Here is a 57,160-nt window from a genome sequence, read left to right as displayed (position 1 = left end):
ACATGTCGTCACAGGACCCTGAGCCGCACTTCACCTATTTCATCACCGTCCGCGGCGCGGCCGGGGACTTCGAGTTCGGCAACGGCCAACAGGCGATCGATACCGAGCCGGGTACTCCGGTGGTGGTGCAGGTTTCGACGGTGACCGGCGAGATCGTGTTCCTGCGCAAGGGCACCACGGTCGTGGATCTGCGCACTACCGTGACCACGGACGTGGTCCTCATCGTGTTCGGCGCGGTCGGCCTGCTCATCGCCTTGGTGCGAGAACTCGTCATCGACGACTACACCTGCCCGAGGTGGCTGGGATTCGTCGTCGGCGCGCTCGCCGCGGCCTGCGGGGGATGGCTTGCCCTGATGCTGCCGTAGAAGTGTGCCGCTGCGGCGGTGGCGGTCCTGTGATGCTTCCCGAAGCAGTCGGTCGCGCACCTCTTTGACATGCTGCCGGTATGGCGACGACGGAATCCGAGCCCGTCCAGACGTCCGCGGGCAAGGGCGGAGGGCTGGTCCTGGTGTGCCTGGCCGGCATGCTCTGGGGAACGATCGGTCCGGCCATCCCCGTGGTCCACGACGCTTCAGGTCTCTCCCCGCTCACCATCGGCGGCTACCGCGCGTTCTTCGCCGTCGTCGTCCTGGTGATCGCGGCCGCCGCGATGCGGCGGTTGCGCGCCTGCGCGCGGCTCGGCAGGCGGCATTGGCGGCGGGTGACCGTGGTCGGGGTCGCGACGGCGACCTTCCAGTTGTTCTTCTTCGTGGCGGTCCTGTGGACCGGGGTGAGCATCACCACCGTGGTGTGCCTCGGGTTCGCGCCGGTGTTGTTGCTGATCACCGGCAGCGTCCGGCGTCGCCGCCCGCCTTCCGCCGGCCAGTTCCTCACCGTCGCGGTCGCGGTGTCAGGGCTTCTGCTGGTCAGTGTGTTCGGCAGCCCGGTAGGCGAAGCGCAGTACCCGGTCTTGGGTGTGTTCGCCGCACTCGTGTCAGGAGCCGCTTACGCCCTCTCCGCCGAGGCGGCCGCGCCGCTGTCCCTGCGGCTCGACACACTGACCATGACCACGACGACCACCTGCGTCGCCGCGATGGTCCTCGTTCCCGCCGGACTGGTCATACCGTTGTCGAGCGGCGACGGGATCTGGACGACCGACATCGGGTCGTGGGCCGTGATCGGCTACCTGGGGGCCGTGACGATGGCGCTCGCCTACGCGCTGCTGTTCACCGGTCTGAGGACCACCCCCAGCGGTGCCGCTGTGGTGGCGACGCTGCTCGAGCCGGTGACGGCCGTCCTCATCGCCATGGTCTTCCTGCGGGAGAGGCTGACGGTGGCCGGTGTCGTGGGTGTCGTGCTGATCATGGCCGCGATCGGCAGCCTGGGACGTCACTCGAAGGAACCGGCGCCACAGTGATCTGGCAGAGCCGGCGAGATGACCGGATCGAGTGATCATCGAAGTGCGCGGTACCCGGGGCCTGTCTTACGTTGAGTGCCCGACGTGAGGGAAGCTCGATGACCACGACCGCCGAGGTCGGCGGGCCGGACGCCGCCCCGCCGGTCTTGAGCCGCAAACGCAGGAACGCGGTGTTCGCGGCGGTCATGCTCGGGATGTTGCTCGCGGCGCTCGATCAGACGATCGTGGGGACCGCGTTGCCGACGATCGTCGGGGATCTCGGCGGGGCAGGGCATCTGTCGTGGGTGATCACCTCCTATCTGCTCGCCGAGACGATCATGACCGTCGTCGTCGGAAAGCTCGGCGATCTGTTCGGCCGCAAGCTGATGTTCCAGCTGTCGGTGATCGTGTTCACGGTGGGTTCGTTCTTCTGCGGGTTCGCCGGCGACATGATCTGGCTCATCGTGGCCCGCGCGGTGCAGGGCCTGGGCGCGGGCGGCCTGATGGTCACGGCGACCGCGCTCGTGGCCGACGTCGTGCCGCTGCGCGAGCGGGGCAAGTACCAGGGCGTCCTGGGTTCGGTCTTCGGTGTGGTCACGGTGCTCGGCCCGATGCTGGGCGGGCTCTTCGTGGACCACCTTTCGTGGCGATGGGCCTTCTACGTCAACGTCCCGATCGCGGTCCTGGTACTGATCGTGGCGGCGAGCGCGATGCCGAGCGTCAAGGCCGCGGCGAGGCCGGTGATCGACTATCTCGGTATCCTGCTGATCGGACTGGCCGCGACCGGCCTGACACTGGTCACCAGCTGGGGCGGTACCCAGTACGCGTGGGACTCGCCGACGATCATCGGGATGTCGATCGGCTCGGTGATCTTGCTGGTGCTGTTCGTCTTCGCGGAAAAGCGCGCGAAGGAACCGACCTTGCCGATGCGGCTGTTCCGGAATCCCGTGTTCACCGTTTCGGCGATCCTGAGCTTCGTCGTGGGTTTCGCGATGCTCGGTGCGCTGTCGTACTTGCCGACCTATCTGCAGTACGTCCACGGCATCTCGGCGACCAGTTCGGGCGTGCGGATGCTGCCGATGGTGATCGCGCTGCTGGTGGCCGGCGTGTTCGCGGGCAATGTGGTCGGCCGGACGGGGCGGTACAAGATCTTCCCGATCGCCGGCGGGATCGGGCTGACGCTCGGCCTGTACCTGCTTTCGCGGCTGACCCCGACGAGCGGTTTCTGGGAGATGTCCCTCTACTTCGCCGTGCTGGGTCTGGGAATCGGCCTGAGCATGCAGGTGCTGGTCATCGTCGTGCAGAACACCGCGGACTACCGCGATCTGGGCGTCGCGACATCCGGGGTGACCTTCCTCCGGTCCTTGGGTTCTTCGTTCGGTGCGGCCGTCTTCGGCACGATCTACGCCAACCAGTTGGCGCCGAACATGGCCGCGGCGGGTGCGGAACATCCGCTGCCGCCCGGGATCGACCCCAAGGCCGTCCAGGTCCCGAGCGCTCTCCACGCCTTGCCGGATTCGGTTTCGGCGCCCTACATCCAGGCGTACGGCGATTCCCTGCACACGGTTTTCCTTTATGCCGCACCGGTCGGGCTCGTCGCGCTGGTTTTGGCGTTCTTCCTCAAGGAGGTTCCGCTGCGGGACACCTCGCGGGCGGCCGCGCCGGACCTCGGCGACGGTTTCGCGATGCCGGAGCCGGGCAACGGGGATCAGGATCTCGAGCGTGCCGTCGGCCGCCTGCTGGCGCGCGACGGGAAGGCGGCCTCGGCGGGTGTCATCATGAAGTCCGGCTGCGAACTCGACGCCGGCGGATTGTGGTGCCTTGGGCAGGTTCGCCTGCGGGAACGCCGGAACAAGCCGACGTCGCTGTCCGCGATCGGCGATCGTTACGGCGTTCCGCCAGAGGTCTTCGAAGCCGCCTTCGCGCGCCTCGAATTCACAGGCCACCTGACCTTCAAATCCGGGGGATGGGCCACCACGGAAGCAGGACGCGCCGAACTCGAAAAGCTCATCCGGGCTTGGAAAGCCTGGCTGGCCGAACGGCTGCGGGACTGGGGTCTGGAAGGACAAGACGAACTGGACGCGGCGCTCGGCCGGGTCGCGAACCGTATCCTGGACCAGGCCGCCGAAGACCAGCCCAGCGGGAAACACGCCGCGTCGCGATAGGGTGGGCGCGGTTGAGGGCGCCGGAGCCCTTCCAGACATGACGTGAAGGGGACTTTCGCCGCATGCGATGCGACGAAAGTCCCCTTCACCCCACGGACAAGACACCTTTGCGACGGGCGAGATTGACCCGCGGCGGGGGTTACCGGGCCGCCTGCGGGGCCAGCAGATCGTTCAGCCAGGGCAGGACCGCGGACCGTGGATCGACCGGCCGGGGCAGGAGTCCGTTGGCCGCCAGTAGTTCCGCGGCGTGGTGCTGTTCGGTGAGGAATTCGTCGGTCACCGGGTTGAGCCCGAACGGGCGGCCGCGCAAGGCGTGTTCCCAGCGGTCCAGGTCGGCTGTGGAGGTCGTCCCGGCGTCTTCGGCGAAATAGCGGGCGGCTTCCCTGGGATTGGCCGCGATCCACGCGTCCGACTCCTGCAGCGATCGGACGATTTCGGTGAGTTCGTCGCGGTGGTTCTCGGCGAAATCGCGGCGGGTGAACCACAACGAGGGATGGCTGAAAAGACCTTCGGTGTCGATCAGTGTCCGGACAGGACTCTCCTGCTCGACCGCGGCCAACGCCGGGTACGCCCCGACCCAGGCGTCCAGGTCGCCGGACCGGAACGCGGACGGCCCGTCGTGCACCGAGGTGTCCACCGGTTCGATATCGGACCAGGTCAGCCCGGCCCGTTCGAGCGCGAACAGCACGAGCGTGGTCTGCCAGGACCCGTGCGCGATGCCGACCCGGCGCCCGCGGAGGTCGGCGACGGACCGGATGGGCGACTCCGGCTTCACCACCAGCCTGCCGTTTTCCACCCGTGGCCCGGAAATGCCGACGTAGACGAGGTCACGCCCGTGGGCGAGCCCGGTCACCGGCGGGGTGAACCCGGTGCCGATGAAGTCGTAACCGCCCGGTTCGAACAGCCAATCCGAGTGCAGGGTCGGCAGTGCGGTCTTCGGGTCGACGGGCGGTTTCGCGGGGAGCGTGCGCAGATCGACCCACTCGACGCCGGGCAGCCGCCGTTCCAGGATGCCGCGGTGACGAAGGACGAACAGTGAATTGTTGTGGGGGAAGAACCCGACTCGAACGGTCATGGTGTGTGCTCCTCAGTGTTCGGGGACCAGGCCGAGGCGGCGTGCCTCGTCGACGAGTCCGCTGCGGCTCCACTGCGCGACCAGGTTGGTCGGGTCGAACTCGACCGATCCGCCCAGCCCTTCGGCGATCGCCTGGAACTGCGCGCCTTCTTCGAGCAGGACGATGAACTTCGCGGTTTCCAGCAGGCCGTCGCGGCCGAGCACGTTGACGCCGCCGTTGGCCTCGAAGATCGCGACCAGATGCGGGTCCTCCCGCAGCCGGTCCAAAATGAACTCGCTCGCGGGACGGCTGCGGTCGATATGCGGCGGGATCTCCCTCGACAGCGTGAGCCGCTGGGACGCGGCGTAGCGGATGGGCAGGGTGCGGTGGGTCTGGGCCCATCCGCCGAGCCATGGCGTGTGGACGTGCACCACCGTCGTGATCTCCGGGTGCTCGCGGAAGACCTTGCTGTAGCCGCCGATGAAGCCCGCGCGGCCGCTTCCGGACAGCACGGTGCCGTCGAACGTGGCGACCACGGGTTCCACCGCGCGGTCGTCGGCCCAGGGGCCGGGTTCGTTGAGGGCCACGGCGATCTCTTCGCCGGGCACCCGCTCCACGAAGTTCACGGTGCCGTTCGCCGAGGTGGTGCCGGTCTCCCGGAAGACCCGGAACGCCTTCTCTGCGTCCTTGCGGGCTTTCTCCACGAACTCGGAGACGGTCGAATCGAGTGTGCTGGTCATCATTTCTCCTGGTCAGGCGACGAACGCGGGTTCGCGCGGGGCGGTGGGGCTGGTGAAGCGGGAACGGCCGAGCAGGGGGAGGACCTCCTCGCCGACGCGGTAGGCCTCCTCCAGATGCGGGTTTCCGGCGAGGATGAACGCGTCGACGCCGAGGTCGAGCAGCTGGTCGAGACGTTCGGCGACCTGCTCGTAGCTGCCGACGAGGCCGAACGCGGGTCCGCCGCGGAGCAGGGAGAACCCGGCCCAGACGTTCGGCTGGACCTCGACGTCGCGGTAGCCGGTGATGGTGGAGGGCACCCAGCCCTTGATGCGGCCCGCGCCGACGGAGTCGCCTCGCGCCTGCCGGTTGGCGATCTCCGGGTCGACGTACCGCCAGCCCTTCTCGATCTCGGCCCACGCGGCTTCCTCGGTGTGCCGGGCGAGGATGTCGATGCGTACCGCGAATTTCGGGGTGCGGCCGAGTTTCGCGGCGTGCTCCCGGACTCCGTCGAACTTCCGCTTGAGATCGGCGAATGGCTCCAGCCATGACAGGTAGTAGTCGGAGTGCAGTCCCGCCGCGTTCACGGCCGCCGCCGACGAGCCGGAGAAGTAGATCTCCGGGAAGGGTTCGCCGGCGAGGTGTTCGGGCAGCGCGGCACCGCGGGTGGCGAAGAACCGGCCGTCGAAGTCGTACGGCTCGCCCCGCCACACTCCTTTGAGGACATGCAGGAACTCCGAAGTGCGGGCGTAGCGGTCGTCGTGGTCCACCTTGTCGCCCCACCACAGCTGCGCGGGTCCGCCACCGCCGGAGATGATGTTGTAGACGAGGCGGCCGCCGGTGGCGCGTTGCAGGCTCGCCGACATGCGTGCCGCCTGCAACGGGTGCAGGAACCCTGGCTGGAACGCGACCATGAAACGGTAGGTGCTGGTCTCCTTGGCGAGCGCGGCCGACAACGCCCAAGGGTCTTCGGTGCCGGGGAACGAGGGCAACAGCCCGCCGAGGAATCCCGCCGCTTCCGACGCTTTGGCCACGGCCGCGGCGTGGTCGACGTAGGCGTACCCGTCGGGCTCGCCCTCGCGCAGGGCCGGTGCGATGTTGCCGGGGCCGATGCCGCCCCAGTCGCCGCGGTTGCGGATCTTCGGCGTGCGCAGCGAGGCGTGGTCGCCGCCCATACCGATGCGCCAGTAGACGTCCACGGTCATGCCTTCGCTCCTGTCGGTGTCCGGCTCGCCGGGTCGGCGAGGTGAAGGAGGTGTTCGCCCGCCCGGTGGATCTCCTCGATACCCGGGTGTCCACTCAGGACGAAAGTGGTGATACCGGCGCGCTCGTACCCGGCGAGCCGGTCCGCCACTTGCCGGTAGCTGCCGACCAGCCCGACCGGGGTGCGGTATCCGATGCGGTCGAAGCCGTCGAACGTCGTCCCGTCCGGCGTGCGGGAGCGGATGTCCTGTTCGGTGGCGGCCGGGTGGATCTCGCGCCACAGGCGCAGGACCCGGGCCCACGCCTCGTGCTCGTCCTCCCTGGCGATGATCGGCAGCACCAGCCCGGCCCGTACCGTCCGGCCGTGTCTTGCGGCTGCGGTGTGGAGTGCGCGGACAGCCGAGGCCGGATCCACTGTGGACGCGGAGAACAAGTGCACGTCTCCGTGCGCGGCCGACAAGGCGATCGCCTCCGGTGACGCCCCGGAAAGATGGACCACCGGGAACGGGTGGCCGTCGGCCGCTTCGTCGAAGCCACCCGACCGGACGTGGAAGTACGCACCGTCGTGGTCGAACTCCCCGCCGTCGAATCCGCCGGGTGAGGCGCCGCGTCCGGACCACACGCCGCGGGCGACGGTGAGGAACTCGGCCGCGCGTTCGTAGCGTTCGGCGGTGCCGAGGCGGTCGCCACGCTGCCGGTCGTCTTCCGGATCGGTGTCGACGCGCACCAGCCAGTCGAGCCGGTCGGCGCCGAGGCGCTGCAAGGTCAGCGACATCTTCGCCGCGTATACCGGGGTGGCGAAGGACGGCGTGAACTCCACGGTCACCCTGGCCCGGCGGGTGTGGCGCAGCGCGCCGCCCGCCACGATCCAGGATTCCTCGCCGTGCGGGTCGTATGCGGCGACCACACCGTCCAATCCGGACAGTTCTGCCGCGTCGATCACCTGGTGCAGATGTTCGAAGCCGGCGCGCTGCCACTGATTCGGGTCCGCGCGGCGACCGTCGCCGCGGGTGGGCAGCTCCCACAGAAACCTGGTCATGCCGCCTGCTCGCCGGCGATCAACGCCTTCGCCCGCGCCAGAGGCTCGTGCTCCACCCAAGCGCCGAGGTCGAAGTCGGCGGCGAGGAATCCGTGGGTGTAAAGGAATTGCTTCTGCACCCCCAGCAGTTCGATCCGCTCGGCGGACAGGTCGGGGTGCAGGGTGCGATGGAACCCGTCGCCGTAGGCCGCGACGACACCCTCCGGTCCGGAGAAGGTTTCGCCGGCGAGCACGGTACGGACCTCGTCGAGGTGAGTGGCGGCCCAGTCCGCGGCGCGCAGGCTCGCCGCGAGGAAGCCCACCACCAGCTCGGGACGGTGCTCCAGCAGATCGGCGTGCACGGTGATGGGGCGGGGTGTGCCGTTGTTGACCCGGCCCCGGCGGGTGGTGGCGGTGTCGAGATCGACCGCGACCCGTAGCCCGTGTTCCCGCGCCACCTCGGCCGCCCGTGCGCCCTTCACGTAGATCGCGTCGACCTCGCCGGCCAGGAGTTCGGCCACGCCCCAGGTGGTGCCGCCGGTGGCGCGGCCGCGTACCTGAGGGTCGCGGTTCACGTCGACCTGGGTCACCGTGACGTCGGCGAGGGTGCGGCCCGCCAGGCGCAGCGCGTTCGTGAACCCGTGCAAGGCCATCGCCCTCGGGAAGCTGCGGGCCTGATCCGCGGCCCAGGCCGGGATGCCGATCCGCGCGCCGGCGAGCCCGGCGGCGTCCGCGATGGGGGAGTCGCCCGCGACGAGGATGGCCTGTGCCTCGTCGATCCAGGTCAGCCCGATGAGCCGGGTGGGTGAGCCTTGAGCACGGGCGGCGATGGCCGGCACGTTGCCGCCTTCACGGATCAGCCCGCGGAGGCGGTGGTCGTAGTGATGGACGGCGATCTCCGGTGCGGCGTCCTGGAGGATCGCCAGCGGAAGGCCGTGCTCGCGCGCGTTGCCGGAAAGCCAGCCGAGGCTGTTGGCGAGACCACTGGCCGTGGGTACCGGGCAGCGCGTGTACCAGAGCCGGTCGATCGGTTGTTCATCGGTGATGGTCATGGCGGTCCTCCGAAGGGGTCGGGCCGACGCCGAGTTCGGCGAGGAAGGCGGCGCGGTAGTCGAGTGCCGCGGGGTCGGTGCGGTCACGGGGGCGGGGAAGGTCGATGACGACGTCGTGCCCGAACCGTCCTTTGTGGAGGACGAGCACCCGGTCGGCGAGCCGGATCGCCTCGTCGACGTCGTGGGTCACGAGCAGGACGGCGGGCCGGTGGAGGGCGACGAGGTCACCGACGAGATCCTGCATGCGCAACCGGGTCAGCGCGTCGAGTGCGGCGAACGGCTCGTCGAGCAACAGCAGTTCGGGTTCGCGTACCAGCGCCCTGGCGAGCGCGACGCGCTGCGCTTCACCGCCGGACAGGGTGGCGGGCCAGGCGCGGTGCTTGTCGGCGAGATCCACCTCGGCGAGCGCGCGGCGCCCGCTGTCCTTGGTCTGCCTGCCGTGCGGCCGGCCGATGACCACATTGGACAGTACGCGTTTGGACGGGATCAGCCGCGGCTCCTGGTAGACGACGGTCCGCTTCCGGGGAACCAGGATCTCTCCGGCGTCCGGCCGTTCGAGCCCGAGCAGCAGCCGCAGGAGGGTGGTCTTGCCGGTACCGCTGGGGCCGAGCAGCACGACGAACTCGCCCCGCCTGATCTCCAGGTCGACGCCGTCCAGCACGGTCTTGTCGCCGAAGCTCTTGCTCACACCCGACAGCGACACCGCGAGGTCGGTGGTGGTGGCCGTCATCGCGCCGCCACCCCCGCTCGCCACGGCATCGCGAACCGCTCCAGCACCCGAACCGCCGCGTCGAACACCAGGCCCAGTACGGCGTAGAGCACCACGCACAGCACCATGTAGTCGGTGCGGTTGTACTCCTGAGCCAGGCTGACCAGGTAGCCGATGCCTTCCCGGGTGCCGACCTGCTCGGCCGCGATGAGCCCGGTGACGCTGATCGACAGGCAGATCCGCAGGGCCATCAGCACGGCGGGAAGTGCCGAGGGAAGGATGGTCCCGAACACCAGCCGCGGTCCGCGCAGCCCGAAACTCCTCGCCGCCTCCAGCATCTTCCGGTCGACGTTGCGGACACCGAGATAGGTGTAGGCGTACATCGGCGCGACGGTGGCGACAGCGATCAGCAGCACCTTGAACGTCTCGTCGATGCCGAACCACGCGATGAACAGCGGCACGAGCGCGAGGAACGGGATGGCGCGGTTGATCTGCATGGTGGCGTCGATCAGTTCCTCGCCGAGCGCGGAAAGCCCGGACAGGACGCCGAAAAGGAGCCCGAACGCGACACCGAGGGCCACTCCGGCCGCCGCGCGCTGCAGGGACGCGAGCGTGAAGTCCACCAGCTGGCCGGTCTGGAACAGCTCGATGAACGCGTTCCACACCTTCGGCGGTCCGGGCAGGATCTGCTCGGAGATACCTCCCGTGGCCGAGCCGGTCCACCACAGTCCGACGAGCAGCAGTGGAACGGCGAAGCGCAGCGGGATCGACGACCAGCGGCGACGGCGTCCGCGTCCCCGGTATTCGGGCCGGACGAGGCCCGGCGGCTCGGTGCGCACCGGCCCGGGCGCGGTGATGGTGCTCATTTCGCCGCCTCCCGGTATGCGGCGAGTTTGGCCGGCAGGTCGTAGATCACGTCCGCGGCGGTGATCGTCCGCGGGGTCACCTTGCTCGCCGCGAACAGGTTCGCGACCGATTCGAGGTCGCGCAGGTCCTTTTCGTCGGGGTACCGGGGAACTGCGGCCTGTGCGCCCAGCGCCAGCGCACGCCGCAGCCGGTCGCCCGACAGCGCGCGCGGACCAGCCTTCTCGAAGACGTTTTCGAAGTCCGCGGGGTTCTCCCGTTGTTGCCGGGTCAGTTGCTGCAACGTCTCCAGATACTTCGCCGCGACGTCCGGCCGCGAGTCCAGCACCTCGGTGCGGAAGGCGACGATCGTGTTGTCGACCGAGCCGATGCTCTGCTCGGTGGCGATCTCCACGCCGCCGTTGGCTTTCGCCTCCTGGTAAGGCTCGTTGAACGACGCCCACGCGTCGACCTGCCCGGTGGCGAACGCGGAGGTCGCGTCGGCCTGCTGCAACGGCACGCGTTCGACTTGGTCGACGGGAACACCGGCCTGAGCCAAGGCAAGCAGCGTGATGTACTCGCCTTTCCCCGCCGGGTTCACGGCTATCCGCTTGCCTGCCAGATCGCGTACCGACTTGATCCCCGACTTCGGTGTGGCCAGGATGCCGTTCTGGTCCTTGCCGACCGGATCCGCGACGGCGACGATCCGGACGCCGACGTCCTTGGACAGCGCGCCGATCACCGGGCTGTACGCGCCACCGGAGACGTCGAGTTGCTTGGTGTTGAACAGTTTCAGGTTCGAGCTGAAGCCCGGTGTGCTGGGGACCCATGCGATGCGGGCGCCCAGTGGTGCCAAGGCTTTGTCGAACGTCCCATCGCGTTTGCCGACCGCGAGCGGACCGGAGTTGCCGGGATCGGTGACCTTGAGCGTGAAGGTGCCGCCGGTGTCCGTGCCGGCGCCGGCACACGCGGTGGTCAGCGCGAGGAGGGCGGCGAGTGCGAGCGTGAGTCTGGAATTCCGGCTGCGGGGCATGGAGGTGACTCCTGGGGAGAGGGGACCCGGTTCGGATGGCCCGGTCGAGATGGGCGCAACGCTAACCACGCCGCCTCAGGGGATCCAGGTGTTCCACAGAATGGAAAACAGGTTCGGGATTCCTGGCACAACTGGCGCAGGCGGCGAAAGTCCTACCACTATCTGGAATGCTGTTACGCTGGGCCGTATGGCGCGAGAAAGTGGTGACGGCGTCCAGACCGTGGCGAGGGCGCTGGCGGTCCTCGGCTGTTTTCGTGGTGGCGGAGAGCTGGGGATCACCGAGCTGTCCCGGCGGGTGCAGCTCCCGGCCAGTACCACTCATCGTCTGGTGACCGCGCTCATCGGCGCGGGTTTCCTGGAGAAGAGCCCGACTTCGAACCGGTACCGGATCGGGGGCGCGCTCGCGGAGTACGGGCAGATCGCCTACCGGCAGCACCGGATTTATCTTGTCGAGCCTCATCTCGAACAGCTCGCGACCACCACCGGGGCTTCCGCGTCGATCGCGGTCCGGCACGGCAACGACATGGTGCTGCTGGGCACCAGCCGCTGGCGGGAGGCGGACGGGCACGATCTCCAGGGGCTCCGGATCCCGCTCCACGCGAGTGCGCTGGGCCGGGCGCTGCTCGCCTGGTCCGAGGTGTCGGAAGACGAGCTGGCGCGACTGCCGTTCACCGACGGAACCGAACGCGCCCCGGCGGATCCGGCCGAGCTGGCCAAGGAACTCGCGCTGACCCGTGAACGCGGATGGGCCTTCAACGACGAGGAACTGGCCGCCGGTTTCCGCACGATCGGCATTCCGCTCCGCGACCGGGAAGGCCGTGCTCGCTTCGCCCTCGGCCTGCGCGGCTCGACGGCCCTGATGATCCCCGAACGGTTGCCCTTCTTCGTGGACCTGGCCAAGGTCACGGCCGGCGAGATCGCCGCCGTGCTCTTCGAGAGCTGACGAGGCGGTGACCGGGGGGAGTGCGGGCTCTGAGTCCAAAGAGGACTCGTGGGGTGCCGGATAGCTCACAGTCCAGCTGGTGAGACGGCGGCGCCAAAGCTGGGTGGGACGGTTTTCTTTCCTTAGGGTCCCTGATCGTCACCCGATCAGATGAACCCGAGTAGGTGCTGTGCCCGATCCCTTGCTGCTGCCCGAAGGCATCCCGCCGACGGCGGCGCGTTCCCTGCCGTCCGCGGTGTGGCACGCGGTCAGGTCCAGTGGCTGGACGCTCACCTGCGCGATCGCCGTGGTGCTGGTCCTGGTCATGGCGGCCGCCGCGGACCTGCTCGTCCTCGTCGAAGGACAGAGCCTCAACCCGGACATCGCCAACCTCGGGCCGACCGGGCTGCCCGCCGGCCCCCTGGGCGGGGTCAGCGGATCCCACTGGTTCGGGGTGGAACCGTTGACCGGTGTCGACCTGTTCGCACTGGTCGCCCACGGCGCCAGGACGTCGTTGCTGGTCGGACTCGGCGCGACCGCGCTGGCCACCGCGCTCGGTGTGGTGATCGGGGCCAGTGCGGGCTATCTCGGCGGCTGGTGGGACCGGGTGGTCACCTGGACCGCCGACGTGCTCCTGGGCTTCCCGTACCTGATCTTCATGATCGCGCTCGGCGCGATGGCACCACCCGATTTCCCGCGTCAGCCCTTGCTGATCGTCGTATTGGGCGTTTTCGGCTGGCCCCGGGTCGCGAGGATCGTCCGCGCGCAGACGCTTTCGCTGAGTGGCCGCGATTTCGTGTCGGCGGCCAAGGCGATGGGCGGGGGACCCTGGCATGTCTTCACCCGAGAACTGCTGCCGAATCTGTGGGCACCGGTGATCGTCGTGGCGAGCCTGTCGATCCCGTCGATGATCGGCAGCGAGGCGGCGCTTTCCTTCCTGGGGGTCGGTGTCCTGCCGCCGACCCCCAGCTGGGGCCGGACGATCAGCGCCGCGATCGACTTCTTCGAGACCGACCCGCTTTACCTGGTGTTCCCGGGACTGCTGCTGTTCGTAGTCACTTTGGCGTTCAACGTCGTCGGCGACGCCGTGCGCGACACGCTCGACCCGCGGTCGGGAGGCCGGGACTGATGCGTGCCCTGCGCTTCGTGCTCGGCCGGTTCGCCGGCATGGTCCTCGTCCTGCTGATCGTCACCTTCGTGACCTTCGTGGTGTTCTACCTGCTGCCCGCCGACCCGGCGCGGATGGCCTGCGGTCGTCCCTGTTCCCCGGAAAGCCTCGCGCTGGCACGGGAGTTCATGGGTTACGACGCACCTTGGTACCGGCAGTTCGCCGAATTCCTCGGCGGGATCTTCGCCGGGCGGACGTTCGGTACCGGTGTCACCGCGATTCACTGCGGTTCCCCGTGTTTCGGCTACGACTTCCAGAACAACGTCGAAGTGCTGACGGAGATCGGCGAGCGGATCGAGGTGAGTTTCTCGGTGGCGCTCGGCGCCGCGATCCTCTGGCTCGTCATCGGCGTCGGCCTCGGCGTGCTCTCGGCGCTGCGCCGGGGGAGCGCGGCCGACCGGATCACGATGGCGGTCGCGATGGCCGGGGTCTCCCTGCCCGCCTACCTCGCCGGGATGATCGGCATCACGATCTTCGCGTTCGCGCTCGATGTCGTGCCCAAGAACGGCTATGTGCCCATCGGCGAAGATCCGGTCCAATGGGCCTGGCACCTCGTCCTGCCTTGGCTCGTGCTGGCCTTCCTGCACGCCGCGATCTACGCGCGGCTGACGCGGAGCCAGATGCTGGAGACCCTCGGCGAGGACTTCATTCGCACCGCACGGGCCAAGGGGCTCAGCGAGCGGAAGGTGGTCGGCAAGCACGCGTTGCGCAATGTGCTCCTGCCGGTGGTCACCGTGTTCGGTGTCGACCTCGGCGCCCTCCTCGCCGGGACCGTGATCACCGAACGGATCTTCGGGATGGCCGGGGTCGGCAGGCTGCTGGTCGACGGCATCGCCTCGATGAACCTGCCCGTGCTGCTCGGCGTGACCTTGTTCTCGGCGGTCCTCGTGACGGTCGTGAACTTCCTGGTCGACCTGTGCTACGGCGCGCTCGATCCGCGAGCCCGCCTGATCTGAAGGGGAAACGATGAAACGCAAGGCTTTGCTGAGGGCGGTGGCCGGGGTGGTCGCCGCCACCACGGTGCTGACCGCCTGCGGCGCCAACGACAAACCGGCGCAGACCGGGGGCGAGGTCAAACCCGGCGGCACCGTCCGGCTGCTGAACGACAGCGCCACCCAGCAGTACGACCCGGCCAAGAGCGGAAGCCTCGTGGTCACGGCGCTCGGCCTGGTGCACCGCAGATTGACCTCGTGGAAGGTCGCGCCAGGGCAGGACACCACGATCATCCCCGACCTCGCGACCGACACGGGCAGGCCTACCGAGGGCGGTAAGACCTGGACCTTCACATTGAAGGACAACGTCAAGTACAGCGACGGCTCCCCGATCAAGTCGCAGGACATCAAATGGGGACTGGAGCGGACGTACGCGGCCGCCTTCTCCGGTGGCCTGACCTACCACAAGGACCTGCTGTCCCCGGGCCTGGCGTACAAGGGGCCGTTCGAGGGCGGCAAGGAGCTGGACTCGATCGAGACACCCGACGACAAGACCATCGTGTTCCATCTCGCCCGTCCTTACGGTGACTGGAACTGGATCGCGAGCACACCCGCGTTCTCCCCGGTGCCCAAGGGAAAGGGGCAAGAGGCGGACTACGGCAACCATCCGGTGGCGTCCGGCCCGTACGTGCTGGAGAAGTACGAGCGTGGCAAGGAGGCGAGGCTCGTCCGGAACCCGCACTGGGACCGGGCGACCGATGACACCCGCAAGGCCAACCCGGACACCATCGTCTTCCAGCTCGGCCAGGACACCAGCGTCATCTCGAAGCGGCTGATCGACGACAGCGGTGACGACCAGAGCGCGTTCAGCATCCCGTTCGCCTCTCCCGCGCAGCTGGCCCAGATCCAGGCGAACCCTTCGGCGAAGTCGCGGGTCGTCACCTCGGAATCGGGAGCGCTCGCGTACCTCACGCTGAACACCCAGCGCGGCAAACTCGTCGACCCCAAGGTGCGCCAGGCGTTCCAGTACGCGGTGGACAAGGCCGCGTACCAGGTCGCCAGTGCCGGAAACGCCCAGCTCGCCGGGGACATCGCGACCACACTGATCACGCCGGGCCTGCAAGGGCGCGAACAGTTCGACCTGTACCCGGCTCCGCCGAGCGGTGACCCGGAGAAGGCGAAGAAGCTGTTGGCCGAGGCAGGTCTGCCGAACGGTCTCGACGGCCTGGTCCTGGCCACCCGCAACGAGAACAGCTACCCGGAGAAGGCCGCGGCGATCCAGGCCGCGCTGGCCAGGGCGAACATCAAGATCACCATCAAGGCGCTCGACGAGGACACCTACACGTCCGAAGTGGACACCAAGGGGATCTCGGACTACGACCTGACGCTGACCTCGTGGCAGCCGGACATCCCGTCCGCCAACGCGAACATCCAGCCGCTGTTCCAGTCGACCGAGATCGGCAACGGCGGGGTCAACGAGTCGCGGTACGCCAATCCCGAGGTCGACCGGCTGATCACCGAGGCACAGGCGACACTGGACCCCGCCGAAGCGGGGAAGAAGTGGGCGGCGCTGGACAAGAAGATCCTCAGCGACTCGCCGGTGGTCCCGCTGATCTACACGCGGAACTCGTTCCTGCACGGATCGAAATTCGGCAACGTCGTGATCGGGCGGTTCCCGGCGTATCCGGACTACCGCCAGTTCGGGCTGATCCAGTGACGGGGGCCTCGCCGTCCGGTGGGCAGGCGGAGCCGGACGGCGAGGCCGCCCTGCTGGCCTTGCGTGACGTCAGTGTCTCTTTCGGACAGACCAGGGCGGCGCGTTCGGTCTCCTGGTCGGTCTCGGCAGGGGAAGTCGTCGCGGTGGTCGGCGAATCAGGCTCGGGCAAATCGGTCACCGCGTTGTCCCTGCTCGGATTGCTGTCGCCGGACGCGGAGGTCTCCGGCCAGGCGCTGCTGTCCGGCCGCGATCTCTACACGCTGACGCCGGGCGAACTGCGCGCCGTCCGGGGCAACGAGATCGGCATGGTGTTCCAGGAACCGATGAGCGCGCTGAATCCGGTGTTCCCCATCGGAGACCAACTGATCGAAGCGATCCGCACTCATCAGGACCTGACACCGAAAGCCGCCCGGCGGCGGGCGATCGAACTGCTCGGCCTGGTGGGACTGCCCGCTCCCGAGCAACGGTTCGGGTCGTATCCGCACGAGCTGTCGGGCGGTCAGCTGCAGCGGATCGTGATCGCCATGGCGGTCGCCAACGAACCGAAACTGCTGATCGCCGACGAACCGACCACGGCGCTCGACGTCACCGTGCAGGCCGAGATCCTCGAACTGCTGCGGGATCTGCGCGACCGGCTCGGCACGGCGATCCTGCTGATCACCCACGACATGGGCGTGGTCGCCGACATCGCCGACCGGGTCGTGGTGATGTACGACGGCGGCGTCGTGGAGCAGGACGCCGTGGAAGCGGTGTTCACCTCGCCACGCGAGGACTACACCCGGCGGCTGCTCGGCTCGGTGGTCTCGCTCGGTGCCGCGGCGACGGAAGGAGTCGAGCGGGTGCTCGTGGCGGAGCCGGTCGTGTCCGCCCGTCATCACGCCGCGACCGACCATCCCGCCACCCGGTCGGTGCCGGACGCCCCGGCGGATGCACCCTTGCTGGTGGTGGAAGACCTGTCCGTCACCTATCGCGGCCGCTTCCGGGCGATGGCGGTCCGGGCGGCGGACGGGGTGAGCCTCCACGTCGAACCCGGTGAGATCCTCGGTCTGGTCGGGGAATCGGGGTCGGGGAAGAGCACCGTGGCCGGTGCGGTCACGGGATTGATCCCGCCCACCTCGGGCTCGGTCCGGATCGGTGGGACCGACATCGCCCGGACGAAGGGCAAGACCGCCAAGACGCTGCGCCGCCGGATCGGCGTGGTCTTCCAGGATCCGTTGTCCTCGCTCAATCCCCGGATCACCGTGGGGGAGAGTGTGGCTACCCCGATCCGCCTGCATCGCACGCATCGCGGGACCCAGGTGGACGAGCGGGTCGCCGGGCTCTTCGAGTCGGTGCGGCTTTCCCCCGATCTGCGCGGTCGCTATCCCCACCAGCTGTCCGGCGGACAGCGGCAGCGCGTGTGTGTCGCCAGAGCGCTGGCGCTCGATCCGGACCTGCTGGTGGCCGACGAGCCGACCAGCGCGCTCGACGTCACCATCCAGGCCCGGATCCTCGATCTCCTGCGGACCTTGCAGGACGAACTCGGTTTCGCCTGCCTGTTCATCAGCCACGACCTCGCCGTCGTCGAGCGGCTCGCCGACCGGGTCGCGGTGATGCATCGCGGCCACATCGTGGAGCAAGGTCCGACGAAGGAGGTGCTCACCGATCCGGTGCACCCCTACACCCACCGCCTGCTGTCGGCCGCGCCGGTCGCCGACCCCGCGGCACAACGGCGGCGGCGTGAAGCCTGGCGACGGCTCCGGGCAGGCGATCCCCTCCCGCCGAGCAGAAGTTCTTCGCCCGCTTAGGGCTTGAGCATTCCGTCGATGGTGTAGGCGACAAGTCGTGCCGCCTGTTCGGCGGAGGCGTGCTCTCGCGTCCAGGCGCCGGCGTTCATCAAGGCGAAGATGTCCGCTCCGGTCACGTCCGCACGGACCACTCCGGCGGTGACCGCGCGGTTGATCAGCCGATCGCCGATGTCGGCCATCCGTGCGCAGGACGCGTACAGCTCCGAGGCTTCGTCATCGGCACCGTCCGCCAGCATGGCCGCGAGCCCCCGGTAGGTGGCGGCGTGGGCGACGACCAGGTCGACCCACCGGCGCAGCGCCTCGCCCGGAGTCTGGTCGCGCAAGGTGTCGCCCGCCTCGAACAGCGCCTCGTTCCGTTCACGGAGCAGCGCGCCGACCAGTGCCCTGCGGGTCGGGAAATGCCCGTAGAGCGTGCCGATCGCCACCCCGGCGCGGCGCGCGACGCTTTCGAGTGGAGCGTCCGTGCCGTGTTCGCGGAACACCGCGTCCGCCTCGGCCAGCAGCCGCTCGCGGTTACGGAGCGCGTCGGCCCGTGGCCGGCGTCCGGCGGCTGGACTCACTCTTGCCTCCCGCTTATATCGAGGTACCCTCGACTTATTAAGTCGAGTCGCCCTCAGTTTAATGGAGATCGTGATGATCCTGATCACCGGCGCGTCCGGGAGTATCGGCCGCCATCTTGTGCACCACCTGCGCGGCGAGGAGATCACCGCGTTCGTACGTGATCCGGCCGTAGGTGACGAACTCGGTTGCCCGTACGTCGTCGGCGATTTCGACGACCCGGAGTCGGTGGCGACGGCGATGACGGGGGTGGACCGGGTGTTCCTCAACGCCGGCGGGGCCCAGCCCGTGACAGGGGAGCAACCGATGGTCCGCCAGCAGCGCGTCGTGATCGACGCCGCCATCGAGGCCGGGGTCGAGCACATCGTGAAGGTGTCGGTCTGGCATGCGCGTGAGGGCGCCAAGCTGGCCGAAGGCGCGCACTGGGTCATCGAGGAGCATCTGAAGAAGTCCGGCCTGGCCTGGAGCATCCTGCAGCCGAGCGGGTTCATGCAGAACTTCCGTACCGGTGCCGCGGTCTTCACCGAGAACGGGGATATTCTCGGCGCGTACGGCGACAGCCGGGTGTCCTATGTGGATTGTTCGGATATCGCCGCGTGTGCTGCCGCCTTGCTGACCGTGAGCCCCCGGGCGGGGGAGACGTTCGTCCTCACCGGACCGGAAGCCCTCACGCACACCGAGATCGCCGCGAAGTTGTCGGCTGTCGCAGGCAGGGAGATCGGCTACGTCGACCTGCCCGCGCAAGCCTTCGCCGCCCGGCTCGCCTCGAACGGTTTGCCCGCCCGATTCGCCCAGGATGTCGCCGCGCTGTTCGCCGAAGTCGCCGAAGGCAGGCTCGCCCCGACCACGGACGCGGTCGCCGACCTCACCGGGCGCCCGCCCCGAACCTTCGACGACTTCCTTCGCGAGAACGCCGAAACGATCCGCGAATCGTGGTCGGGGTCAGCGGCGCGCGTTTCGCATTGAGTCCGCCCAGGCTCATCGCGGTAGCTCGGCGAGGAGTCTCTCGGTGGTTTCGTGCAGTCTGGCCGCGTCGCCGCGGCCGAACCATTTCGGTGCCAGCGGTACGAGTGCGCCCTCCATTACCGCGGTGAGCCCGTTCCGGCCTGGAGGGTCGAGGTGGGGGAGGATCTGCCCGACGCTGGTCGCCACGCTTTTCCCGGTCGCCCGTAGATGTGACACCTGGGCCGAGGTGGCTCGGTCGTACTCGCCGGCGAAGCTCGTGGCCACCACGCCGGGGTGGTTGAGGACATACCGGATATCCGGGTGTTGTGCCACGAAATGCACGCCGAGCAGGTCGTTGAGTCGTGCGGCGTGGCCCATCGCGCCCACCCCGTGGTAGTCCTGCTCGAGTTGCAGGTCGTGCCATCGGACGGGAACCTGGCTGCCCGCACCGGCGAAGTTCAGCACGACCGGGGCTTCCGCGCGGCCGAGCGCGGAGGCCAGGCCGTGGCTGAACAGGAACCGGCTCAGGTAGAACAGTGCGAAGTTGCTCTCGAATCCATCCGGGGTCACGAGGCGGGCCGGGCGGTGATAGCGGGCGCCGAGCACCAGCACGTCGATCACCGGGAACCGATCCGCGAGGTGGGCGACCAAACGTTCGTTGTCGCTCACCCGGCTGAGGTCGGCAGCGAGGAAGTGGGCCCGCTCGGCGCTCCTGGCGAACATCCCGCCTTTCGTCTTGCTCGTGCCGACGACCAGGACGTCGTACCCGCGCCGGAGGTATTCCTCGGCGAGGCCTCGCCCGATCCCGTCGGTGCCGCCGGTGATCACTGCCGTGCTCATGGTCGTGTTCCCTTCGTGGGACTCGGGTGGCACTTTATTGCTTTGAGCAATCAAAGCATTGGTTGTGTGAGAGCGGCAAGCTCGTCCGAAGGGCGAGGTGTCAGTCCGCGGTGGTGAGCCCGAGCAGTTCCCGCATCCCGGCGAGCATGTGATCCTGCACCAGAAGCAGCACCTCGGCGGTGCGGTCGAGATCCGCCGTGGGCACCTGATCGAGTACCTCCGCGAGCAGGTCGCGGCGGGCGGCGCGGACCCTGGCCATCGTCGCGCGGCCGCTCGGTGTGATCGCGATCCGGGTGATCCTGCGGTCGCGCTCGTCCGGGATCGCCGCCACCAGTCCGTCTCGGCGAATTTGGCGCAGCTGTAAGGAGACCGTCGAGACTTCGATCTGCAGGCACTCGGCGATATCCGAGATGCGCATCGGTTCGGACAGGTCGAAATGCTCGAGCAGGCGCAGTTCGCTGGCGGGCAGATCGCAGTTCGAGCGGCGGGCCACCTCTGCCCGGATGTGCTTGCTTTCGCTCCACCTGACCAGTGCCGACACGCCGGCTTCCAAACGCCCCAACGGGCTCTGGTTCGCGTCTTCGGCTGCGCTCACCCCCACAGGGTAACGAACGACCGCGGGGAAACCCGGTGACCGCGATGTGGGAACACCCGTTCAAGCTCAGGGCGAAGCCTAATCTGCGAGGGTGACGACGTTTGAGGCGGACGAAGGGGCCACCGCCCTGCCGGCGATCGACATCTCGCGCTTTCGCGATCCCGCCGCGGATCGCGAGGAGTTCCTGACCGGGTTGCGCCGCGCAGCGCACGAGGTCGGCTTCTTCTATGTGGTCGGCCACGGCGTGCCCGAGCGGCTGACCGCCGGGATCTTCCAGAAGGCGAAGGATTTCTTCGCGTTGCCGGTCGAGGAACGGCTGGCGATCGAGAACATCCACTCCCCGCAGTTCCGCGGCTATACGCGGACCGGTCACGAGTACACCGGCGGCACTCCCGATTGGCGGGAGCAGATCGACATCGGCCCGGAACGCGCGCCCGTGCCGCCGGGCGGCCCCGCCTGGCAGCGGCTCATCGGCCCCAACCAATGGCCTGAAACGCTTCCCGGGCTCCGGGATACGACACTGGCGTGGCAGGCGGAGGCCTTGCGGATCAGCCGTGAAGTACTGCGCGCGCTCGCGGCGGCGCTGGGACAGGACGAGGGCTACTTCGACGCCTGGTTCGACGACGAGGCCACCACCCACGTCAAGATCATCCGCTATCCCGGCCGTCCCACGGCCGAGCGGGAACAGGGCGTCGGGGCGCACAAGGACTACGGCTACCTCGCCTTGTTGCAGCAGGACGAGATCGGCGGTCTGCAAGTCCAGTCGGCCGACGGTGGCTGGATCGACGCGAACCCGATCCCGGGCAGTTTCGTGTTCAACATCGGCGAAATGCTGGAGATCGCGACGCAGGGCTATCTGAAGGCGACACGCCACCGCGTGGTCAGCCCACCCGCCGGCGTGGAGCGGTTCTCGGTGCCGTTCTTCCTCGGGCCACGCCTGGACGCCGTCGTCGAACCCCTGCGGCTTCCGCCGGAACTGGCGGCGGAGGCGCACGGGATCAGCCAGGACGCGGACAATCCGCTGCATGCGGCGTTCGGGGAGAACGCGCTCGTCGGTTGGCTGCGTTCGCATCCGAAAGTCGCCGAGCGCTGGTGGAGCGACGTCCTGGCGGAGCGCGGATGACCTCCCTGCCTTCCTCCGAAATTCGGCAGATCCACGCGCACCACGTCGAGCAACCGGACCAGTAGTAGGTCCGCGAGGGACGCTATCGAATCGCTCAATATGATGGCGCGGTATTCGGCGCTTCGAGAGCGCGCTCAAACTGTTCCGTGAAAGCGGACACGCCCGAACTCGTGATGGTGTCGCCGAAGATCACGGCATATCGAGGTCAGGCCCGGTTGGACGGTGAGCAGGTAGCGCACTTCGCCGATGACCGCCTCCGAAATGCCCTCCGTGGAGCGGCATGATTTTCCGGCCGTTCTTCGGCAGTCAAGTGTCCCTTCAAAGTGACCCGTCCGGATGGCGTCTGCCCGACAGGGAAGCCGATGGTGCCCATTGTGACGCCCTGGCAGATCGGCGAGCCTCGAACAGTGTGACGGTATCGTGCTGTTCTGCGGGAAAGTGCGTGAAGTTCGATCTCCGGCAATTCACGTTGGCGAGGTGTCGCATTCATGAATGAGCGCGAAGTCGACAGGCGACGACTCGGGTCGTCCGGTCCGGCCCGCGACCGGAGTACTCGTCCCCGGACCACGGAAGACAAGCTCCCGCCCGGTGTACCGCCGGGCGTGGCGAACGTGGCGAACCTGCAACGCCTCGCCGGGAACAAAGCCGTCGCCGCCTATCTCGGGGCGAAGAAGCCCGGGCTTCCCGTCCAGCGCGACGTCAACAAGCGAGGTACCTTCGCCGGCTGGGGCGGGACGAACGACAGCAGCGTGATGGTCAACGCCAACGCGTCGGTCGACGTCGCCGACGGGAACCGCTCGGTCAGTCATCCGGCCTGGTTCCTCAGCAACGCCACGGAGACGGTCGAGGTCGATCCCGGAGCGACGGGAACCGTGCTGCTCCGGCTGCCCTGGTATTGGCACCACCACGGCATCGTCCAGGAACTCGGCCGGGTCTACGGCACGAACGAACGGCACATCCACGCCGGTGGTGGTCCCATCGACTATTGGGTTTCGGCGCCCTTCACGGTGACACCCGAAGGCCGAGTGGCTTTCGTCAACACCACTCCCGGCGGCACGCTCGGTGCCGCCGGGTACCTCGAAGGGGTTCCGACCATCACTTCGCGAGACGGCGAGAATTCCGGCACCCTGACGGTCAGCGTCGTCTTCCGGGCGCTCCAGACCACCACCACGACGGACACCGGAACGAGGACGACGACCACCACGCTCACCGGATCGGGGACCGGGGCCGCCAGCCCGGGCGGAGTGGGGGGATCGGTGACCACGGGCGGCAGCTATGCGGTGAGCGAGGCCAATTCGCACGCGGTCGGAGTGGCGGTGAGCGGTACCACCTCGGTCACGTGCAGCTTCGCGGTCAACATCCGGGTGCGGATCCCGCCGAAGATCACGAAGATGAAGACCATCTTCTATTCCGCCGAGGGCAGGTTCAGGTCCGGAAACGACGGCATTCTGGGGGTGAACGAGTGGTGGGCGTCCCTCCCGGCGCCGGTGCGTGAATTGATCGTTTCCGGGCGGAAACCGGTGCGGATCACTGGCCGGGCGAGCCAGACCGGCAGCCCGGAGCGGAACGAGCGGGTGATCGCCGGCCGCATCGACGACGTCACCAGGCGCCTGCACAACGTCGCGGGCCGGATGGAAGTCGTGCCCGACAGCGAGTTCACCGTGCCCAACGAGCGGTCGGTCGTGATCAGGGTCGAGTACACGGCCGCCGAGGCGCGGGCCGGGGGAGCGGGATCCCCGTGATCCTCGCCGTGCCGTCTTGAACGACTGAAGCCCCACCCCTCCGAGGAGGAGCAGGGCTTCTGACCTGCGAAAACAGATGGTGCGCGATACTGGGATTGAACCAGTGACCTCTTCCGTGTCAGGGAAGATCAAACCAACTCCTGACCAGGCGTTTCCTCTGTTTTCGCAGGTCTACGGTCTCTCGTTTCCTCCTCGTTGGGGCGGTTTCGAACGCGTTGCGGCGCGTTCCGGTCGCCTGAATATCGCCAGTTGATCTTGGGTTGCTGGTTACGAGGAGTTACTTCGTGTCTGCCAAAGCTATTGGGTTACCGGTCGGGCGTGACCCGGTGCTTCAGCTGGTCACGGTCATTGTCGGCGTCATCGTGGGGTTGACGTTCTTGTTCGGGTTTGGCAACGTCCTGGCGTTCGGTCTCCGGCTCGGTGTATCCGGTTGGGTCGCCTGCCGTCGACCTGTCGATCCTGGAGCCGCCCATCGCGATCCGCCAGCTGCCACTGCGTGGCGCACGTGCCGGGGTGATCTGACCAGCGCGCCGACTGCTACTGATTCCGAGTGTCGCGACGGCGGCCTTGAACGTAGCCAAGCCGCTCGTCGCTGGGGAGATCGGCCGGGGCTGTTTGATGCGGTCGGCCCGCCTTGGAGCCGTCATCGGCTGAGGCAGGACTGGAAGTTGACGTCGAGATCAGGCTGTTCCGCGCCATCTGGTGATCAGCCGTCGGAACTCCGTGACTGATCACCAGATGGCGCCGCCAGCGACATGGCCCATGGCTCGAATTCAAGAGGAGGGCCGCGGTACGCGCTGACAAGGTAGTCGTGTAGGTCGCTGGTGGATCGAACTAGGTTCTCGGCATCGGCTGTTCTGTTTCGTGCACGGTGTGGCCTTGCTCGACACTGCTGGAGTGCGGCTGGCGGCGCACCGCTCGCTGGCTGGCGCTCGGCACACACCCCAACGTGTCGCCCGACTCAGGGCGGCGTTGCTGCGATCGCTGCTCGTGGGCCCAGCCGGTTGGGGCGATGTCGGTGGGGAGGTGCGGTTCGGTTTCGAGACAGTCTCGTCTGCGGAGGCATGAACCTCACCTCGAACAGCTATTCCGCGTCCTGATAGTTCAGATGCCGGCGGTCAGCCACCCGGTTCGCGGGGTTCCACGGCGGGCTGACCGCTTGGTCTGTCCCTGTCAGGCCTGAGCCTGATCGTCGTCGTCGCCGCCGAAGACGATGTCCTCGAGGAACTCGACCGTGAGAGTTCCGTCGTCGCTCCTGAGATTGGCGCCGAAGGCGTTGCTCATGTTCTCACGGGTGGCCCAGAGGACGATGTACTTGCCGGCCGACTGAAGCGTGTGGATGATCTCCCGAAAGTCCCCGTCTCCTGTTCCGATGACATACGCGTTGAGGGCCACGTCGCGCAGCGCGCTGTGGATGTGTTCTTTGAGGACGTGGTCGGATGCGTTGGCCTTCGCACTGCCCGCGATGTCGGGCTGGTACCCGGCGTCCTTGTACTTCATCTGGTCGTCCTGCAGGTCGGCGGCGTGCCAGTTCGCGACGGCCCACTTGATGGCCGGCTTTCCGTGACGCCGAGCCGCCGTGAGCAGTCGGCGGCCGACCTCGTCGCCGTCGAGTCGCCGCCGGAGCCGTTTCTGATCGTCGAGACTGCGGCGCGAAAGAGCATCGACCAGTGATCGCTTCACATTTTCGACGTCGAGGAAGATACCGAGTGGCTGGGTGGACTGGTGGGCTGAGGTGTTGACGCGGGCCTCGCTGACTTCCCGCGCGAGAAGTCCCTCGAGGTACCTTTCGAGGAAACCGCCACGGACGCGCCATCGGCCCTCACTGGTGTCATTGCCTTCGAACGTCAGCAGTTCGAGGTTGGCCATGGCGTCGACGTAGATGCCGGGGGTCTGGATGCCGGAGCGTGCGCACGCCTGGAACAGGTCGTCGGTCGTCACGCCCACTCGAGGGCCAGGCTGGTGTTTGAGCACGAGGAACGCGACCTGCCGGTGCGCCACCGTGACCACCCCTTCAGTCTCGTTCCACCAGAGGTCGCTGATGTTCGCTTCGGTGAGTGCAACCGCTGCCGCACGGCTGATGTCGCCCGGAGTGACCGTTCGCCGACGATCGCGGTTGAGCGCAGTCACGGTGTGTATGGCCAGGACCTGTGTAACCCAGGGGTGTCCTTCGGTCAAGTCCCACAGTGCGGCCAGAGATTCGGGCAGCCAGGTGACGCCGTCCGGCTGCAGAGGCACGGTCACGATGCGCTCCATCGCCTGCTTGTCGACGAAGGACACGTTGTAGGGCTGAAGGTTGCCCCAGAGCCGGTTGTCGAATCGTCTCTTCATCACCTCGAAGGACTCCGAGCCCGTGCAGATGAAGAGGAGATCGCTCTGCTGCTGGGCGTGCTCGCGGATCCGGGACAGCAACCCGTCGCTGAGCGGCTGGGTCACGTCTGCGATGCGCTGGACGACTTCCTGCAACTCGTCCAAGCACAGCAGGAGTTTGCGGCCTGTGCTGTGCTGGAGCCGTCGAAGCCCGTCCTCGAAGACGGTCCAGGGCGGATCGAGTTCGAAGTCCTCCGCACCCGGCAGGGTGAGAACATGGGGTGTGAGTTCGGGATCCCGCCGGAGCTGCTCATTGATCTTCTTGAACAGAACGCGGACCAGTTGCCGGTCGTTGAGCCCAGTGTCCATGTCGAATGTGACGATCAAGGTGAGGAACTCGGAGCCACAGACGCGGCCTAAGTGCCGCATCAGGCTCGACTTGCCAACCCGGCGAATTCCGTTGACGAAATAAAGTCTCCTCAGCCGGCCCCCCGAGAACGCTTCCTTCAACTCGGTGAGTTCTCGATCGCGGCCTTGGAAGAGGTCGGTGCGGTCGGCGGAGACCGGCGCGCTGGTGACGAACCTGTCGTGGACCGGGATGGGCGGGGCCGGGCTCACGACGGGTACCTCCGCGCGAGCGTGTACCGCCCGGTCGAAGCCCGCGGATCGGTAGGCGATGTGGCAACGTAGCCCGCAGACGTCGGCCGTCGGCTTGTCTCTGAGTGACACCACGAAATCGACCACCGTTTTGGACTCCGCAGCTATGGTGCCGACCGTCAGCTCCTCTGTCTCGATGACGAGCTCGTCGGATTCCGACAGCACGGTGACCTTCACGGCTTCCGCCGGTTCTGTCGCCGGATTGAACAGCCTTACGGCGAGACGGGTGGTGGCAGGCCGTTTGTCCGTCGGGTCGGCCAGGGTCATCCTCAGCGCACCAGGCATCGTCAGGGCTAGGCCGGTTACACCTATGATCCTCGAGCGAGCTTGCCGAACTGCCCGCAAGGCCGCCTTGGCCAGGCCCAGGACTTCGAACGGGACGGCTTCGAGGAGGCCGGTGATCTTCTGCTCGCCGTCACGCATGGCTTCGCCGATGGCATCGATCCGTTCGGCTGTGGGGCCTTCTTCGAGTTCGGTCGCCAGGGCGATGACCTCACGGACCGCGTTGACCACCGACGCGGGCGCACTGCGCTGAAGAACGGCGACGGCGTCGAGGAGTTCGTTCACCTCGCGGGAGCGCTCGACCAGATTCTGCGAGGTTGTAACTTTGTCGAAAAGCGGAGCGACGCGGTCGATGAGCTCACGGGCCTCTCCAGCGTTCATCCCGCGTCCCTGACCCGGAGGAACGAGAGACCCCGCCACCCCAGGGGCTGGCTCCGGGGATCCGTCCGGAGTCGCGAGCTTTCGTTCCCAGACGACTACTTCGTCCTGGCTCATTCCGGTGTCCCGCCAGGAGTTGCGGAGGATCCGGAGTGCGTCCCGTTGGTGTTCGTTGTGCTGACCCCATTCGAGCAGTTTCTTCAGGGGGCGGGTCGCGAGCTGGGGCTGCGTTCTCCTCTTGGCGGACTTCAGGGTGCTTTCGAAGCTTTTGCACCTGGCCCGCCAGGACGCCGCGGAGTCACGAGTGAATTCGTACAGTGCCGCGAGGCACTCCCAGTTCTTGTAGCTGTACCGTTCGCGGGGTGAGGTCAGCCGCTGCTGGAACCACTCGATGCCCGCAGCGGTAAGCTGAAGCCGTTTGAAGTCCTCCACGATCTGGTCCAGCCGACGAATGTCACGGATTTCCTCGACCGGATGTGGAAACTCCTGATCGGGATCGCGCAGTATCGCGGCGAGCCGGCGGATAGGCACCGGTTCGACGGCGACGTCGCCGGAATCATAGGACGCCCTCGCGTTGATCAGCGCGGCGAGAAGATGTGCCTCGTAGTGGCGGCATCGTTGGCAGAGAGCCCCGAGTATGTCGCTGCGGCGCTGGGCGATAGCCCACTTCAACGCGAGGTCGAGAGATCCGGGTGGATGGTTCTCCTGCTCAAGGAGTGGCAGGAGCGCATCCAACGCGTTGTCTTTGTAAGCGGTCGACCTGGAGCAGGCGATGGCCAGGTTCCAGTAAGCAACGGCGTGGTAGGCGGGTTCAAAATTCTCGGATTTAACGACTTCGTCAAATATTTCGCGAACAATTTGGACTTCGAAGGGTTTGCCAAGTTTGCCCAAGGCGTAGCCGTACCACATATGTGCATTGATGTCGCGGTTGTTCTTGCTGAAGTCGAGGTTCTCGAACTCGGTGATCGCCGATGCGTGACCTCGCTCGAGGCTGTTCTTCGCTTTGAGCCACTTCGGGTCTGGGACACCTCGTCGAATGTTCACCCTGCCGGAAGGGGGTAGCCAGTCGATGTTCACCTCTAGGCGGCGAATGAGGTTCGCTTCGAGAATTTCTTCGACAGGAGTGAGGGCGTCGAGGATGTTACTGGCTTCACCACTTTCGACTGCCATCTCGATCTTCCGAAGTGATTCTAAGTCCAGTAAAGTGCTCAGGCGCTGAGGAACGGGGAATTCCGTCTTCGCGAAGGTGAGAGCGTGTGGTGCCACGTGCAGGGCGATTTCCTGCCAGTGCAGCTGAGCTTCTTTGAGGTGCTGCGGCAAGCTCAGTTTCAATACGGCAGCGATATTGTTTCTGATAAGGTTTCGCTCAAACTCGGGTTCACCCGCATGCTCCGTGCGGATTGCTTCGAGCAACTGCAGTACCTGCTCGTGTACACTCATCCGCCACTGTTTCTGGTCTTCGCCGCTGCTAGCGTACTCCAGGAGTCTATCGACCTCCGTGATGGCGTCGTCGATCGATTCATCACCTCCAAAGGCGATGATCTTGTCTACGCGTGAGTGCACGATGGCGATGCACGCGGCGCGCAATGCCGCTCGTTGCTGTGTTGCGCCGGTCGAAGTGCGCGAGAGTCGCGACAGTTCGTGGGCACCGTGCAGCAGGAGTAGTGCCTTGTCTTCCTGTTTTGCTTTGGAGCACACTTCTCCAAGGTCGATCAAGATCCCGGCGAAGCTCGACAAGAAGTCTCCAGTCAAAACTTTCTGGGTGGCCGCTTCCTTGGCTTTCGCGAACTCCGAAGCCCGCGCTTCGCGGAACTCGGGAGGAAAGAGATCGATCAAGGGCTCCACTTCGGTAATCATCTTATTTAGGATTGTTTCGGGGTCGGAATCGTCGACGCTGGACCACGGTGTCATTGCTGGTATCCCCTCACGTCAATGTTCGGGCAGGCGCGCTGTCGCAGAAGTTAATTGCCTCGCTGGACTATGAAGTCAACTGGCAGGGAAAGCCTGTTACGCGACGCGGACTTTCGTCATCGTGCCGTGACGTCGTAGTGATCCTTTGAGGTGGTGGTCCGAATGTTGGCCACCCGCCAACCTCTGGTGGGCGTACGGTCGCCTGTGAAAAGCCATCGGAATATCCGGTTGTCGTGTGCAAACCAAATCTCGGCAGGTCGCTCATGAGAGGGGCTGTCGTGATTGCAGTGGCGTGCCGGGGACGCAGTGCGATCTCGCTGCCTAGGAAGAGGCCAGTGCGGGCGTCGCCGGACTGGACGAGGCAAGTCGGTGTCGTGCCGACCAGGAGGCGGAAGGTCCAGTTCAGATGTGCGTGGTCGGTGTAGCTGCAGAGTTGGGCGACAGCGGATAAGCAGGAGGTTCCTGCCGGCGATGAGCCTGATCGCCGAATGGTAGCGCGTGACGCACGCGACCGTTTTGGGCAATAGCCCGGTCTCGCGTGGAGCTGGTGGCCAAGTGTCCATGGGCTGAAGACTGATGGAACCGACACACGGCCGGCGAGGCTTGTCCAGACTCAGACGGGATCTGGCCGACCGGGTGAACCAGCACGGTGTGGGTAGACGCCGCGCTGTATGTCCGGCGAAGCTGGCCGACGTCGGACAGCACCGGAGAGGTGGCGCGTTGTCGAAAACGCTTGGGCCGCACAGACTGCGATTGCGAGACGGACTGGCCAGAGCGGTGGGTTCCCTTGGGGGAGCGCGGGCCGCAGCAGGAGTGAGCGAGGTTCCCAAGTCGACGTGGGACAGCGCCCAAAAAGGTGACACCATTCCGGATGCGCGTACGACTTGGCCTGCAATGCTCGCTGTTCTGAAGACCATCCCAGCCGCTGTGACGGGGGTGACGGACTGGGAAGGCCTGTACGAGAGGGTATGCGCTGAAGCCGGAATCAGCCCGCGCAGTGCTGCTCGAGAGCTCGGAACGACAGCCACTCTCCGGCGTTCGAGATCCGTCCCGCAACAGCTCCCGCCCGGCGTGAGCGGATTCGTGGCTCGTGCTAACGAGTTTGCTGCGTTGGATGAAGCACTCCTCGAGCGTGCCGATACGGTCCGGATCGCTGTGGTGGTGGGCTCGCCCGGTGTCGGCAAGACCGCGCTCGCGGTGCAGTGGGCCTCCCGCAAACTGGTTGAGTTTTCGGACGGTGTGTTGTACAGGGACCTGCGCGGTTGGGGGCCGGACGAACCAGCATCTCCAGACGAGGTTCTCGTCGACTGGCTGACTCAACTAGGGCTGGACCCGGCGACAGTGCCTGTCGACCGGGCGGGTCGGACCTCGGTGATGCGCACCGCGCTAGCTGGCAGGTCCATGCTCGTCGTACTCGACAACGCGAGAGACGAGGAGCAGGTGCGACCGCTACTACCTGGATCCCCTGGCTGTCCCGTGCTCGTCACAAGCAGGGACACGTTGTCCGGACTCACGGTCCATCACGGTGGCGCGATGGTCGCACTGGAACCGCTCACTCCCGACGAGTCGGTTGAGCTGCTGCGTGAGCTGATCGGTGAGCGCGTCGACCGCTCAATCGAGACGACAGGAAGGCTGGCGGTGCTGTGCGGTCATCTGCCGCTCGCGCTACGGGTTGTCGCTGAGAATACCCGGCAGCGGTTGTTCGCGCCTCTGAGTATTGTTGAGGAGGAGCTGGTGGATGAACTACACAGGCTAGACGAACTTGACGGGCCTGACCCACGTTCGGCGCCGAGAACGGTGTTCACCTGGTCCTACCGCCAGCTTCCCGCCGATGTCTCCGCGGTCTTCCGTGCCATCGGCGTGTTTCCAGGACAGTCGTACGACGCGAACATTGTCGCTGCTTTGGCTGGCTTGCCACTACGAACAGCAGCTAGGCACCTGCGTGCTCTCACTCGGGTGCACCTCGTACGAGAGGCGGCGACAGGCCGGTTCGAGATGCATGACCTGATTCGTCTGTACGCCTATGAGTTGGCACAGCAGGACGGCGAGCAGGCGGTGCGCGCCGCCAGGTGCAGGTTGTTCGACTACTTCCTGCACACTACGTGGAAGGCCGACGAGCTCATCATTCCAGACCGATACCGCGTTCCGATAACGGGCTCGACCGATGTACCCACGCCTTTCAGCGACTACGACGGCGCGTTGACCTGGCTGCACGCCGAATGCACGAACGCGGTGGCGTTGTGCAGGCTGGACGACCCGGCATTCGACAACGAGCGATGGCAGCTGGCGTTCACGCTGCGCGGGTTCCTCTTCCTCAGCAAGCGAACCCATGAGTGGATCGAGAGTCATCAAAGCGCACTGGATGCCACGATCCGGTGCGGTGACCGTGGAGGCGAGGCCAAGACGCGCAACAACCTCGGTGTAGCGCTGAGCCAGCAGGGGCACGATGAGCGCGCGGTCGCGCAGTATGAGTCGGCGCGCCGGCTTTTCGCAGAGGTGGGCGATTTGCACGGCGTGAGCAACTCGTTGATCAACCAATCGGTGATTCTGCGGCGCAGGGGCGAGTTCGCCGAGGCGCTGCGACTCGGCAATGAGGCACTCCTCCATCACCGTGCCGCAGGCTCACATCGCTATGTAGCCATCGCCTTGCGCACGGTCGCGAAGATCGAACTGAGAGCCGGCCTCTTGGCCGAGGCCGAGCAGCACCTGGTGGAATCGCTCGAGCTGTGCGCCCGGCTGAGCCGGATGGACATGGACGCGGCCCGCGCACACAACACACTCGGGCAACTCCTGCTGCGGCGGGCTCGGCTCGACGACGCCGAGCGGTCCTACCGGGCGGCCATCGCCGCGGGCGAGGTCTGCGAGAGCGCGTACGAGCAGGCGTTGGGCTGGTGGGGGCTGGGCAACGTTGCCCGCGCGCGGTTCGAGTTCACCACTGCTCAGGAGCACCTCCGGTTCGCGGCGGACGCGTTGGAGCAACTCGGTTCGCCGAAGTCGGCCGATGTCCGGGCGGATCTCGCGGTACTGCACGAGGGAGGTCAGTCCTCGGACTGAGGGGCGATCTCACCAATCCACTCGCGGATCGCCTCGGCGATGCGGAGGTCGTGCTCGCCGAGGTGATCCACGTGCTCGTCTGTCGCGTCGGCGAGACCTTCGTAGGCGTCGCCGATGAGGAACACCGCTTGCTCGGCGGGGATGCCGAGACCAACGCAGAGCGCCGAGGTGTAGGCGAGATAGCAGGTGGCCATCAGCGTGCGTGGGTCGTCGCTGCCGAACTCTGCCACGCGTTGGCAGTGCAACGCGACCGTCGCCCCGTTGAGCTCCTCCTTGAGCGCGTCGTAATCGTCTTCAGCCGGCTCGAAGTCACCGTCCGGTAGGTCGGCGAGCTTGCCCTGCGTGCGCAGCGGAGACCTCGACTCGCTGATGATTAGGTTGCGCAGTGTCTTCATCGTGTCCGGGTGTTCCGGCCCCTGGCCGCCGAGCCTGCGTGCCAGGACCATCCGGAATCCGTCGTGTGTGTCCCGGCCCAGTTCGTCCTCGATGACGAGCTTGTTCTCGAGGGTGCCGATGGTGTCCGGGTGATCGTCGCCGAGCAGTTCAATGCGCAGGCCGAGCAGCTCGGTGGTCACCTCGAGCGCGCGGTCGAGGTCGCCGAGCGCACGGAAGTTCAACGCCAGGCCGTTGAGCGGGTCGAGAGAGTACTGGTCTTCCGGCCGGGAGACCTTTAGCCAGCGTCTGTGCACCGCGCGCCAGTATCGTTGGGCCACTCTCAGGTGTCGGTTCCGCTCGGAGGGCGTGTCGCCGAGATGGCCCCGGGCGATGGCGAGGTTGGAGAGCGTTTTGAGGGTCTCGCGATGAAACGGGCCGCGCTCCACGTGGTCCCGCTGGGCGACGTAGGCCTCACGGAACTTCGCGTGAGCCTCATTGAACATTTTTGCGTCCAAAAGCGACTGTGCGAGGTTGTTCAGGGCGATCAGGGTGTCTGGTGCGCCGACACCGAGGGCGATGACAAACCCTTGGTGCGCCTCGTGTTTCATCGCCAGTGAGATGGAACGGTGGCCTACCACGCCGTGCGCGACGCCGAGGTTCGCGCGTACTGCGTAACGCGTGTATGCGTCGAGATCGTGGTTTGTGTCACATGCTGTGTTCAACGCTTCGTAAGTCCCCAGCGCGGTGTGGAAGTCGCCCGCCTCTGCCTGCGTCCGTCCGGTTTCGTTGAGCAGGTAGCGCTCGTTTTCCCCTATGCTCCAACGATCGCCGCCGACGAGTAAACCTGCTACAGCACGCACATGGGGGAGGTGGTGCAGCACCGCACGGTGCTGGTACGAGTCGCGTGTGCTCGTCACGGCGGAGGCGAGCTCGGTGACGGCGGCATCGCGGAGCTGTGCACGGAGGAGGGGCGGTTCGGCTACGAAACGTAGGCTGCGCGCGATCAACGCGTGCATGGTGGGACCCGCCGTGTTCGTGAGGTCGATGAGGCCACGCTCGGCAGCACCGCGCAGGCCGTTGTCCACTTCGGCAGGGGTGCCCGCGCCGAGTCGGCGAGCAACGCCGTGCAGGAGGCCATGGGGGATGACGGTCGGTGCCAGCACGCTGGCGGCGAACAGCAACTTTTTCGTGTGGTTGTCCAGCGCGTCTGCGCTGCGGAGCAGGGCGCGGGCGAATGGCTTCGCGCACCCGAAGGGCAGCTCTCGTTCGTACTGGGCGGTTTCCAGCCGCTCGGGTTCAGGGGATGACAGCTCGTCGAGCAGTATCGGGTAGCTCGCGAAGTCAGGCAGTGTGGTGAGCCCGCTTACGAGCCGCAGTGTCTGCGGGTGTCCGGTGAGCATCGTCGTTATCGCGTTGACGGCTTTCCGGTCGCCCGGCCCGGCCCGGCGGTGCGAGGTCAGTACGGCCCCGGCGTCCTGAGGGGACAACGAGTCGAGCTCCACCGTGCTGGAGCGGTGGCCGGCCATTTTGCGCCGAGTGGTGACTACTGTCCGTCCGCGCGACGTCGGCGCGACGAGTTTGTCCAGGACCTCGTTGCTGACCGTCGTGGGGACGTCGTCGACGATCCAGAGGTAGTCCTCATCGATGTCCGCGAGCCTGGCCGTGAGCTTGCCCGGATCATCGACCATCATCCTTTCGCAGATGAGCGCGAGTTGTTCCCGGTAACGGCCCCACACGGCGTCATCAGTGGCGTCACCGCTGCCGCCGAGTTGTAACAGGAACACTCCGCCGGGGTGATCACGCTGGAACAGCTGGGCGTACCGCAGGCACAGTGCGGTCTTGCCGAGACCGCCAACATCACCCTTGCCCCGTACGTACACGACGGCATGGCCGCGGTCGCGCGTCTTAGCCCTGGAGCGCAGACCTTCGTGTAGCTCCCACAGCTCCGCATGCCTGCCGATGAAATCGGGGTCGCCGGCCAGCTCTTCTGGGAACCATCTCGGGGTCGCCGGTTCGGGTGCGTCGCCGAACGTGCCGGCGTGCTGCTCGACGACCCGTGCGATGCTCGACGCGACGTCGTCGAGCTGCTTGCCGTCCCTAGCCAGCCGGATCGAGCTGAGCTGGCGCGGACGTACGTGGTCGGGGGACACACCCTGGACCACTGCCAGCACTCGCGTCGTGCGTCCCTCGTCGAGATAGTACGAGGCGTGCAACGCCAGGTGGAGCTCATCTCGGCAGTGCGGGCTGAGCGGGAACTCCGGGGTGATGAGCGCGACGAGCGTCCGGGAACGCCGCAGTTCGCGCAGCACTGACTCGCCGAGTGGTTCCCAGTCCTCGCCCCCGATCTGGTCGAGGTAAACGCGCAAGCCCGACGCGGTGAGTGCCGCGTGCAGTGCGAGTGCGGAAGCCTGGTTCTTCCAGCTGTAACAAAGAAAAACGTCATTCGTTCTGCTTGACACCGCTCACCCCTTCGTCATACCGATGAAAGCACCGCCAACCCTCTTCGTACCCATCCCGATGATGCAGAGGCCCACCCAACCGAACGGTCCGAGCTCGGGATGGTTTGCCGCACGTCCAGCTGCGTTGATCGCAACACCTTGCACAGCGGAACTCCGCTGTGCAGCATCGACAGGAGACGGGCCACGACCTCGGCAGATGCGATGCTGCCAATAGACCCGGTGCCCGCCACGACGGATGTCAGCGCCGCTGAGGATCGCACCGACCGCGGGTCTGTGCCATACCTGCTCTGCGCCGTGCCACTCCACGGTTCGTTGGTCGCACGTAGGCACGTGATCTGACGAACCTGTGCGATTTTCACGTTTGTTGTGGCTTAGTCCGGTGAAGTATTGTTTGGCCCGCCGGTAGGCGTGGAACGCCGGAGCGCCGCGGCCGAGCACCACCTCCAGGCCGCCTTCGCGCAGGGCGACGAGGCCTTGCAGGAACTTGCCGAGGTCGTTGGCCTTGGCGAAGTAGCCCTCCCTGACAGTCCGGACCGGTCGGTCCAACTCGCCCTGCACCCGGAACAACATGGCTTGCTGCAGCACGGTCCCTACTCGCGAGTCGGGCACCCCCGGAACTCCGGGAACCGATCGCAGATCGTCAATGCCCGACAGCAGAAGGTCGTGACCGGTCGCGTAGTCAGCGTTGACCTCGCGGATCGCGGCCAGCTCATGCCAGGCGCGTGTGTGCGCGAGAACGGTCTGCTCGTCGAGCATGGCCCGGTTCCAAACCTCGGCGACGAGGAACTCGGTGCGCAGCCGGTAGTTCTGAGCGAGGTGGTGGATGGCTTCCGCGACACGGTGCCGATGACCGATCTGCCGTGCCACAACGCGTTCGGTGAGGAGGAGTTCCCGGGCACGGCGGTTCTCGCCGTCCCCAACACCCTCGACGATAGCGAATCGTAGAAATTGGCGGGCGCGGCAAAGTCCTCGTTGTATCGCAGGGCCAAAGCGACTTGGAGGTCCTCACCGTCGAGGACTCTCACGGAGTCTGCCAGGGCGTTGATGAGCTGATCGAGCGGTCCAGCGGTCATCGACCCATGCAACCACATCGCGCGAATCTGATGGCATCATGTCGCGAATGACAGAACGTGTCGCCGTCGTCAGGTTCGCGGATGACGTCGCTGAGGCCGAGCGCGCTGAGCTCGACAAAATGCTGCACCAGCAGGAGTTTGCGGCGTCGCGTGGCATAGACCTCGACCGTCGTGGCCAACGCGAGGACGCGGTCGCCGCGGTGATCAACCTCGTGGACTCGACGGCCGACGTGCTCCGCACGACCGCCGATGCGGGCCGTGGCTGGTTGCAGACTCGCCGCCGTGCCAACGAGTTCTTGGAGATCGAGGACCGCGCCACCAGCATCGTCTTCCAGATCACCGCGAACGACCCTGACCACGCCTTCGCGAAACTCGGCGATGCGCTGCAGGGCATGGGGGATGGTCCGTACCGCTGGCAGGGGTCGGTGTGGCAGTCGTCCGATGAGGCCAAGAGCGAGCTCGCGCGGACGGTATTCGTCATCCACGGCAGGGACAAGGCGGCCCGCAAGGCGGTGTACGCGTTCCTGCGCGCCCTCGACCTTCACCCGATCGAGTGGAACGAAGCCCTGGCCGCGACCAAGCAGGGCGCGCCGCACATCGGTGACGTAGTGGGGCATGTGCTCGGCATGGGCACGGCAGTCGTCGTGCTGCAGACACCGGACGACGAGGTGAGGCTGAGGCCCGAGCACGCGGACGGTGACGACGACTGGGAGCTCGCGCCGCATGGTCAGGCGCGGCCGAACGTGTTCTTCGAAGCGGGAATGGTGTTCGCACGGCGTCCCGACGAGACGATCATCGTCGAGTTCGGCAAGGTGCGCCCGTTCACGGACATCGGCGGCCGGAATGTCGTCAAGCTGGACAACTCACCGAAGATGAAGCACCGCTTCGCCGAGCGGCTGCGTGCTATCGGCTGCGCGGTAAACACGAGCGGCGATGACTGGCTCTCGGTGGAGCTCACACCTCCAGAAGAGCCTCCGCGCCCTACGGCAACCTCGTCGCCGGGTAAACCGTCGAGCTCTGGCCGAAACCCCACTCTCGGCAACTTCTCAGTGACACGTGATTCGCTAGGTATGCATACCGTGCACGGCGAGATCAAGGCGGGCAGCATCCCGGTAGCGTGGTTGATGCTGAAGGCCACATTTTACGCGGGTGGGAAGATTACTGGATCCGCGATGGGCGTGGTGCGCAACCTAGAGCTAGGCGAGGAGAAGTCGTTCAGCCTCACGACCAGTGACGACGTCTACGGGTACGACGACTACAAGGTGCAGATCGAGTCGATGCATTGAGTGTCGGCGAAGTTCCGCCGAGTTCGGTCATCACTCGCTGGAAGCGCCGGTGGGATCCGGGCTTACCGGTGCCCCCTCGCGTCGTCCGGCGCCGGACGAATTCCCCGGACACTCGGCGGGCTACGCCTGGGCTGATGGCGTGTCCGGCAGTTACCGCCGCCGGACAGGGCTCGCCGGACATCTCCGGTGAAGAGACTCTACGAACATGGACATGGTCAGCAAAAGGGTTCCCCCGCCTTACTACCGCACCGCTTCGCCGCTCCTTTCGCCCCACCGGACACGGTCCGGACCCGCCATCGGCCGCCATCCGACCGCGTTCGTGGCCTACCTCCACGAATCGGACCGGCATAAGGCCGACGTCCTCCATTTCGCCACTTTCCTCCGCTCGTGCGGCGTTGATGCCCAACTCGACCGCTGGTTCACCGGCAGACGGCAAGACTGGTACGCCTGGGCCGCGCAGTTGATCACGAGGGCGGACTTCGTGATCGTCATGGCGTCGCCGTCGTGCCGCACCGTCGGGGACGGTCAGGCACCCGCGCACCTCAACCTCGGTGGCCAGTCAGAGATGTGCCTGCTGCGTGAACTCCTGCAACGAGACCGCGCGACGTGGACTCAGCGATTGTTGCCCGTCGTGCTGCCGGGCCACTCGTGGCACGAGATACCTCTGTTCCTCCAGCCACTGACGGCCGACCACTACCCTGTCACCGACCTGACGCCCAGGGGAGCCGAGAGTCTCCTGAGGACGATAACTGTTCAGAGGGCACATCTTCGCCCGCCGCTCGGACCGCTGATCGCATTCCCAGTACAGGCCTAGCCTATTCCGGTGGCAGGGGATTCCGACGGAATTTCCCGCCATTTTGTCAAGGAAAGCCAGCACTTCATGTCCGTCTGCCGCTCTGGCCCTGCTCTCGGCGGAACAACTGCTGCAGATCCGGTTCCTGCAAACTCAGCCTGTGGCTGGTCGTCGTCGAGCATGATCGTCGGCGGGTGCACATCGTTCGGGCGACGGTTCATCCGACTGTGGAGTGGCTGGTGCAGCAGGCCCGGAACCTGCTGGTGGAACTCGGTGACCGAGTGGCAGTTTGCGGTTTCTGATCCGTGACCGTGACGCGAAGTTCACGGCCGCGTTCGAGGCGGTGTTCACGTCGGTCGGCATCGAGGTCCTGCGGAGCCCTGTTCGAGCTCCTCGGGCGAACGCGATCGCCGAGCGATGGGTAGGCAGTGTGCGTCGCGAGTGTCTGGATCGGATGCTCATCGTCAACCGGGGTCATCTGGAGCAGGTGCTGGCCGAGTACGTCGATCAGCCACCGCATCCCGCCCGCGCCGACGCGGGACGACGTGGTGCGCGGTCCTCCAAGCCCAGGCCGGCACTTATCCTAGCGACTGACTTCTTCCAGGTCGAGACCGTCACCCTCAAACACCTCTACGTGTCCTTTGTCCTGGAACATCGGACCAGGCGGGTGCACATCCTCGGGGTCACCGACCATCCAAATGCGGGCTGAGCGACTCAACTCGCCCGGGGCTTCTTGGCTGATGTGGGGGAGCAGGCCAGTGCGTTCCGGTATCTGATCCGGGACCGGGACTCGATCTTCACGGACGCGTTCGACGCCATGTTCGGTCCCGCGAACATCGAGATCAAGAAATCGGCTCCGCAAAGCCCTAAGATGAATGCCTTCGCGGAGCGCTGGGTGAAGACGGTCCGAGCCGAGTGCACCGACCGGATGCTCATCACCAGCGATCGGCACCTGCGTGTCGTACTCGAGCAGTACGCCGAGCACTACAACTCTGGCCGGACCCACCAAGGCCATGGCCTGAATCTACGAGCGCCCCTGGACGACCCGGACCTCATCCCGCTCCCAGCTCAACGGATCAACTGAACGAAGATCTTCGGAGGTCTTATCAACGAATATGACGCTGCAGCATAGGCCCAGCTCAGCGACATGGCAGAGTTACTGAACCCCGCAGGTCAGCTCGCCTACGGTGCGATGTTGAACATCGTCGCGTTCTTGTTCATGACGTGGTTGTCGCTGGCCAAACCGCAGGTCAAGACCCCGTGGACGGCCCTATCTCCAAAGCTTGGCCGTGTCTCGTCACCAGCGCGAAGCCAAGGCGGACCTTCGCCTGTATAGCGAGCGAACTCAGAGACCGTGCCGGTTTGGGGTCGCACGCAGCGCTTTGGCGATACTGTCGAGTGAATCGAACGCTTCCATCCGGTCCGTGACTTGTGGCGTACTCGACCGCGTCCAGCCGGGTCCGAGGAGCGAACCGCTCGTCCCGGCTGATCACGGAGGCCAGAACGGCGGCGTGGTCGGATCCGCGGTCCTCGAGGTCGCCAAGTATCTCGAGAGCATCGTCTTGCCGAGTCGCTTTGAGGAGAACATTCGCGCCGCGTGATCCAGAGCTTGCGATCAGAGCCTTGGCCAGCGAGTGGCGTTCCTCCCAGGACAACCCGTCCTCGTCGAGCAGCGACTTCGCCAACTCGACACCACGCACCTCATCGAAAGACAACATTCTGCTTGTCGCAGCGACCCTGGTGGCGAAACCGACGGTCAGATCTGCCGCGAGTGCAGTTAAAGCGTGCGAAATCTCCCGATCACCACGCTGCAAAATCTCTTCCGCAGCCTCCAGGCGTCGGTCCGCGGGCCGACTCGGATCCAGAGCGATCGATTTCAGCACAGCTGTCTCGAACTCCGGCTCCTGGTGAACTTGGGCGAACTTCTTCACCGTCGGCAGCGGGATCTCGGGAGCATCCCCGAGTTTCGCGTCGAACAAAGTGCGTGCGGTGCCTCGACTATCCGGCGGATCCTGCAGCGGGCACGCGTACCTCCTGCGCCGGTCCGGCTCACCGACACGACCTGGCGGCAATTCCTGCGCACGCAGGCCTCGACGATGCCGGCGTGCGACTTCTTCCACGTCGACTGTGCGCTCACCCTCCGGAGGATCTACGTGTTCTTCGTGCTGAAGGTCGGCAGCCGCTACGTCCATATCCTCGGTACGACCACGAATCCGGACGGCTGGTGGACTACGCAGCAGATTCGTAATCTCGTGCTGGATCTTGGTGATCGAGTCGACGAGTTCAGGTTTCTCATCCGTGACCGGGCCGGTCAGTTCGCGGCCGCGTTCGATGCCGTCCTGGCCGACGCGGGCATCGAGACGGTGAAGATCCTTCCGCGCTGCCCGCGGGCGAACTGCTACGCAGAACGGTTCGTGCTTACGGTCAGAATCGAGCTCACCGACCGGATGTTGATTCTGAGCGAACGGCATTTGCGCGCCGTGCTCGTTGAGTACGTCCGGCATTACAACGGTCGACGGCCGCACCGTTCCCGCGAGCTTCGCCCACCACGGCCGACCCACCCCGTGGCGAACCCCAACGCCCAACGGATCAAGCGACAGCGGCTTCTCGGAGGCATGATCAACGAGTATGAGTCCGCAGCCGCATAGAAATCCTGGTCAACGCCTACGACCGCGCTTTGGAACCCCACAGGTCTACGACCACGTGACTCCGTTGATGCGTCAACAGATTCTGCAAGCGCTGAAGACGCGGTGCATCGGGTCGCTTGTCGCGCTCACCGCAGGTGAGCGGACGAAGCTGGGGGAGTGGTTCCCGCACCTGCATGCGACGTTCGGTGACATGCGGCTCGAGACCGCTCCGAAGGCCATCGCCTTTTCATCGCCCTTTTTACGATTGAAGCCCCGCCCCTCCGAGGAGGAGCAGGGCTTCTGACCTGCGAAAACAGATGGTGCGCGATACTGGGATTGAACCAGTGACCTCTTCCGTGTCAGGGAAGCGCTCTCCCGCTGAGCTAATCGCGCGAGGTGGAGACGGGATTCGAACCCGTGTACACGGCTTTGCAGGCCGTTGCCTCGCCTCTCGGCCACTCCACCGTGTCAGGCCCGAGAGGGCCTTCCGAGCGGATGACGGGATTCGAACCCGCGACCCTCACCTTGGCAAGGTGATGCGCTACCAGCTGCGCTACATCCGCACATCCTCGGTCTGGATGGGAGTTCAGAGCCTCGCGGTTCTGTCTCTCACCCCGTCGCCGTGGTGTGTGTGAACACTATCCGATCCCGAAAACGGCTCTGCAACCGGGGTGCCACTTGCTGTTCGCAAGGCCGTCATCAGGCCAGATCGTTGGGAATCAGGTGCGTCAGGGCGTCGTCGACGTCGACCCATAGATGCTCGTTGCCCGGGAGCACGACGTCGTAGGTCCGGTCGAGGAAGTCGGCCAGCTCCTGAGCGGACGCCTCGAACATGGCGTGCCCGGACGGCGAGTTCAGTTCGATGAGGACGGACTCGGGGTCTTCGACGGAGGGGCGGATGCGTACGTCGCCGTCGCCCGCGTCGGCCAGGAGGCCGTCGGCGAGGAGATCGCGCGCGTAGACCCACTCGACCCAGCCGGCGCGGCCGGTGCGGAAGGCGGCCACGACCGCGTACGGGTCGCGGGTGTCGTATCGCAGTTCCACCTTCACCGGGACCGCGGGGGTCCGCGGCGCCAGGAGGTCGAACACCGCCGTCGAGCGGAGCGTCACGTGATCGTTGCGCATCGTCCTACCCTTCGTCTCCTTCCCGGCCCGGTCGAACCGAGTGGCGATGATGTGACGTTTCGGCCGGCTGATCGGAACGCGGTTTTGCCGCAGATCACCCGGACGGGGTCATCGGACCCCGGGTCCATACTCCGTCACCCCATCATCACCCGCGCGACGCGCAGCCCTCCATGCGCCCTGCAGGCAGTCCACATGTACATACTGCGCGGTTTAGTCGTCACGCGATAGCACCGTCGCACGAATGTCGAAACGCGTCGCGGGCGGCCCCCGGCCGGGACAACCCCGACTAGCTCGTGGTTGTTCGCTCCGTATTTGCTGGTGAGCGGAGTGTGGTCGGAGGGAACCACCCGTTTGCAGGCCCCCTAAAGTCGTGGGGTAGAGTCTGCCGGACACCGCGAGCGGGCGATTAGCTCAGCGGGAGAGCGCTTCGTTCACACCGAAGAGGTCACTGGTTCGATCCCAGTATCGCCCACCGGATGAAGGCCCTGGACCATCGGTCCGGGGCCTTGATTCATTTTCGGCCACGGTCGGCGGTGAGCCGTCCGGGGGTATTCGATCCCCAGGTCGGACGCGGGTTGTGTGGGGGCGGTACTTCTGCCGTCGCGGGCGGCCCGGCCGACGCGGGCTAATCCGCTCGGGGCGATCACGGGCGCGGAGTGCCGCCGGTTCGAAGATCCCCGAAGTCCGCCCTTCCGGCCGGTGTGGACATTCGCCGGAGATCTCGTGTCGCGACACAAAAATGTCGCATGATCCGACCATTGAGACTTCTTTGTGATCCTCGGCACGAAACGTCCGTGCAAAGGTCCAGACCATGAAGAAAGTGATGTGGGGCATGGCCGGGCGGCTCACTCGTCCGGCTCCGGCCGAGGGGCCGCCGTGACGCTGACGTGATGTGACGAAACGCCACGCCGGTGACCGATTGACAAGGTAGGTCGGCGCGCGGTGGGCGCACCCGCCGGGCCGTGGTCCTCGCGGGGTGTGAAATCCACAGTGGACCGGCTTGAGATCGACTCGCGCGAACCGTCCATTGTGGAGTTTTCCGGGCTGTTCGGCCGATCGGGGAACCGGTGCTCCAAGTGGCCGCGAGTCATGGGAATTCGTGACTACTTTGAGTAGTTGTTCGGAGGATACGGTCTATTACGCATCGTCATCATCTTGTTATCAACACGGCATTCATTTGCCGGATGCTCGCCCAGGGTGTGGCTGGAAATCCTTGTAACGATGGCCGGAGAGTGGCCGATACCTTGGCGTGTGTCGCCCCATCGGCCGCTGAGAGACCTTGAGAATCGATCACTCTTCGAGATCAGTCTCATTTACTCAGCGTGTTGATCCGGCGTTCGGGAATCCCCACTCCGGGAGGTCTGATGGAAGAGTCGGTGCGGCCGTCGTCCACCGTCAACGGGACGCCGCAGCACATCGACCTCCAGTCGATTCCGCTTCCCCCGCAACGGGGCGCGGGGGATGCCGCCGCGGTCGGCACAACGTCCGCGCGGCCCCCGTACGCGGCTTGGGAATCGCGCTACCGCGCCTGGGTCATCGGTAGTGACGTTTTCACCGCGTTCGTGCTCATCGTGATGAGCGCCTTCTTGATCGATCGATCCGATCCGCACGACATGCACGCGCTCGGTACCGCCGCGGCCTTCCTGTTCGGGTTGTCGGTCTGCCGTGCCTGGAGTCCGCGTGTACTGGGCGAGGGCGCGGAGGAATACCGGACGCTGGGGCGCGGCCTCGTGGCCACCGCCGTCCTCGTCGCGTTGGGCGGCCTGCTCTTCGGCGCGCTCGCCGTGCAGCCGTGGGTCTTCATCGTCGTCCCGATGATCTCGGTCTTCATGTTCCTGCAGCGGTACGCGCTGAGACAGGTGCTGCACCGGCGCAGGCGGCTCGGTGAATGCCTGCTCCCGGTGCTCGCGGCGGGAAGTCCCGACACGGTCGCCGATCTGATCGCCCGCACGAAGGCCGATCCTCATGTCGGCTGGCGCGTGGAGGCCGTCTGCACGTATTCCGGTGCCGGCGCGGAGCGGGGGAGCGGCGAGGTGGAAGGCGTCCCGATCGTCGGGAAGCTCGACGACCTCGCGGGCCACGTCCGCCGCGGTGGCTACCGGGTGGTCGCCGTGACCGCCGATCAGCACTGGAACCCGAAGCGCCTCCAGCGGCTCGCCTGGGACCTCGAAGGAACGTCGGCCGAGATGGTGGTCGCGCCGATGCTCATGGAGGTGGCCGGCCCCCGGCTGAACGTCTCCGGTGTGCTCGGCATGCCGCTGCTGCGGGTGACCGCGCCGATGTTCACCGGCGGCCGCCGTCTGGTCAAGGAAGCGCTCGACCGGTTCGGCTCCGCCTTGCTCCTCACTCTCTTTTCCCCGCTGCTGCTGGCGATCGCGGTCGCGATCAAACTGGACGACCACGGCCCGGTGATCTACCGGCAGCGTCGCGTCGGCCGCGACGGGCACACCTTCACGATGCTGAAGTTCCGCACGATGGTCACGAACGCCGACAAGCTCAAGCAGGATCTCCAGTCGGACAACGAAGGCGCGGGCCCGCTGTTCAAGATGCGCAAGGACCCGCGGGTGACCCGGGTCGGCGGCCTTCTCCGCCGGTACTCCCTCGACGAGCTGCCGCAGTTGCTCAACGTCGTGAGCGGGCGGATGTCGCTCGTCGGCCCCCGTCCGCCGCTGCCCGAGGAGACCGCGAAGTACGCTCCCGACGCGCGCCGCCGTCTCCTGGTCAAGCCGGGGCTGACCGGCCTCTGGCAGGTCAGCGGCCGCAGTGACCTCAGCTGGGCCGAGAGCATCCGCCTCGACCTGCGTTACGTCGAGGACTGGTCGCTGGCCCTCGACCTGGTGATCCTCTGGAAGACCTTCCGCGCGGTGGTGCAGGGGCGAGGTGCCTACTGACGCCTTCCTGTGACCGGACCCACACGCAGAGATAGTTGAGCGAGAAATAGTTCAGCGCTCAACTAGGTTGGGACGGGTACAGGACGCGTACGGAAGGAAGATCCACCCATGACCACCAGCGTTGAGCCGACCGAAGCCTTGAACCTCCCGCAGGACGTTCAGGACCTGTTGTTCCGCGAGGCCCGCACCGCGAACAACTTCAGCGACGAGCCGGTGACCGACGAGCAGATCCGCGCGATCTACGAGCTGGTCAAATGGGCCCCGACGTCGATGAACAACCAGCCGCTGCGCGCGCTGGTGATCCGCACCGAAGAGGGCAAGAAGCGGCTGTCCCCGCTGATGTCCGAGGGCAACCGCGCCAAGACCGAGGCCGCGCCGGTGACCGTCGTGCTGGCCGCCGACACCGAGTTCCACGAGAACCTGCCGCGCACCTTCCCGCACTTCCCTGGCGCGAAGGACCTGTTCGCCGATGAGGCGGCTCGCGTCGAGACCGCCAAGCTCAACGCGCTGCTGCAGGTCGGTTACTTCATCATCGGCGTCCGCGCCGCCGGGCTGGCCGCCGGCCCGATGACCGGCTTCGACGCCGAGGGCATCGACAAGGAGTTCTTCGCGGACAAGCCGTGGAAGTCCCTCGTCGTGATCAACGTCGGCAAGCCGGGCGAGAACCCCTGGTTCGACCGCCTGCCGCGGCTGGACTTCGACGAGGTCGTCGAGACCGTCTGACCTCGTTCCTCGATACGCGAAGGCCTTCTTCCGATGGGAAGGAGGCCTTCGTGGTGTTAGGGGTAATGCGCGTGAGCCGCGCCGCACCTGACGACTAACATCACGGGAACCATCCGCTTTAACCGCGAGGAGTCCATCGTGTCCCAGCCGTCGTCAGTAGCAGCCGCAACCGCCCCGCGCGTGGTGGTACCGGCGGGCACTACGGCGGGCACCGCGGTCCGCGAAGCCGGGCTGCCGACCAAGGGGCCGGACACGATCGTCGTCGTGCGCGACGCCGAGGGGAACCTCCGCGACCTCTCCTGGGCCCCGGAGGCCGAGGTCGAGGTCGAAGCCGTCGCGGCGAACACCGAGGACGGCCGCAGCGTCATCCGGCACTCGGCCGCCCACGTGCTCGCCCAGGCCGTGCAGCAGCAGTTCCCGCAGGCCAAACTGGGCATCGGCCCGCCGGTCAAGGACGGCTTCTACTACGACTTCGCCGTCGACACCCCGTTCACCCCGGAAGACCTGCAGGCGCTCGAGAAGCGCATGAAGCAGATCGTGAAGGGCGCGCAGCAGTTCTCCCGCCGCGTCTTCGACTCGGTCGACGAGGCCAAGAAGGAACTGGCCGACGAGCCGTTCAAGCTGGAACTCGTCGACATCAAGTCCGATGTGGACACCTCCGAGGTGATGGAGGTCGGCGGCGGCGAGCTGACCATCTACGACAACCTCGACCCGCGCACCAAGGAACGCGTGTGGAGCGACCTCTGCCGCGGCCCGCACGTGCCGACCACCAAGTTCATCCCGGCGTTCAAGCTCACCAGGGTCGCCGCCGCCTACTGGCGCGGTGACGACAAGAACCCGCAGTTGCAGCGGATCTACGGCACCGCCTGGGAATCCACCGAGGCGCAGGACGTCTACCTGGAGCGCCTGGCCGAGGCCGAGCGGCGCGACCACCGCAAGCTCGGGGTCGAGCTGGACCTGTTCTCCTTCCCCGACGAGATCGGCTCGGGGCTGCCGGTGTTCCACCCCAAGGGCGGGATCATCCGGCAGGAGATGGAGAACTACTCGCGCCAGCGGCACGTCGAGGCCGGGTACGACTTCGTCTACTCGCCGCACATCACCAAGGGCGCGCTGTTCGAGACCTCCGGTCACCTCGACTGGTACCGCGACGGCATGTACCCGGCGATGCACCTCGACGCCGAGCACAACGAGGACGGTTCGGTCCGCAAACCCGGCCAGGACTACTACCTCAAGCCGATGAACTGCCCGTTCCACGACCTGATCTTCCGTTCGCGCGGGCGTTCCTACCGGGAACTGCCGCTGCGGATGTTCGAGTTCGGTTCCGTGTACCGCTACGAGAAGTCCGGCGTGATCCACGGCCTGACCCGTGTGCGCGGCATGACGCAGGACGACGCGCACATCTTCTGCACCCTGGAGCAGGTCCCCGGTGAGCTGAAGTCCCTTTTGGACTTCGTGCTGAACCTGTTGCGCGACTACGGTCTCGACGACTTCTACCTCGAACTGTCCACTCGGAACGACGAGAAGTACATCGGTTCGGACGAGGTGTGGGATGAGGCGACCGAGGTCCTCCGCACCGCCGCCGTGGACTCCGGGCTGGAACTGGTGCCGGATCCGGGTGGCGCCGCGTTCTACGGCCCCAAGATCTCCGTGCAGGCGAAGGACGCGCTGGGCCGCACCTGGCAGATGTCGACCATCCAGCTGGACTTCATGCTGCCCGAGAAGTTCGAACTGGAGTACACCGCGGGCGACGGCAGCCGTCAGCGCCCGGTGATGATCCACCGCGCGCTGTTCGGCTCGATCGAGCGGTTCTTCGGCGTGCTGACCGAGCACTACGCGGGCGCTTTCCCGGCGTGGCTGTCGCCGGTCCAGGTGGTCGGCATCCCGATCACCGAGGACCAGGTCGAGCACCTGCGCGGCGTCGAGAAGGCGCTGCGGGCCAAGGGGATCCGGGTCGACGTCGACGCGAGCGGCGACCGGATGCAGAAGAAGATCCGCACCCACACCACGCAGAAGGTGCCCTTCATGCTCCTGGCGGGCGCGAAGGACGTCGAGGCGGGCGCGGTGTCGTTCCGGTTCCGTGACGGCGGCCAGATCAACGGCGTCTCGGTGGACGACGCCGTCGAGGCGATCGCCGGCTGGGTCCAGCGCCGTGAGAACGCTTCGCCGACCGTGGCGGGCTTGGAGGCGGTACTCCGGTGACGGGCCTCGATGGCCCTGACGTCGTCGGACAGGACGGTGTGGGGGTCCCGGACGCGTTGCAGCGCCTGTGGACCCCGCATCGGCTCGCCTACGTGCAGGGGTCGAAGCGACCCGACGAGGGTTGTCCGTTCTGCCATCTCCCCGAGAAGAGTGACGAGGACGCGCTGATCCTCGCGCGCGGGAAGACGGTGTACGCGGTGCTGAACCTGTACCCGTACAACCCCGGGCACCTGATGGCCGTGCCGTACCGCCATGTCGCGGACTACACGGACCTGACGCCGGAGGAGACCGTCGAGGTGGCGGAGTTCACCCAGCACGCGATGCGGGTGATCCGGGAGGTGTCGTCGGCGCACGGGTTCAACATCGGGATGAACCAGGGCGTGATCGCCGGCGCCGGTATTGCCGCGCATCTGCACCAGCACGTGGTGCCGAGGTGGGGTGGCGACGCGAACTTCATGCCCGTGATCGGGCACACGAAGGTGTTGCCGCAGTTGCTGGGGGAGACGCGGCAGTTGCTGGCGGACGCCTGGTAGGTCCGGCCGGTGGCTGATGTCATGAAAGGGCCGTTCAGGACGAAAAACGTCCTGAACGGCCCTTTCATGACACTCGGGGGCCTCAGGCGTTGAGCGCGGCCTGCAGCTCGATGTCGATCTTGACCTTCTCGGACAGGAAGGCGTTGCCCTCCGGGCCGATGCCGAAGTCGCGGCGGTTCACCGTGGCGGTGGCCGAGACGCCGAGGGTGGTGGCGTTGTCGTTGGCCGGGTTGGTGCCGATGCCGTTGAACTCCGCCTCGAGCGAGACCGGGACGGTCTTGCCGCGCCAGGTGAGCTCGCCGTCGATGACGTAGTCGCCGCCGTCCTCGCGGATGCCGGTCGAGCGGAAGGTGATGACCGGGTGCTCGTCGACGTGGAAGAAGTCCTCGGACTTGAGGTGCGTGTCACGACCGTCGACGCCGCTGGCGACCGACGAGGCGTCGATCTCGACGGTGACCGACGAGTCGAGGATGTTGTCGGCGGTGACGACCTCACCGGTGAAGGCGGTGAAGTTGCCCCGGGACTTCGCCAGGCCGAGGTGCTTCACGGTGTAGGCGATGTCGGAGTGGGCGGTGTCGATCGTCCACTTGCCTGCGACGTAGCCCGGGATCTCGGTGGTGGTCATGTGAGTCGATCTCCAAAAAGTCTGTGTGCGTTCGTGGTGAACCCTCGTCTGGTTGAGCGCTCAACAACGACTGTAGCGCAATTTGGTTGAGCGCTCAACCAGGGGTAGAATGGGCGTCATGTCCGAACCCCGATGGCTCTCCGACGAGGAGCAAAAAGTCTGGCGCGACTTCTCCGCGGCCACGCGGATGCTGCAAGCGCACCTGGAGGGCCAGCTTCAGCACGAGGCGGGCATGCCTCACACCTACTACGAAGTGCTCGTCGCTCTCTCCGAGGCGCCGGAGCGGCGGCTGCGGATGAGCGAGCTCGCCGACGCGCGCAAGGCGTCGCGCAGCAGGCTCTCGCACGCGGTCGCGCGCCTGGAGGCGAACGGCTGGGTGCGCCGTGAGTCCTGTCCCACCGACAAGCGCGGTTCCTGGGCGGTGCTCACCGCCGACGGTTTCGCCGCGCTGGAGGAGGCCGCGCCCGGGCACGTCGCGGCGGTCCGTGAGAGCCTCTTCGACCCGCTGACCCCCGAACAGGTGAAGGCGCTCGGCGAGATCAGCGCCGCCGTCCTGGAGCGGCTGTCGCCGAAATGCGCCGCTGCCGAGGCGGAATTGGCGCTGCGGGAAGAGGGGCTCGCGGACCTCGCCGACTCGGCCGAACTGGCCAAAGCGGACTGACCTGGAGCCGGTCCAGGGGCGGGCGCGACGACGAGTGTCGGTGCGGGTGGATAGGCTTCGGGCGGCCACCCGACCCTGCTGCTTTAGGTGCACCTGAAGAACCGATGCTCAACATTTTCGCGCGCGCCTCCGTTTCCCGCGTCACCGACCCGATGGGGAAGGTGCTCGTGCGTGCCGGTCTGACCCCCAACGCGATGACCGTCATCGGCACGGCCGGGGCGGTGCTGTGCGCGCTCGGGTTCTTTCCCAACGACATGCTGCTGTGGGGCACCTTTACCGTCTGGGGCTTCGCGATGCTGGACCTGCTCGACGGCGCGATGGCCCGCGCCCGCGGGTACGGCACGGCGTTCGGCGCCGTCCTCGACGCGACCTGCGACAGGCTGGTCGACGGCGCGTTGTTCGCCGCGATCGCCTGGTGGTGCTTCGTCCACGACGACAACCGCCCGGCCGCGGCCGCCGCGCTGATCTGCCTGGTGCTCGCGCAGGTCATCTCATACGTCAAGGCCCGCGCCGAGGCCTCCGGGCTGGAGGCGGACGGCGGCCTCGTCGAACGCGCGGAACGCCTGATCATCGCCCTCGTGGGAACCGGACTGCACGGTCTGGGCGTTCCGTACACCGTGGACATCACGCTCTGGCTCCTCGCGGTGCTTTCGGTGATCACCCTTCTGCAGCGGACGGCCGCGGTGGCCAAGGCGGCGAGGGCCGCCAAGGCGGCGGGGCCACCCGCCGCGGAGGGCGGGTCATGAGCGGGTTCTCCCAGTGGCTCAGTGACTTCGGCTACGCGACGGGCTGGCGGCTCGCGCGTTGGCTGCCGGAGTCGATGGGCTCGGTGACCTTCGGCCTGGGCGCCGATCTGGCCGTCCGGCGGGACGGCGGCGGGGTGCGCCAGCTACGGCGCAATCTCGCCAGGGTCGTGCCGCAGGCGGACGGCGTCGAACTCGACGAACTGACCCGCCGCGCGATGCGGTCGTACGCCCGCTACTGGCACGAGATGTTCCGGCTGCCCTCGATGGACCACAAGGAGGTCAGCCGCAAGGTCGCCCAGTCGATCACCGGCGTGGAGAACCTCGACGCCGCCCTCGCCGAGGGCAACGGCGCGGTGATGGCGCTGCCGCACAGTGGGAACTGGGACGCCGCCGGCGTCTGGCTCGCCGACTATCTCGGTGGTTTCACCACGGTCGCGGAGCGGCTGAAACCCGAGTCGCTGTACCAGCGGTTCGTGTCCTACCGGGAATCGCTCGGTTTCGAGATCGTCCCGCTGACCGGCGACAGTTCCGCGATGCGAGTGCTGCTCAAGCGGCTGCGGGAGAACAAGGCGATCTGCCTGGTGGGGGACCGGGACCTGACGAACTCCGGCGTGCCGGTCAAGTTCTTCGGCGAGCAGACCCGCATGCCGGGCGGGCCGGCCAGGCTCGCCGCCACCACCGGCGCCGCGCTGATCCCGGCCGGGTGCTGGTTCACCGAGGATGGCTGGCAGATCCGCTTGCACCCGCGGATCCGGGTCACGAACCGCTCCGAGGTCCCGGCGGCCACCCAGGCGCTGGCGGACATCTTCGCCGGGGACATCGCCGCGCATCCGGCCGACTGGCACATGATGCAGAAGTTCTGGATCTCCGATTTCGAAGCCGGGGAACAGGCCGAACTCGGCGAAGCGAGCTGAGCGGATGGCTCAGTCGCGGGTCATGAAGATCGGGATCGTCTGCCCCTATTCGTTCGACGTGCCGGGCGGCGTGCAGGGACACGTCATCGATCTCGCGAAGGCGTTGCTGGCGCGCGGGCATCAGGTCTCGGTGCTCGCACCGGCGGACGAGGACTCCGACGTCCCGGATTTCGTGGTCCCCGCCGGGAAAGCGCTCGGCATCCCGTACAACGGCTCGGTCGCGCGGCTGCAGTTCGGCCCGGTGTCCTACGCCCGCGTACGGCGATGGATCCGCGACGGCGACTTCGACGTCCTGCACCTGCACGAGCCCGCCGCGCCGAGTCTTTCGTTGCTGGCGTTGAAGGTCGCGGACGGTCCGATCGTGGCGACCTTCCACACCGCGACGACGCGTTCGCGCACACTGGCGGCGTTCCAACCGGTGCTGCGCCCGCTGCTGGAGAAGATCACCGCGCGGATCGCGGTTTCGGCGCTGGCCCGCCGGGTCCAGGTCGAGCACGCCGGGGGTGACGCGGTCGAGGTGCCCAACGGCGTCGACGTCGACTTCTTCTCCCGCGCGCTCCCGCTGGACGGCTACCCGCGAGCGGGCGGCACGGTCGGTTTCGTCGGGCGGTACACCGAGCCCCGCAAGGGGATGGGGGTGCTACTGGAGGCGTTGCGGATGCTGCTGCCGGAGTTCGAGGAGCTGCGGCTGCTGGTCGTCGGCCGCGGCGACGCCGATCAGCTCCGGCGCGAGGCCGGTCCGGGGCTGGCGCCGCATATCGATCTGCTCGGCCAGGTCGACGACGCGACGAAGGCGCGGGCGCTGCGCAGTGTCGACGTCTACTGCGCGCCGAACACGGGCGGCGAGAGCTTCGGGATGATCCTCACCGAGGCGATGGCGGCGGGAACGCCCGTCCTGGCGAGTGGCCTCGATTCGTTCCGCCGGGTCCTCGACGACGGCAAGGCCGGGATGCTGACCGAGACCGGCGACGCGGCGGCGCTGGCCGACGGGTTGCGCGAGCTGCTCGGAGACCCGGCTCGACGGGCATCGCTGGCGGCGGCCGCGGGGGAGCGCGTCGCGATGTTCGACTGGTCCGTGGTCACGACGCAGGTCCTGCGGGTGTACGAGACGGCGATCGCCGCCGACCCCCGGCGGGTCGGCGCGGGCGAACGCGAGTTCAGCCGGTGACGACCTGGGTGTGGATCGGCGGACTGGTGGCCGCGATCGTGGTACTGGGCGGGTTGTTCCTGCTCGCGACGGCGAACCGGCTCGACCGGCTGCACGTCCGCACGGACGCGGGCTGGGCGGCCCTCGACGCCGCCCTCGCGCGCCGCGCCGTCGTCGCTAGGGCGGCCGCCGCGATCCTCGGTGATGAGGAGCTGCGCAAGCTGGGCGAGCGCGCCGAGCGTGCGCCGAGGCCGGATCGCGAAGCCGAGGAAAGCGAACTGACGCTGCGGCTGGCGCGCGTCGATCGCGCGGCCTTGCCGTCGACGCTGGCCGAAGAGCTGACCGACGCCGAGCACCGCGTCGTCATCGCGCGCCGCGTGCACAACGACGCCGTCCGGGACACCCTGCATCTGAGGCGGCGCCGGAAGGTCCGGTACTTCGGCCTCGCCGGGACCGCCCGGCTTCCGGAATACTTCGAGATCGCCGAGCCCGAACTTTAGGAGGACGGACCCATGAGCGATCGGCTGCTGGTGGCGGTGTTCGCGACGCCGGTCGCGTCGTTCCTCCTGCGCTACGGCAAGGATCTCGGCTACAGGGCCGTCTTGTTCGAGCCGGACGGCGCACGCGTCACGGACGTCGAGCCCGGACTGCAGGCTGTCACGACGCTGCCGGAACTCGGCGCGGACGCCGACGTCGTCGTCACCGATCACGACCGGCCCGAGCTCGGCGACGTGCTCAAGGCCGTGCTGGACCGCCCGGCGCGGTGGGTCGGGGTGCTCGGCAATCCGCGCCACGCGGGCCCGCACGTCGCCGCGCTCAAGGCTTTGGACGTTCCGGACCACGAGATCGCGCGCGTCCACCGCCCGGTCGGGCTGAACATCGGCTCACGCACGCCGCCCGAGATCGCCGTCGCCACCCTGGCCGGTCTGGTGGCGGACCGGAACGGCCGTCCGGGCGGCTTCGAGTTCAAGTAGGCCCGCGTTTAGTCCTCTGAATGCGATCCTTGCGCACGCAAGCATCGCATTCAGAGGACTAAACGCGGTGTCAGTAGGCCACCGCCCCTTCCGGCATCGGCTCGAACCGGGCGTGCCTGCGGGTGAACGTCGCGGTGCCCGATGTCAGGGAACGCAAGTCGATCGCATAGCGCAGCAGCTCGACGGCGGGCACCTCGGCGCGGATGATCGTGCGGCCGCCTTCACCCGATTCAGTGCCGAGTACGCGGCCGCGCCGGGACGAGAGATCGCCCAGCACGGTGCCCAGGTGCTCGTCCGGAAGCCGTACGGCCACCTCTTCGAGTGGTTCGAGCAGCGCGATCTTGCCCGCCGCGGCGGCCTCCTTCAACGCCAGCGCGCCCGCTGTCTGGAACGCGGCGTCCGACGAGTCGACGCTGTGCGCCTTGCCGTCGACCAGGGTCACCCGGATGTCGATCAGCGGATGACCGTCGACGAGTCCCCGCTGGGCTTGCGCCCGGACTCCCTTCTCCACGCTCGGGATGAACTGGTGCGGCACCGAACCGCCGACGACCTTGTCCACGAACTCGAAGCCCGACCCCCTCGGCAGCGGCTGGACCTCGATGTCGCAGACGGCGAACTGGCCGTGCCCGCCGGATTGCTTGACGTGCCGTCCGTGCCCGCGAGCCGGCCCGGCGAACGTCGAACGCAGGCTGATGCGGACGGGTTCGGTGCCCACGTCGGCGCCTCCCGCGCGCAGCCGCGACAGCACGACGTCGGCGTGCGCCTCGCCCATGCACCACAGCACGAGCTGGTTGGTCTCGGCGTTGCGGTCCAGCCGGAGCGTGGGGTCGCCCGCGACCAGCCGGGACAGATTGCGCGCCAGCGTGTCCTCGTCGCTGCGGGTCTTCGCGACGACGGCGACCGGCAGCAACGGCTCCGGCATCGCCCACGGCTTCATGATCAGCGGGTCTTCCGGTGAGGAAACGGTGTCGCCGGTTTCCGCCGAGCCGACCTTGGTGAGCGCGCAGAGGTCGCCCGCGACGCAGTACGGGACTTCGCGCAGGTTCGCCCCGAGCGGGGAGTACAGATGCGCGACCCGCTCGTCGGCGTCGTGATCCTCGTGGCCGCGTTCGGCGAGGCCGTGGCCCGAGACGTGCACCGGCCGTTCCGGGCGAAGTGTCCCGGAGAACACCCGCACCAGCGAGACCCTGCCGACGTAGGAGTCGACGGCGGTCCGGACCACCTCGGCCGCCAGCGGGCCGTCGGGGTCGGCGCGGAGCCCGGCGTGCGGCTCCCCGGTGGGCGAGGTGACCTCCGGCGGGACGTGCTCCAACGGCGACGGGAAGGCGCGCACGATCCCGTCGAGGACTTCGGCGAGCCCGACCCCGGTCGTCGCGCACACCGGGATCACCGGATGGAAGGAACCCCGCGCGACGGCGGTTTCGAGGTCGGCGATCAGCGTGTCCTCGGGGATCTCTTCGCCGGAGAGGTACCGGTCCATCAGGGACTCGTCTTCGCTCTCGGCGATGACCCCTTCGATCAGCTCGTTGCGGGCCTCGGTCATCCGGCTGAGTTCGGCCTCGTCCGGCTCGCCGATTTCGGGAGGGAAGCCCTGGGAGTAGTCGAAATAGCGGCGCGTGATGAGCCCGACGAGCCCGTCGCGCGCGGGCAGGTACAGCGGCAGGACGCCGGCGCCGAAGGCCTCCTGACAGGCCGCGATCTCGCCTTCGGGGTCGGCGCGGTGATGGTCCAGCCGGGAGACGACCACCGCCCTCGGCATCCCGACCGCGGCGCACTCCTCCCAGACCGCGACCGTGGCCGCGTCGACGCCTTCCGCCGCGCAGACCACGAACAACGCCGCGTCGGCGGCGCGGAGCCCGGCCCGCAGCTCACCGACGAAATCGGCGTACCCGGGGGTGTCGATGAGGTTGATCTTGTGGTCTTGGTGCAACACCGGCGCGACCGAAAGGCCGACCGACCGTTGCTGCCGGACCGCGGCGGGATCGTGATCGCACACCGTGGTCCCTTCCACCACCGAGCCTGCCCGCGTCACCGTCCCGGACGCGGCGAGCAAGGCCTCGGCGAGCGTCGTCTTGCCCGATCCCGAAGGGCCGACCAGGACGACGTTGCGGACCTTCGCCGGGTCGTCCACAGCGACGGCGGCCCCGGAGTCTCCGTTCTTGCTCTGTTTGTCGGCCATGCCGATCTCCTCACCACACGATGCCGCGTACAGGTGTGTCCTCGATCACACACCCGCGACGGGCGTCGCGGCAAGGCGACCGGCGAGGGACCGCCCGAATGTCGACGCGCCGTTATGCTCGATGGCGGACACCCGGAGGCGGATCCGACGGTGGGGGATGAGCGATGGAGCTCGACAGACGCACGGTGTTACGGCTGGCAGGGGCGGTCCCGATGATGGCGGCGGTGCCCGCCGCGATCCCCGAGGGCGGTGGTCCGTGGGAACGGCTGCGGGCCCGGTTGGCGGGGGAGCTGTTCCGGTCGGGCGACCCCGGCTACGACGAAAAGAGGCTCGGGTTCTTCAGCCTCTACGACCATCGGCTGCCCGCCGGTGTCGTGGTCTGTGCGAACGAGGACGACGTCCGCCGGTGCGTCGATTTCGCTGCCAGGCAGCGGATTCCGATCGCGGCCCGGTCGGGCGGGCACAGTTACGCCGGTTATTCCATAGTGGACAAAGGGCTCGTCGTCGACCTGTCCCGGCTGAACGCGGTCCGGATCCTGCCCGGTGGCCGGGCGGAGATCGGGGCGGGCGCGCAGCTCGGCCGGGTCTACGAGGCCCTGGCGGCGGCGGGCCGCGCGCTGCCCGCCGGTAGTTGTCCTCAGGTCGGCATCGCCGGGTTGACCCTCGGCGGCGGGATCGGGGTCCTGGCCCGAAAGTATGGCCTGACCTGCGACAACGTCGAGTCGGTGCGGTTCGTCGGCGCGGACGGGAAGGCTTGCCTGGTGTCGGCGGAGACGGCGCCGGACCTGCTGTGGGCGTTGCGCGGCGGTGGCGGCGGCAACTTCGGCATCGTCACGTCGTTCACCTTCCGCACGGCGGCGGCCAGGACGCTGACGAACTTCAACCTGGTCTTCCCGCCCGCCGCGCTGGCGGCTCTCGTGGCGGCCTGGCAGGAGTGGCAGTCCGCGATGCCGGACGAATTGTGGTCGGGGATGGGTCTCGGTGCCGCGGCCGCGAACTGCGGTGGGTGTTTCGTGGGCTTCGCCGCGCAGGTGAACCCGTTGCTGGACGAGCTGGTCCGCCGCGTCGGCGTCCAGCCGCTCCGACGCGAAGTGACCGAACAAGGCCACTTGGCCACGATGAGGACCTTCGCCCAGGAGGCCGCCTTCCCCGCCGCGGTCGCGCAGCGAGGGGAGTACGTGGCCACTTCGCGGATGCTGACCCATCCGGTGCACGATCCGGACGCGCTGGCGGGATTGCTGGCGAGCGATCCGCACCTGTACTCGATCGTGGACGCTTACGGCGGCGCGATCGCGCGGGTGCCGTCGAGCGAGTCGTGCTTCCCGCACCGGTCCGCGCTGGGCAGCGTCCAGATCACCCGCGGTCTGGACGGCGGCGAGGCGTACGCGCGCCAGGTGATCGGCGGGGTCCGGGACGAACTCGGCCGCGAGTACGGGCAGGCCGGGTACATCAACTACATCGACCCGGAGATGCCTGAGTGGGCGAAGGCGTACTACGGCGAAAGCCTGCCGCGACTGCGCCGAGTCGCGCGGAAGTACGACCCGGACGGCCTGTTCGCCTTCGAACAGGGCCTGGCCCGCTGACGCGTTTCGTCCTCTGGATGCGGTAGTTCGCTGTCGAACTACCGCATCCGGAGGACGAAACGCGGGGGAGAGGTGGGGGCCAGATCACCCAGTGGACTGCTGAAATCGCCGCGAACTGGCCTGCTTCAGAGGTCCAAAAGCGGCCTACCCTCGGAG

The 57,160-nt window shown here is 67.1% G+C and carries 48 protein-coding genes and 5 tRNA genes (1 of these 53 running past the window's edge); 31 read left to right on the top strand and 22 right to left on the bottom strand.

The genetic code is table 11. The features are described 5' to 3' along the window. The 3 genes from ED92_RS16950 to ED92_RS16940 all read left to right on the top strand — a co-directional run. Positions 1-365: the 3' portion of a hypothetical protein gene (locus tag ED92_RS16950; protein WP_037339051.1), read on the top strand. It extends 145 nt beyond the left edge of the window; 365 of the gene's 510 nt are visible here — the last part of the coding sequence; its start codon lies beyond the left edge, outside the window; its stop codon occupies positions 363-365. An 80-nt stretch (positions 366-445) separates the two neighbouring features. Further along, positions 446-1,396 (top strand): DMT family transporter, encoded by a 951-nt coding sequence (locus ED92_RS16945; RefSeq protein WP_063777600.1) that lies wholly within the window; start codon positions 446-448, stop codon positions 1,394-1,396. A gap of 98 nt (positions 1,397-1,494) precedes the next feature. Further along, positions 1,495-3,540, top strand: coding sequence for an MDR family MFS transporter (locus ED92_RS16940; RefSeq protein ID WP_037339048.1), 2,046 nt, complete (start codon positions 1,495-1,497; stop codon positions 3,538-3,540). A 139-nt stretch (positions 3,541-3,679) separates the two neighbouring features. On the opposite strand, the gene ED92_RS16935 is transcribed toward ED92_RS16940, so the two are convergent. Genes ED92_RS16935 through ED92_RS16900 form a run of 8 tightly spaced genes read right to left on the bottom strand, consistent with a single transcriptional unit; the run spans position 3,680 to position 11,170 of the window. Beyond that, positions 3,680-4,615, bottom strand: a complete 936-nt coding sequence (locus tag ED92_RS16935) for an ABC transporter substrate-binding protein (protein ID WP_037339045.1) — start codon at positions 4,613-4,615, stop codon at positions 3,680-3,682. A gap of 12 nt (positions 4,616-4,627) precedes the next feature. After that, positions 4,628-5,335: a class II aldolase/adducin family protein gene (locus ED92_RS16930; protein ID WP_037340183.1), complete on the bottom strand. Its 708-nt coding sequence runs from the start codon at positions 5,333-5,335 to the stop codon at positions 4,628-4,630. A gap of 12 nt (positions 5,336-5,347) precedes the next feature. Beyond that, positions 5,348-6,517, bottom strand: coding sequence for an LLM class flavin-dependent oxidoreductase (locus ED92_RS16925; protein ID WP_037339043.1), 1,170 nt, complete (start codon positions 6,515-6,517; stop codon positions 5,348-5,350). After that, a complete protein-coding gene (locus tag ED92_RS16920; RefSeq protein WP_037339041.1) occupies positions 6,514-7,554 on the bottom strand; it encodes an LLM class flavin-dependent oxidoreductase in 1,041 nt (346 codons plus the stop codon). The genes ED92_RS16925 and ED92_RS16920 overlap by 4 nt, the downstream gene beginning before the upstream one ends. Continuing rightward, the gene (locus ED92_RS16915) at positions 7,551-8,585 is read right to left on the bottom strand and encodes an ABC transporter substrate-binding protein (protein ID WP_081975821.1); all 1,035 of its coding nucleotides are present in this window, start codon (positions 8,583-8,585) and stop codon (positions 7,551-7,553) included. Before ED92_RS16915 ends, ED92_RS16920 begins: the two co-directional genes overlap by 4 nt. Beyond that, positions 8,569-9,315, bottom strand: coding sequence for an ABC transporter ATP-binding protein (locus ED92_RS16910; RefSeq protein ID WP_037340179.1), 747 nt, complete (start codon positions 9,313-9,315; stop codon positions 8,569-8,571). The genes ED92_RS16915 and ED92_RS16910 overlap by 17 nt, the downstream gene beginning before the upstream one ends. Further along, positions 9,312-10,160, bottom strand: a complete 849-nt coding sequence (locus tag ED92_RS16905) for an ABC transporter permease (RefSeq protein ID WP_037339038.1) — start codon at positions 10,158-10,160, stop codon at positions 9,312-9,314. The genes ED92_RS16910 and ED92_RS16905 overlap by 4 nt, the downstream gene beginning before the upstream one ends. Continuing rightward, complete coding sequence (locus ED92_RS16900) at positions 10,157-11,170, bottom strand: NrtA/SsuA/CpmA family ABC transporter substrate-binding protein (RefSeq protein WP_037339035.1); 1,014 nt, start codon at positions 11,168-11,170, stop codon at positions 10,157-10,159. The genes ED92_RS16905 and ED92_RS16900 overlap by 4 nt, the downstream gene beginning before the upstream one ends. 187 nt (positions 11,171-11,357) lie before the next feature. Between ED92_RS16900 and ED92_RS16895 the strand changes: the two genes are divergently transcribed. The 5 genes from ED92_RS16895 (at position 11,358) to ED92_RS16875 (ending at position 17,696) form a co-directional block, all read left to right on the top strand. Continuing rightward, entirely contained in the window at positions 11,358-12,113 is a 756-nt protein-coding gene (locus ED92_RS16895; protein ID WP_037339033.1) for an IclR family transcriptional regulator, read from the top strand. A 169-nt stretch (positions 12,114-12,282) separates the two neighbouring features. After that, entirely contained in the window at positions 12,283-13,221 is a 939-nt protein-coding gene (locus tag ED92_RS16890; protein ID WP_037339031.1) for an ABC transporter permease, read from the top strand. Continuing rightward, positions 13,221-14,216, top strand: coding sequence for an ABC transporter permease (locus tag ED92_RS16885; protein ID WP_037339030.1), 996 nt, complete (start codon positions 13,221-13,223; stop codon positions 14,214-14,216). The genes ED92_RS16890 and ED92_RS16885 overlap by 1 nt, the downstream gene beginning before the upstream one ends. Positions 14,217-14,226: 10 nt before the next feature. After that, the gene (locus tag ED92_RS16880; RefSeq protein ID WP_037339027.1) at positions 14,227-15,909 is read left to right on the top strand and encodes an ABC transporter substrate-binding protein; all 1,683 of its coding nucleotides are present in this window, start codon (positions 14,227-14,229) and stop codon (positions 15,907-15,909) included. Beyond that, positions 15,906-17,696 carry an ABC transporter ATP-binding protein gene (locus tag ED92_RS16875; RefSeq protein ID WP_081975820.1) on the top strand — a complete coding sequence of 597 codons (1,791 nt, stop codon included), beginning with the start codon at positions 15,906-15,908 and terminating at the stop codon, positions 17,694-17,696. The genes ED92_RS16880 and ED92_RS16875 overlap by 4 nt, the downstream gene beginning before the upstream one ends. On the opposite strand, the gene ED92_RS16870 is transcribed toward ED92_RS16875, so the two are convergent. Next, positions 17,693-18,256, bottom strand: coding sequence for a TetR/AcrR family transcriptional regulator (locus ED92_RS16870; RefSeq protein WP_037339025.1), 564 nt, complete (start codon positions 18,254-18,256; stop codon positions 17,693-17,695). The two genes, ED92_RS16875 and ED92_RS16870, sit on opposite strands and share 4 nt — an antisense overlap. Positions 18,257-18,329: 73 nt before the next feature. Here ED92_RS16870 and ED92_RS16865 point away from each other — a divergent pair, with 73 nt between their 5' ends. After that, complete coding sequence (locus ED92_RS16865) at positions 18,330-19,220, top strand: SDR family oxidoreductase (RefSeq protein WP_037340171.1); 891 nt, start codon at positions 18,330-18,332, stop codon at positions 19,218-19,220. A gap of 12 nt (positions 19,221-19,232) precedes the next feature. Here ED92_RS16865 and ED92_RS16860 read toward each other — a convergent pair whose 3' ends face one another. Both ED92_RS16860 and ED92_RS16855 read right to left on the bottom strand, forming a co-directional pair. Beyond that, positions 19,233-20,039, bottom strand: a complete 807-nt coding sequence (locus tag ED92_RS16860) for an SDR family NAD(P)-dependent oxidoreductase (RefSeq protein ID WP_037339022.1) — start codon at positions 20,037-20,039, stop codon at positions 19,233-19,235. A 100-nt stretch (positions 20,040-20,139) separates the two neighbouring features. Further along, positions 20,140-20,634, bottom strand: a complete 495-nt coding sequence (locus ED92_RS16855) for a MarR family winged helix-turn-helix transcriptional regulator (protein ID WP_037340168.1) — start codon at positions 20,632-20,634, stop codon at positions 20,140-20,142. A 91-nt stretch (positions 20,635-20,725) separates the two neighbouring features. Between ED92_RS16855 and ED92_RS16850 the strand changes: the two genes are divergently transcribed. Continuing rightward, the gene (locus ED92_RS16850; RefSeq protein WP_037339019.1) at positions 20,726-21,757 is read left to right on the top strand and encodes an isopenicillin N synthase family oxygenase; all 1,032 of its coding nucleotides are present in this window, start codon (positions 20,726-20,728) and stop codon (positions 21,755-21,757) included. Between the two features lie 488 nt (positions 21,758-22,245). Next, positions 22,246-23,499 carry a hypothetical protein gene (locus ED92_RS42780; protein WP_161791111.1) on the top strand — a complete coding sequence of 418 codons (1,254 nt, stop codon included), beginning with the start codon at positions 22,246-22,248 and terminating at the stop codon, positions 23,497-23,499. A gap of 77 nt (positions 23,500-23,576) precedes the next feature. On the opposite strand, the gene ED92_RS16840 is transcribed toward ED92_RS42780, so the two are convergent. Beyond that, positions 23,577-23,666, bottom strand: a tRNA-Val gene (locus tag ED92_RS16840). A gap of 1,006 nt (positions 23,667-24,672) precedes the next feature. Continuing rightward, positions 24,673-28,983, bottom strand: a complete 4,311-nt coding sequence (locus tag ED92_RS16835; RefSeq protein ID WP_161791110.1) for an NYN domain-containing protein — start codon at positions 28,981-28,983, stop codon at positions 24,673-24,675. Positions 28,984-30,147: 1,164 nt separating this feature from the next. Between ED92_RS16835 and ED92_RS41380 the strand changes: the two genes are divergently transcribed. Beyond that, positions 30,148-32,091 carry a tetratricopeptide repeat protein gene (locus tag ED92_RS41380; protein WP_052120605.1) on the top strand — a complete coding sequence of 648 codons (1,944 nt, stop codon included), beginning with the start codon at positions 30,148-30,150 and terminating at the stop codon, positions 32,089-32,091. On the opposite strand, the gene ED92_RS16820 is transcribed toward ED92_RS41380, so the two are convergent. Together ED92_RS16820 and ED92_RS42485 are read right to left on the bottom strand one after the other, a co-directional pair. After that, on the bottom strand, positions 32,076-34,925 hold the full coding sequence (locus ED92_RS16820) for a toll/interleukin-1 receptor domain-containing protein (protein ID WP_037339009.1): 2,850 nt from the start codon (positions 34,923-34,925) through the stop codon (positions 32,076-32,078). The genes ED92_RS41380 and ED92_RS16820 overlap by 16 nt on opposite strands. 3 nt (positions 34,926-34,928) lie before the next feature. Next, positions 34,929-35,681, bottom strand: a complete 753-nt coding sequence (locus ED92_RS42485) for a hypothetical protein (protein ID WP_152610938.1) — start codon at positions 35,679-35,681, stop codon at positions 34,929-34,931. On the opposite strand from ED92_RS42485, the gene ED92_RS42480 reads away from it, so the two are divergent. From ED92_RS42480 to ED92_RS43350, 5 genes are all read left to right on the top strand, one after another. Beyond that, positions 35,652-35,870 carry a hypothetical protein gene (locus ED92_RS42480; protein WP_152610937.1) on the top strand — a complete coding sequence of 73 codons (219 nt, stop codon included), beginning with the start codon at positions 35,652-35,654 and terminating at the stop codon, positions 35,868-35,870. The two genes, ED92_RS42485 and ED92_RS42480, sit on opposite strands and share 30 nt — an antisense overlap. A gap of 175 nt (positions 35,871-36,045) precedes the next feature. Then, entirely contained in the window at positions 36,046-37,284 is a 1,239-nt protein-coding gene (locus tag ED92_RS41375) for a TIR domain-containing protein (RefSeq protein ID WP_052120603.1), read from the top strand. A gap of 205 nt (positions 37,285-37,489) precedes the next feature. Then, a complete protein-coding gene (locus ED92_RS16805) occupies positions 37,490-38,098 on the top strand; it encodes an SEFIR domain-containing protein (RefSeq protein ID WP_052120601.1) in 609 nt (202 codons plus the stop codon). Between the two features lie 268 nt (positions 38,099-38,366). After that, positions 38,367-38,786: a hypothetical protein gene (locus ED92_RS42905; protein ID WP_063777598.1), complete on the top strand. Its 420-nt coding sequence runs from the start codon at positions 38,367-38,369 to the stop codon at positions 38,784-38,786. Positions 38,787-38,819: 33 nt separating this feature from the next. Continuing rightward, positions 38,820-39,161 carry an integrase core domain-containing protein gene (locus tag ED92_RS43350; protein WP_063777596.1) on the top strand — a complete coding sequence of 114 codons (342 nt, stop codon included), beginning with the start codon at positions 38,820-38,822 and terminating at the stop codon, positions 39,159-39,161. A 166-nt stretch (positions 39,162-39,327) separates the two neighbouring features. Here the strand turns inward: ED92_RS43350 and ED92_RS42775 are convergent, their stop codons facing one another. Further along, on the bottom strand, positions 39,328-40,008 hold the full coding sequence (locus ED92_RS42775) for a hypothetical protein (protein WP_161791109.1): 681 nt from the start codon (positions 40,006-40,008) through the stop codon (positions 39,328-39,330). Here ED92_RS42775 and ED92_RS16785 point away from each other — a divergent pair. Both ED92_RS16785 and ED92_RS16780 read left to right on the top strand, forming a co-directional pair. After that, entirely contained in the window at positions 39,991-40,725 is a 735-nt protein-coding gene (locus ED92_RS16785; protein WP_235213296.1) for an integrase core domain-containing protein, read from the top strand. The two genes, ED92_RS42775 and ED92_RS16785, sit on opposite strands and share 18 nt — an antisense overlap. Positions 40,726-40,792: 67 nt before the next feature. Continuing rightward, a complete protein-coding gene (locus ED92_RS16780) occupies positions 40,793-41,008 on the top strand; it encodes a hypothetical protein (RefSeq protein ID WP_037339002.1) in 216 nt (71 codons plus the stop codon). A gap of 14 nt (positions 41,009-41,022) precedes the next feature. Here the strand turns inward: ED92_RS16780 and ED92_RS16775 are convergent. The 4 genes from ED92_RS16775 to ED92_RS16760 form a co-directional block, all read right to left on the bottom strand. Then, positions 41,023-41,097 (bottom strand) — tRNA-Val (locus ED92_RS16775). 1 nt (position 41,098) lies between these two features. Continuing rightward, a tRNA-Cys gene (locus ED92_RS16770) sits at positions 41,099-41,169 on the bottom strand. 25 nt (positions 41,170-41,194) lie between these two features. After that, positions 41,195-41,267 (bottom strand) — tRNA-Gly (locus ED92_RS16765). A 136-nt stretch (positions 41,268-41,403) separates the two neighbouring features. Continuing rightward, positions 41,404-41,829, bottom strand: a complete 426-nt coding sequence (locus ED92_RS16760; protein WP_005159130.1) for an SsgA family sporulation/cell division regulator — start codon at positions 41,827-41,829, stop codon at positions 41,404-41,406. 400 nt (positions 41,830-42,229) lie between these two features. Between ED92_RS16760 and ED92_RS16755 the strand changes: the two genes are divergently transcribed. The 5 genes from ED92_RS16755 (at position 42,230) to ED92_RS16735 (ending at position 48,175) form a co-directional block, all read left to right on the top strand. Next, positions 42,230-42,301, top strand: a tRNA-Val gene (locus ED92_RS16755). Between the two features lie 892 nt (positions 42,302-43,193). Further along, positions 43,194-44,720: a sugar transferase gene (locus ED92_RS16750; protein ID WP_037339001.1), complete on the top strand. Its 1,527-nt coding sequence runs from the start codon at positions 43,194-43,196 to the stop codon at positions 44,718-44,720. Between the two features lie 108 nt (positions 44,721-44,828). After that, a complete protein-coding gene (locus ED92_RS16745) occupies positions 44,829-45,443 on the top strand; it encodes a malonic semialdehyde reductase (protein ID WP_037339000.1) in 615 nt (204 codons plus the stop codon). A gap of 138 nt (positions 45,444-45,581) precedes the next feature. After that, on the top strand, positions 45,582-47,642 hold the full coding sequence (gene thrS, locus ED92_RS16740) for a threonine--tRNA ligase (RefSeq protein ID WP_037338997.1): 2,061 nt from the start codon (positions 45,582-45,584) through the stop codon (positions 47,640-47,642). Continuing rightward, positions 47,639-48,175, top strand: coding sequence for an HIT domain-containing protein (locus ED92_RS16735; RefSeq protein ID WP_037338994.1), 537 nt, complete (start codon positions 47,639-47,641; stop codon positions 48,173-48,175). Before thrS ends, ED92_RS16735 begins: the two co-directional genes overlap by 4 nt. Positions 48,176-48,257: 82 nt before the next feature. On the opposite strand, the gene ED92_RS16730 is transcribed toward ED92_RS16735, so the two are convergent. Further along, entirely contained in the window at positions 48,258-48,800 is a 543-nt protein-coding gene (locus ED92_RS16730) for a YceI family protein (RefSeq protein ID WP_034307837.1), read from the bottom strand. A 118-nt stretch (positions 48,801-48,918) separates the two neighbouring features. On the opposite strand from ED92_RS16730, the gene ED92_RS16725 reads away from it, so the two are divergent. The 6 genes from ED92_RS16725 to ED92_RS16700 all read left to right on the top strand — a co-directional run bounded on the left by ED92_RS16725 (position 48,919) and on the right by ED92_RS16700 (position 53,242). Continuing rightward, positions 48,919-49,461: a MarR family winged helix-turn-helix transcriptional regulator gene (locus ED92_RS16725; protein ID WP_037340157.1), complete on the top strand. Its 543-nt coding sequence runs from the start codon at positions 48,919-48,921 to the stop codon at positions 49,459-49,461. A gap of 104 nt (positions 49,462-49,565) precedes the next feature. Further along, positions 49,566-50,207, top strand: a complete 642-nt coding sequence (gene pgsA / locus ED92_RS16720) for a phosphatidylinositol phosphate synthase (RefSeq protein ID WP_037338990.1) — start codon at positions 49,566-49,568, stop codon at positions 50,205-50,207. Continuing rightward, a complete protein-coding gene (locus tag ED92_RS16715) occupies positions 50,204-51,121 on the top strand; it encodes a phosphatidylinositol mannoside acyltransferase (protein WP_037338987.1) in 918 nt (305 codons plus the stop codon). The genes pgsA and ED92_RS16715 overlap by 4 nt, the downstream gene beginning before the upstream one ends. Positions 51,122-51,143: 22 nt before the next feature. Next, a complete protein-coding gene (locus ED92_RS16710; protein WP_037340155.1) occupies positions 51,144-52,289 on the top strand; it encodes a glycosyltransferase family 4 protein in 1,146 nt (381 codons plus the stop codon). Next, positions 52,286-52,768, top strand: a complete 483-nt coding sequence (locus tag ED92_RS16705) for a hypothetical protein (RefSeq protein ID WP_037338984.1) — start codon at positions 52,286-52,288, stop codon at positions 52,766-52,768. Before ED92_RS16710 ends, ED92_RS16705 begins: the two co-directional genes overlap by 4 nt. Before the next feature lie 12 nt (positions 52,769-52,780). Further along, on the top strand, positions 52,781-53,242 hold the full coding sequence (locus tag ED92_RS16700) for an XdhC family protein (RefSeq protein ID WP_037338982.1): 462 nt from the start codon (positions 52,781-52,783) through the stop codon (positions 53,240-53,242). A gap of 70 nt (positions 53,243-53,312) precedes the next feature. Here the strand turns inward: ED92_RS16700 and ED92_RS16695 are convergent, their stop codons facing one another. After that, on the bottom strand, positions 53,313-55,421 hold the full coding sequence (locus ED92_RS16695; RefSeq protein ID WP_037338979.1) for an elongation factor G-like protein EF-G2: 2,109 nt from the start codon (positions 55,419-55,421) through the stop codon (positions 53,313-53,315). 164 nt (positions 55,422-55,585) lie between these two features. On the opposite strand from ED92_RS16695, the gene ED92_RS16690 reads away from it, so the two are divergent. Continuing rightward, positions 55,586-57,004 carry an FAD-binding oxidoreductase gene (locus ED92_RS16690; RefSeq protein ID WP_037338977.1) on the top strand — a complete coding sequence of 473 codons (1,419 nt, stop codon included), beginning with the start codon at positions 55,586-55,588 and terminating at the stop codon, positions 57,002-57,004. The last annotated feature ends 156 nt before the right edge of the window (positions 57,005-57,160 follow it).

It is taken from the genome of Amycolatopsis sp. MJM2582, from assembly GCF_000754115.1.
Taxonomy (GTDB): domain Bacteria; phylum Actinomycetota; class Actinomycetes; order Mycobacteriales; family Pseudonocardiaceae; genus Amycolatopsis; species Amycolatopsis japonica.
The sequence above is the reverse complement of the archived record's forward strand: the minus strand, read 5'-3'. Positions and strand labels throughout refer to the sequence as shown.

Excerpts from the sequence above, each read along its gene's own strand:
- ED92_RS16945 (WP_063777600.1), top strand. The coding sequence starts at position 446 with ATGGCGACGACGGAATCCGAGCCCGTCCAGACGTCCGCGGGCAAGGGC.
- ED92_RS16940 (WP_037339048.1), top strand. The coding sequence starts at position 1,495 with ATGACCACGACCGCCGAGGTCGGCGGGCCGGACGCCGCCCCGCCGGTC.
- ED92_RS16935 (WP_037339045.1), bottom strand. The coding sequence starts at position 4,615 with ATGACCGTTCGAGTCGGGTTCTTCCCCCACAACAATTCACTGTTCGTC.
- ED92_RS16930 (WP_037340183.1), bottom strand. The coding sequence starts at position 5,335 with ATGACCAGCACACTCGATTCGACCGTCTCCGAGTTCGTGGAGAAAGCC.
- ED92_RS16925 (WP_037339043.1), bottom strand. The coding sequence starts at position 6,517 with ATGACCGTGGACGTCTACTGGCGCATCGGTATGGGCGGCGACCACGCC.
- ED92_RS16920 (WP_037339041.1), bottom strand. The coding sequence starts at position 7,554 with ATGACCAGGTTTCTGTGGGAGCTGCCCACCCGCGGCGACGGTCGCCGC.
- ED92_RS16915 (WP_081975821.1), bottom strand. The coding sequence starts at position 8,585 with ATGACCATCACCGATGAACAACCGATCGACCGGCTCTGGTACACGCGC.
- ED92_RS16910 (WP_037340179.1), bottom strand. The coding sequence starts at position 9,315 with ATGACGGCCACCACCACCGACCTCGCGGTGTCGCTGTCGGGTGTGAGC.
- ED92_RS16905 (WP_037339038.1), bottom strand. The coding sequence starts at position 10,160 with ATGAGCACCATCACCGCGCCCGGGCCGGTGCGCACCGAGCCGCCGGGC.
- ED92_RS16900 (WP_037339035.1), bottom strand. The coding sequence starts at position 11,170 with ATGCCCCGCAGCCGGAATTCCAGACTCACGCTCGCACTCGCCGCCCTC.
- ED92_RS16895 (WP_037339033.1), top strand. The coding sequence starts at position 11,358 with ATGGCGCGAGAAAGTGGTGACGGCGTCCAGACCGTGGCGAGGGCGCTG.
- ED92_RS16885 (WP_037339030.1), top strand. The coding sequence starts at position 13,221 with ATGCGTGCCCTGCGCTTCGTGCTCGGCCGGTTCGCCGGCATGGTCCTC.
- ED92_RS16880 (WP_037339027.1), top strand. The coding sequence starts at position 14,227 with ATGAAACGCAAGGCTTTGCTGAGGGCGGTGGCCGGGGTGGTCGCCGCC.
- ED92_RS16865 (WP_037340171.1), top strand. The coding sequence starts at position 18,330 with ATGATCCTGATCACCGGCGCGTCCGGGAGTATCGGCCGCCATCTTGTG.
- ED92_RS16860 (WP_037339022.1), bottom strand. The coding sequence starts at position 20,039 with ATGAGCACGGCAGTGATCACCGGCGGCACCGACGGGATCGGGCGAGGC.
- ED92_RS42780 (WP_161791111.1), top strand. The coding sequence starts at position 22,246 with ATGAATGAGCGCGAAGTCGACAGGCGACGACTCGGGTCGTCCGGTCCG.
- ED92_RS16835 (WP_161791110.1), bottom strand. The coding sequence starts at position 28,983 with ATGATTACCGAAGTGGAGCCCTTGATCGATCTCTTTCCTCCCGAGTTC.
- ED92_RS42485 (WP_152610938.1), bottom strand. The coding sequence starts at position 35,681 with ATGCTCGACGAGCAGACCGTTCTCGCGCACACACGCGCCTGGCATGAG.
- ED92_RS41375 (WP_052120603.1), top strand. The coding sequence starts at position 36,046 with ATGACAGAACGTGTCGCCGTCGTCAGGTTCGCGGATGACGTCGCTGAG.
- ED92_RS16805 (WP_052120601.1), top strand. The coding sequence starts at position 37,490 with ATGGACATGGTCAGCAAAAGGGTTCCCCCGCCTTACTACCGCACCGCT.
- ED92_RS16780 (WP_037339002.1), top strand. The coding sequence starts at position 40,793 with ATGCGTCAACAGATTCTGCAAGCGCTGAAGACGCGGTGCATCGGGTCG.
- ED92_RS16760 (WP_005159130.1), bottom strand. The coding sequence starts at position 41,829 with ATGCGCAACGATCACGTGACGCTCCGCTCGACGGCGGTGTTCGACCTC.
- ED92_RS16750 (WP_037339001.1), top strand. The coding sequence starts at position 43,194 with ATGGAAGAGTCGGTGCGGCCGTCGTCCACCGTCAACGGGACGCCGCAG.
- ED92_RS16745 (WP_037339000.1), top strand. The coding sequence starts at position 44,829 with ATGACCACCAGCGTTGAGCCGACCGAAGCCTTGAACCTCCCGCAGGAC.
- ED92_RS16730 (WP_034307837.1), bottom strand. The coding sequence starts at position 48,800 with ATGACCACCACCGAGATCCCGGGCTACGTCGCAGGCAAGTGGACGATC.
- ED92_RS16725 (WP_037340157.1), top strand. The coding sequence starts at position 48,919 with ATGTCCGAACCCCGATGGCTCTCCGACGAGGAGCAAAAAGTCTGGCGC.
- pgsA (WP_037338990.1), top strand. The coding sequence starts at position 49,566 with ATGCTCAACATTTTCGCGCGCGCCTCCGTTTCCCGCGTCACCGACCCG.
- ED92_RS16715 (WP_037338987.1), top strand. The coding sequence starts at position 50,204 with ATGAGCGGGTTCTCCCAGTGGCTCAGTGACTTCGGCTACGCGACGGGC.
- ED92_RS16710 (WP_037340155.1), top strand. The coding sequence starts at position 51,144 with ATGAAGATCGGGATCGTCTGCCCCTATTCGTTCGACGTGCCGGGCGGC.
- ED92_RS16700 (WP_037338982.1), top strand. The coding sequence starts at position 52,781 with ATGAGCGATCGGCTGCTGGTGGCGGTGTTCGCGACGCCGGTCGCGTCG.
- ED92_RS16695 (WP_037338979.1), bottom strand. The coding sequence starts at position 55,421 with ATGGCCGACAAACAGAGCAAGAACGGAGACTCCGGGGCCGCCGTCGCT.
- ED92_RS16690 (WP_037338977.1), top strand. The coding sequence starts at position 55,586 with ATGGAGCTCGACAGACGCACGGTGTTACGGCTGGCAGGGGCGGTCCCG.